Annotated in this window: 46 protein-coding genes, 2 pseudogenes and 1 riboswitch (1 of these 49 running past the window's edge); of the genes and pseudogenes, 30 read left to right on the top strand and 18 right to left on the bottom strand. The window is 73.5% G+C overall.

What is annotated here, in order from left to right:
• Positions 1 to 205: 205 nt before the first annotated feature.
• A complete protein-coding gene (locus ACFSJS_RS06180) occupies positions 206 to 2,365 on the top strand; it encodes a primosomal protein N' (protein ID WP_380897615.1) in 2,160 nt (719 codons plus the stop codon).
• A 108-nt stretch (positions 2,366 to 2,473) separates the two neighbouring features.
• On the opposite strand, the gene ACFSJS_RS06185 is transcribed toward ACFSJS_RS06180, so the two are convergent.
• The gene (locus ACFSJS_RS06185) at positions 2,474 to 3,025 is read right to left on the bottom strand and encodes a hypothetical protein (protein ID WP_380897617.1); all 552 of its coding nucleotides are present in this window, start codon (positions 3,023 to 3,025) and stop codon (positions 2,474 to 2,476) included.
• 316 nt (positions 3,026 to 3,341) lie between these two features.
• Here ACFSJS_RS06185 and fmt point away from each other — a divergent pair, with 316 nt between their 5' ends.
• From fmt to ACFSJS_RS06220, 7 genes are all read left to right on the top strand, one after another.
• The gene (gene fmt / locus ACFSJS_RS06190; protein WP_380897619.1) at positions 3,342 to 4,274 is read left to right on the top strand and encodes a methionyl-tRNA formyltransferase; all 933 of its coding nucleotides are present in this window, start codon (positions 3,342 to 3,344) and stop codon (positions 4,272 to 4,274) included.
• A gap of 122 nt (positions 4,275 to 4,396) precedes the next feature.
• Positions 4,397 to 5,797 carry an RsmB/NOP family class I SAM-dependent RNA methyltransferase gene (locus ACFSJS_RS06195; RefSeq protein ID WP_380897621.1) on the top strand — a complete coding sequence of 467 codons (1,401 nt, stop codon included), beginning with the start codon at positions 4,397 to 4,399 and terminating at the stop codon, positions 5,795 to 5,797.
• A 75-nt stretch (positions 5,798 to 5,872) separates the two neighbouring features.
• Positions 5,873 to 6,559 carry a ribulose-phosphate 3-epimerase gene (gene rpe, locus ACFSJS_RS06200; RefSeq protein ID WP_380897623.1) on the top strand — a complete coding sequence of 229 codons (687 nt, stop codon included), beginning with the start codon at positions 5,873 to 5,875 and terminating at the stop codon, positions 6,557 to 6,559.
• Between the two features lie 252 nt (positions 6,560 to 6,811).
• Positions 6,812 to 7,807: a sugar-binding transcriptional regulator gene (locus ACFSJS_RS06205; protein WP_380897625.1), complete on the top strand. Its 996-nt coding sequence runs from the start codon at positions 6,812 to 6,814 to the stop codon at positions 7,805 to 7,807.
• Between the two features lie 191 nt (positions 7,808 to 7,998).
• Entirely contained in the window at positions 7,999 to 9,447 is a 1,449-nt protein-coding gene (locus ACFSJS_RS06210) for a GuaB1 family IMP dehydrogenase-related protein (protein ID WP_380897627.1), read from the top strand.
• 81 nt (positions 9,448 to 9,528) lie between these two features.
• Positions 9,529 to 10,233, top strand: coding sequence for a class I SAM-dependent methyltransferase (locus ACFSJS_RS06215; RefSeq protein ID WP_380897629.1), 705 nt, complete (start codon positions 9,529 to 9,531; stop codon positions 10,231 to 10,233).
• 133 nt (positions 10,234 to 10,366) lie between these two features.
• A complete protein-coding gene (locus ACFSJS_RS06220; RefSeq protein ID WP_380897631.1) occupies positions 10,367 to 11,839 on the top strand; it encodes an amino acid permease in 1,473 nt (490 codons plus the stop codon).
• Between the two features lie 51 nt (positions 11,840 to 11,890).
• Here ACFSJS_RS06220 and ACFSJS_RS06225 read toward each other — a convergent pair whose 3' ends face one another.
• The 5 genes from ACFSJS_RS06225 to ACFSJS_RS06245 form a co-directional block, all read right to left on the bottom strand.
• Complete coding sequence (locus ACFSJS_RS06225) at positions 11,891 to 12,412, bottom strand: hypothetical protein (protein ID WP_380897633.1); 522 nt, start codon at positions 12,410 to 12,412, stop codon at positions 11,891 to 11,893.
• A gap of 185 nt (positions 12,413 to 12,597) precedes the next feature.
• Positions 12,598 to 12,948: a hypothetical protein gene (locus ACFSJS_RS06230; RefSeq protein ID WP_380897635.1), complete on the bottom strand. Its 351-nt coding sequence runs from the start codon at positions 12,946 to 12,948 to the stop codon at positions 12,598 to 12,600.
• Between the two features lie 353 nt (positions 12,949 to 13,301).
• Positions 13,302 to 13,823, bottom strand: coding sequence for a hypothetical protein (locus tag ACFSJS_RS06235; RefSeq protein WP_380897637.1), 522 nt, complete (start codon positions 13,821 to 13,823; stop codon positions 13,302 to 13,304).
• A 78-nt stretch (positions 13,824 to 13,901) separates the two neighbouring features.
• Positions 13,902 to 16,202 (bottom strand): hypothetical protein, encoded by a 2,301-nt coding sequence (locus ACFSJS_RS06240; protein WP_380897639.1) that lies wholly within the window; start codon positions 16,200 to 16,202, stop codon positions 13,902 to 13,904.
• Positions 16,199 to 16,657: a hypothetical protein gene (locus ACFSJS_RS06245; RefSeq protein ID WP_380897641.1), complete on the bottom strand. Its 459-nt coding sequence runs from the start codon at positions 16,655 to 16,657 to the stop codon at positions 16,199 to 16,201. Before ACFSJS_RS06245 ends, ACFSJS_RS06240 begins: the two co-directional genes overlap by 4 nt.
• 449 nt (positions 16,658 to 17,106) lie before the next feature.
• Between ACFSJS_RS06245 and ACFSJS_RS06250 the strand changes: the two genes are divergently transcribed.
• The 4 genes from ACFSJS_RS06250 to ACFSJS_RS06265 all read left to right on the top strand — a co-directional run bounded on the left by ACFSJS_RS06250 (position 17,107) and on the right by ACFSJS_RS06265 (position 22,331).
• Positions 17,107 to 17,562, top strand: a complete 456-nt coding sequence (locus ACFSJS_RS06250) for an Lrp/AsnC family transcriptional regulator (RefSeq protein ID WP_380897643.1) — start codon at positions 17,107 to 17,109, stop codon at positions 17,560 to 17,562.
• 181 nt (positions 17,563 to 17,743) lie between these two features.
• On the top strand, positions 17,744 to 18,556 hold the full coding sequence (locus ACFSJS_RS06255) for a carbon-nitrogen hydrolase family protein (RefSeq protein ID WP_380897645.1): 813 nt from the start codon (positions 17,744 to 17,746) through the stop codon (positions 18,554 to 18,556).
• 110 nt (positions 18,557 to 18,666) lie between these two features.
• Entirely contained in the window at positions 18,667 to 20,373 is a 1,707-nt protein-coding gene (locus ACFSJS_RS06260) for a flavin monoamine oxidase family protein (RefSeq protein ID WP_380897647.1), read from the top strand.
• 137 nt (positions 20,374 to 20,510) lie between these two features.
• Entirely contained in the window at positions 20,511 to 22,331 is a 1,821-nt protein-coding gene (locus tag ACFSJS_RS06265; protein WP_380897649.1) for a glycoside hydrolase family 43 protein, read from the top strand.
• A 74-nt stretch (positions 22,332 to 22,405) separates the two neighbouring features.
• Here ACFSJS_RS06265 and ACFSJS_RS06270 read toward each other — a convergent pair whose 3' ends face one another.
• On the bottom strand, positions 22,406 to 23,455 hold the full coding sequence (locus ACFSJS_RS06270) for a LacI family DNA-binding transcriptional regulator (RefSeq protein ID WP_380897651.1): 1,050 nt from the start codon (positions 23,453 to 23,455) through the stop codon (positions 22,406 to 22,408).
• A gap of 292 nt (positions 23,456 to 23,747) precedes the next feature.
• Here ACFSJS_RS06270 and arfA point away from each other — a divergent pair, with 292 nt between their 5' ends.
• The 4 genes from arfA to ACFSJS_RS06290 all read left to right on the top strand — a co-directional run bounded on the left by arfA (position 23,748) and on the right by ACFSJS_RS06290 (position 28,563).
• Complete coding sequence (gene arfA / locus ACFSJS_RS06275) at positions 23,748 to 25,253, top strand: arabinosylfuranosidase ArfA (protein WP_380897652.1); 1,506 nt, start codon at positions 23,748 to 23,750, stop codon at positions 25,251 to 25,253.
• Positions 25,254 to 25,320: 67 nt separating this feature from the next.
• Positions 25,321 to 26,676, top strand: a complete 1,356-nt coding sequence (locus ACFSJS_RS06280) for an ABC transporter substrate-binding protein (protein ID WP_380897654.1) — start codon at positions 25,321 to 25,323, stop codon at positions 26,674 to 26,676.
• A gap of 10 nt (positions 26,677 to 26,686) precedes the next feature.
• Entirely contained in the window at positions 26,687 to 27,643 is a 957-nt protein-coding gene (locus ACFSJS_RS06285; RefSeq protein WP_380897656.1) for a carbohydrate ABC transporter permease, read from the top strand.
• On the top strand, positions 27,640 to 28,563 hold the full coding sequence (locus tag ACFSJS_RS06290; protein ID WP_380897658.1) for a carbohydrate ABC transporter permease: 924 nt from the start codon (positions 27,640 to 27,642) through the stop codon (positions 28,561 to 28,563). The genes ACFSJS_RS06285 and ACFSJS_RS06290 overlap by 4 nt, the downstream gene beginning before the upstream one ends.
• A 33-nt stretch (positions 28,564 to 28,596) precedes the next feature.
• On the opposite strand, the gene ACFSJS_RS06295 is transcribed toward ACFSJS_RS06290, so the two are convergent.
• Positions 28,597 to 29,295, bottom strand: coding sequence for a DUF5995 family protein (locus ACFSJS_RS06295; protein ID WP_380898310.1), 699 nt, complete (start codon positions 29,293 to 29,295; stop codon positions 28,597 to 28,599).
• Positions 29,296 to 29,564: 269 nt separating this feature from the next.
• Here ACFSJS_RS06295 and ACFSJS_RS06300 point away from each other — a divergent pair, with 269 nt between their 5' ends.
• Entirely contained in the window at positions 29,565 to 31,670 is a 2,106-nt protein-coding gene (locus ACFSJS_RS06300; protein ID WP_380897660.1) for an AAA family ATPase, read from the top strand.
• Positions 31,671 to 31,701: 31 nt separating this feature from the next.
• On the opposite strand, the gene ACFSJS_RS06305 is transcribed toward ACFSJS_RS06300, so the two are convergent.
• The 3 genes from ACFSJS_RS06305 to ACFSJS_RS06315 form a co-directional block, all read right to left on the bottom strand.
• On the bottom strand, positions 31,702 to 32,079 hold the full coding sequence (locus ACFSJS_RS06305; RefSeq protein ID WP_380897661.1) for a peptidase inhibitor family I36 protein: 378 nt from the start codon (positions 32,077 to 32,079) through the stop codon (positions 31,702 to 31,704).
• Positions 32,080 to 32,305: 226 nt separating this feature from the next.
• Positions 32,306 to 33,712, bottom strand: coding sequence for a uracil-xanthine permease family protein (locus ACFSJS_RS06310; RefSeq protein ID WP_380897663.1), 1,407 nt, complete (start codon positions 33,710 to 33,712; stop codon positions 32,306 to 32,308).
• A 132-nt stretch (positions 33,713 to 33,844) separates the two neighbouring features.
• Complete coding sequence (locus tag ACFSJS_RS06315) at positions 33,845 to 35,044, bottom strand: MFS transporter (protein WP_380897665.1); 1,200 nt, start codon at positions 35,042 to 35,044, stop codon at positions 33,845 to 33,847.
• A gap of 59 nt (positions 35,045 to 35,103) precedes the next feature.
• On the opposite strand from ACFSJS_RS06315, the gene ACFSJS_RS06320 reads away from it, so the two are divergent.
• The 9 genes from ACFSJS_RS06320 to ACFSJS_RS06360 all read left to right on the top strand — a co-directional run bounded on the left by ACFSJS_RS06320 (position 35,104) and on the right by ACFSJS_RS06360 (position 43,060).
• Positions 35,104 to 36,333: an ROK family transcriptional regulator gene (locus ACFSJS_RS06320; RefSeq protein WP_380897667.1), complete on the top strand. Its 1,230-nt coding sequence runs from the start codon at positions 35,104 to 35,106 to the stop codon at positions 36,331 to 36,333.
• Positions 36,334 to 36,495: 162 nt separating this feature from the next.
• Positions 36,496 to 36,626, top strand: a riboswitch (FMN riboswitch).
• Positions 36,627 to 36,839: 213 nt separating this feature from the next.
• Positions 36,840 to 37,973, top strand: a complete 1,134-nt coding sequence (ribD, locus tag ACFSJS_RS06325; RefSeq protein ID WP_380898312.1) for a bifunctional diaminohydroxyphosphoribosylaminopyrimidine deaminase/5-amino-6-(5-phosphoribosylamino)uracil reductase RibD — start codon at positions 36,840 to 36,842, stop codon at positions 37,971 to 37,973.
• Positions 37,974 to 38,612, top strand: coding sequence for a riboflavin synthase (locus tag ACFSJS_RS06330; protein WP_380897669.1), 639 nt, complete (start codon positions 37,974 to 37,976; stop codon positions 38,610 to 38,612). It abuts the gene before it with no gap.
• On the top strand, positions 38,609 to 39,313 hold the full coding sequence (locus ACFSJS_RS06335) for a nicotinamide mononucleotide transporter family protein (RefSeq protein WP_380897671.1): 705 nt from the start codon (positions 38,609 to 38,611) through the stop codon (positions 39,311 to 39,313). The genes ACFSJS_RS06330 and ACFSJS_RS06335 overlap by 4 nt, the downstream gene beginning before the upstream one ends.
• Positions 39,310 to 40,638 carry a bifunctional 3,4-dihydroxy-2-butanone-4-phosphate synthase/GTP cyclohydrolase II gene (locus ACFSJS_RS06340; RefSeq protein WP_380897673.1) on the top strand — a complete coding sequence of 443 codons (1,329 nt, stop codon included), beginning with the start codon at positions 39,310 to 39,312 and terminating at the stop codon, positions 40,636 to 40,638. Before ACFSJS_RS06335 ends, ACFSJS_RS06340 begins: the two co-directional genes overlap by 4 nt.
• 103 nt (positions 40,639 to 40,741) lie before the next feature.
• Positions 40,742 to 41,227: a 6,7-dimethyl-8-ribityllumazine synthase gene (ribH, locus tag ACFSJS_RS06345; RefSeq protein WP_380897675.1), complete on the top strand. Its 486-nt coding sequence runs from the start codon at positions 40,742 to 40,744 to the stop codon at positions 41,225 to 41,227.
• Between the two features lie 34 nt (positions 41,228 to 41,261).
• On the top strand, positions 41,262 to 41,534 hold the full coding sequence (locus ACFSJS_RS06350) for a phosphoribosyl-ATP diphosphatase (protein WP_380897677.1): 273 nt from the start codon (positions 41,262 to 41,264) through the stop codon (positions 41,532 to 41,534).
• A gap of 106 nt (positions 41,535 to 41,640) precedes the next feature.
• Positions 41,641 to 42,489, top strand: a complete 849-nt coding sequence (gene hisG / locus ACFSJS_RS06355; RefSeq protein ID WP_380897678.1) for an ATP phosphoribosyltransferase — start codon at positions 41,641 to 41,643, stop codon at positions 42,487 to 42,489.
• A 97-nt stretch (positions 42,490 to 42,586) separates the two neighbouring features.
• Positions 42,587 to 43,060 carry a PH domain-containing protein gene (locus ACFSJS_RS06360; protein ID WP_380897680.1) on the top strand — a complete coding sequence of 158 codons (474 nt, stop codon included), beginning with the start codon at positions 42,587 to 42,589 and terminating at the stop codon, positions 43,058 to 43,060.
• Positions 43,061 to 43,117: 57 nt separating this feature from the next.
• Here the strand turns inward: ACFSJS_RS06360 and ACFSJS_RS06365 are convergent, their stop codons facing one another.
• Entirely contained in the window at positions 43,118 to 45,037 is a 1,920-nt protein-coding gene (locus tag ACFSJS_RS06365; protein WP_380897682.1) for an AAA family ATPase, read from the bottom strand.
• Between the two features lie 430 nt (positions 45,038 to 45,467).
• Entirely contained in the window at positions 45,468 to 46,049 is a 582-nt protein-coding gene (locus ACFSJS_RS06370) for a uridine kinase family protein (RefSeq protein WP_380898314.1), read from the bottom strand.
• Between the two features lie 464 nt (positions 46,050 to 46,513).
• Here ACFSJS_RS06370 and ACFSJS_RS06375 point away from each other — a divergent pair, with 464 nt between their 5' ends.
• Positions 46,514 to 47,896: a peptidase C39 family protein gene (locus ACFSJS_RS06375; protein ID WP_380897684.1), complete on the top strand. Its 1,383-nt coding sequence runs from the start codon at positions 46,514 to 46,516 to the stop codon at positions 47,894 to 47,896.
• Between the two features lie 466 nt (positions 47,897 to 48,362).
• Positions 48,363 to 48,866 (top strand): DUF6368 family protein, encoded by a 504-nt coding sequence (locus ACFSJS_RS06380; RefSeq protein ID WP_380897686.1) that lies wholly within the window; start codon positions 48,363 to 48,365, stop codon positions 48,864 to 48,866.
• A 195-nt stretch (positions 48,867 to 49,061) separates the two neighbouring features.
• On the opposite strand, the pseudogene ACFSJS_RS06385 reads toward ACFSJS_RS06380, so the two are convergent.
• The 5 genes and pseudogenes from ACFSJS_RS06385 to ACFSJS_RS06405 form a co-directional block, all read right to left on the bottom strand.
• Positions 49,062 to 49,796 (bottom strand): annotated as a pseudogene (locus tag ACFSJS_RS06385) (IS5 family transposase).
• A 422-nt stretch (positions 49,797 to 50,218) separates the two neighbouring features.
• On the bottom strand, positions 50,219 to 50,677 hold the full coding sequence (locus ACFSJS_RS06390; RefSeq protein WP_380897689.1) for an RHS repeat-associated core domain-containing protein: 459 nt from the start codon (positions 50,675 to 50,677) through the stop codon (positions 50,219 to 50,221).
• Positions 50,678 to 51,111: 434 nt separating this feature from the next.
• Positions 51,112 to 51,555: an RHS repeat-associated core domain-containing protein gene (locus ACFSJS_RS06395; protein WP_380897690.1), complete on the bottom strand. Its 444-nt coding sequence runs from the start codon at positions 51,553 to 51,555 to the stop codon at positions 51,112 to 51,114.
• Between the two features lie 202 nt (positions 51,556 to 51,757).
• Positions 51,758 to 51,973, bottom strand: a complete 216-nt coding sequence (locus ACFSJS_RS06400) for a hypothetical protein (RefSeq protein ID WP_380897692.1) — start codon at positions 51,971 to 51,973, stop codon at positions 51,758 to 51,760.
• Between the two features lie 10 nt (positions 51,974 to 51,983).
• Positions 51,984 to 55,082 carry an RHS repeat-associated core domain-containing protein gene (locus ACFSJS_RS06405; RefSeq protein ID WP_380897694.1) on the bottom strand — a complete coding sequence of 1,033 codons (3,099 nt, stop codon included), beginning with the start codon at positions 55,080 to 55,082 and terminating at the stop codon, positions 51,984 to 51,986.
• A gap of 573 nt (positions 55,083 to 55,655) precedes the next feature.
• On the opposite strand from ACFSJS_RS06405, the pseudogene ACFSJS_RS27995 reads away from it, so the two are divergent.
• Together ACFSJS_RS27995 and ACFSJS_RS06420 are read left to right on the top strand one after the other, a co-directional pair.
• Positions 55,656 to 56,304: pseudogene (locus tag ACFSJS_RS27995) on the top strand (transposase); the annotation flags it as partial.
• Positions 56,305 to 57,507: 1,203 nt separating this feature from the next.
• Positions 57,508 to 57,671: the beginning of a tetratricopeptide repeat protein gene (locus ACFSJS_RS06420; RefSeq protein ID WP_380897701.1), read on the top strand. It continues 430 nt past the right edge of the window; 164 of the gene's 594 nt are visible here — the first part of the coding sequence; its start codon is at positions 57,508 to 57,510; its stop codon lies beyond the right edge, outside the window.

The raw sequence follows: 57,671 nt of genomic DNA on the forward strand, positions 1-57,671 counted from the left end.
CGATCTACGCCCAGACGGCCGCCTACGGCCACTTCGGCCGCGAACTGCCCGACTTCACCTGGGAACGCACCGACCGCACCGACGCCCTGCGCACCGCCGCAGGCCTGTAGGACCCCGCGGACGACCGCGACCGCCGGGCACGGCCCGGTCGCCCCGCAGCGGGGCGACCGGGCCGTGTCAGTGGGTTCTGGTAGGACTGGGGGCTGTGAGCAGCGAGAACGGGCGGGCCGGCGGGCCCCCGGCGCAGGGGGCGCCGGGGGGTGAGCAGCTCGCGCTGATCCGCGAGACGGTCCGCAGCGCCAAACCGCCCCGCGCCCGGCCGCGTACCTGGCGCGGCGCCGAGCTCGCCCCGCACGCCCCGGTGGCCCGCGTCCTGGTCGACAAGGGGCTGCTCCACCTCGACCGCCTCTTCGACTACGCCGTGCCCGCCGCCATGGACGCCGAGGCCCGGCCCGGGGTCAGGGTGCGGGTCCGCTTCGGCGCGGGGGAGCGGGGCGGGCGCCGGGAGGGCGGCGGCCTGGTCAACGGCTTCATCGTCGAGCGGTGCGCGGAGTCCGACTTCCCCGGCACCCTGGCGCCCATCGCCCAGGTCCTCTCGCCGGAACCGGTCCTCACTCCCGGCCTGCTGCGGCTGTGCCGGGCCGTCGCCGACCGCTACGCCGGCGCGCTGGCCGACATCGTCCAGCTCGCCGTGCCGCCGCGCATGGCCCGTGCGGAGAAGGCCGCGGAGCGGGGCGGGGGGCAGGCCGCCGCCCCGCCGCAGCCGCCCGTCCCGGGGACGTGGGCCCGCTACCCGGCGGGCCCCGGTCTGCTGCGGGCGCTCGCCGCGGGCGAGTCCCCCCGCGCCGTGTGGACGGCGCTGCCCGGCCCCCACTGGCCCGACGAGCTGGCCCGCGCCCTGGCCGCCGCCCTGGCCTCCGGCCGCGGCGCGCTGGCCGTGCTGCCCGACGGGCGGGCCGCGGCCCGGGTGGACGCCGCCCTCACCGCCCTGGTCGGCGCGGGGCGGCACGTCCTGCTCACGGCCGACGCCGGCGCGGAGGCGCGCTACCGCCGCTGGCTCGCCGTCAACCGCGGCGCGGTGCGCTGCGTCGTCGGCACCCGTGCGGCGATGTTCGCGCCCGTGCGCGACCTCGGGCTCGTCGCCGTCTGGGACGACGGGGACTCCAGCCACCGCGACCCCCGCGAGCCGATGCCCCACGCCCGCGAGGTGCTGCTGCTGCGCGCCGCCCGCGAGGGGTGCGGCTTCCTGCTGGGCGCGCACGGCTGCACCGTGGAGGCCGCCCAGCTCGTCGAGACCGGCTGGGCCCGCCCGCTGGCCGCGGACCGGGACGCGGTCCGTGCGGCGGCCCCCCTGGTCCGCACCGTCGGCGACGGCGACGAGGCGCGGGATCCGGCCGCCCGTGCGGCCCGGCTGCCCACCCTGGCCTGGAGCACCGTGCGCGACGCCCTGGCGCTGGGCCCCGTCCTGGTGCAGGTGCCCCGCCGCGGCTACGTGCCCCGGCTGGCCTGTGCGGGCTGCCGCGAACCCGCGCGCTGCGCCCACTGCTCCGGCCCCCTGGAGGCCGCCGACGGGGACAGCCCGCCCGGTTGCGGCTGGTGCGGCCGGGCGGAGCCCGGGTGGGCCTGCCCGGAGTGCGGAGCGACGCGGCTGAGGGGCCGGGTCTTCGGCGCCCGCCGCACCGCCGAGGAGCTCGGCCGCGCCTTCCCGTCCGTGCCCGTGCGCACCTCCGGGCGGGACCACGTGCTGGAGACCGTGCCCGACCGGCCCGCGCTGGTGGTCAGCACGCCCGGCGCCGAGCCGGTCGCCGAGGGCCCCGGCTACGCGGCGGCGCTGCTGCTGGACGGCTGGGCGCTGCTCTCCCGCCCCGACCTGCGGGCCTCCGAGGAGGCGCTGCGCCGCTGGCTGGCCGCCGCCGCGCTGGTGCGCCCCCACGCCGAGGGCGGGCGGGTGGTCGTCATGGCCGAGCCGGCCCTGCGGCCCGTCCAGGCGCTGGTGCGCTGGGACCCGGCCGGGCACGCCCGGCGCGAGCTGGCCGAGCGCGCCGAGCTGGGTTTCCCGCCGGTGTCGCGGATGGCGGAGGTGACGGGGCCGGCCGAGGCCGTCGCCGAGCTGCTGGCCTCGGCCGAGCTGCCGCCCGAGGCGGAGGTGCTGGGGCCCGTGCCGCTGCCGCCCGCCGAGGCGGGGCGTCCCAGGCGGCCCGGCTCGGCCCCCGCCGGCGAACGGTGGGAGCGGGCCCTGGTGCGGGTGCCGCCGGGTGGCGGGGCCGCGCTCGCCGCGGCGCTGCGGACGGCGCGGGCCGCCCGGCTCGCCCGCCGCGGGAGCGCACCGGTGCGGGTCCGCATCGATCCGGAGGACATCGGCTGAGCGCGTCCCCGGCGGACGCTCCGGACAGGACGGGGACCCGGGGCCGCCCGGTGCCCGGCCGAAGGGGAGCGGCCGGGCGCCGGGCGGCGGGGCACGGCTGAGGAGGAGTCAGCCGTTGCGGGGGGAGGGGAGTGCGCCCGGACGGGAGTCCGGCGGCGGCTGCGCCGGCCGGCCGGGCAGCGTGTGGGCGGCCGAGGAGGCCGCGGGGGCGCTCTGCCCCACGGCCACGGGGCGTGCGGCCGGCGGGCCGCCCTCCCCGCTGCCGGCGGTCCGCCGGGTGCCCTCCGCCCCGGCCGTACCCGCCCGGTCCGCGCCCCGGCGCGTGCCGTAGCGGCGGTGGACGGCCTGCTTGGTCACGCCGAGGGCGGAGCCCACCGCGTCCCAGGAGAAGCCCAGCGAGCGGTCGAACTCCACCGCCGCCGTCACCAGCGCCTCCACGCTGTCGCGCAGCTCCTGGGCGAGGCGCACGGTGGGTGCCGGGGCCCTGCCGTAGACCACGAAGCCCGAGGACGGTCCCGTGCGCCGGGGCCGGTAGACGTTGCCCAGCTGGGCGGTGAGGGTGCGCAGTGCGTCCACCTGCCGGCGGACCCGCTCGATGTCCCGCACCAGCAGGTGCAGGCTGGCCCGTGCCTGGGCGTCGGGGGTGGCGTGGTCGGCCATGGTCAAGCCTCTCCAACCGGCGTGAGGACGGTCGACCGCGTCCGCGGCCGCCTCGGTCCATCGGTTCCATCGGTCAAGCTGCCTTGACCAACGCCGCAGCGGGCGCCGGGGTCACGCTGCGGGGGCGCGAAGAGGGGGCCGGGGGCTGTCAGCCGGGGCCGGTACGCCCCCGGAGCGCCCCCCGGACCGGGCGCCGTGACGGGCCGTAGACTGGTGCGCCGTCCAGCGCGCCCGCGGCCCCCGCCCCCGGCACCCCGTGCGTCCGTGTGCGGCGCGCGGCCGCACGCGTCCGTCAGCGAGAGGTAGTTCGCCACCCATGAGGCTCGTCTTCGCCGGCACCCCCGAGGTCGCCGTACCCGCCCTCGACGCCCTGATCGCATCGGAGCGGCACGAGGTCGCGGCCGTCGTCACCCGGCCGGACGCGCCGGCCGGGCGCGGGCGCCGCCTGGTGGCGAGCCCGGTCGCGCAGCGGGCCGAGGAGGCCGGCATCGAGGTCCTCAAGCCCGCCCGCCCCCGCGACGAGGACTTCCTCGCCCGGCTGCGCGAGATCGCCCCGGACTGCTGCCCGGTCGTCGCCTACGGCGCGCTGCTGCCCCGGGTCGCGCTCGACGTCCCGGCCAGGGGCTGGGTCAACCTGCACTTCTCGCTGCTGCCCGCCTGGCGCGGCGCCGCGCCCGTCCAGCACGCGATCATGGCCGGGGACGAGGTCACCGGCGCCTCCACCTTCCTCATCGAGGAGGGGCTGGACTCCGGGCCGGTCTACGGCGTGGTCACCGAGGAGGTCCGGCCCACCGACACCAGCGGCGACCTGCTGACCCGGCTCGCCTTCGCGGGCGCCGGACTGCTGGCCGCCACCATGGACGGCATCGAGGACGGCACGCTGCGGGCCGTCCCGCAGCCCGAGGAGGGCGTCAGCCTCGCCCCCAAGATCACCGTCGAGGACGCCCGGGTGGACTGGAGCGCCCCCGCGCTGCGCGTGGACCGGGTGGTGCGCGGCTGCTCGCCGGCCCCCGGCGCGTGGACCCTCTTCCGCGGCGAGCGGCTCAAGCTGCGCCAGGTCGCCCTCGCGCCCGACCGCACCGACCTGGCCCCCGGCGAGCTGGCCGTCGGCAAGAGCACCGTGCACGCCGGGACCGGTTCGCACGCCGTCGAGCTGCTCTGGGTCCAGCCGCAGGGCCGGAAGCCGATGGCCGCCGCCGACTGGGCGCGCGGGGTGCGCATCACCGCGGGGGAGCGCCTCGGGGGATGAGCCGCCGGGTGCGCGCGGAAGGGGGCGCCCGGACCGGGGCTAGGCTGGAGGGCCGCGCCCCAGCGGGCGCTCCGCACCACCCCGTCCCCGAACGACCCCGAACGACCGGAGCACCTTTCCCCGTGAGCAGCCGGCCACGCCGCCCCGCCAGGCCCCCCCGCCGTCCCCGGAAGGACCCCGTCCGCGCGCTCGCCTACGAGGCGCTGCGGGCCGTCGACGAGCGCGACGCGTACGCCAACCTCGTCCTGCCCCCGCTGCTGCGCAGGGCGCGCGAGCGCGGGGACCTCGACGGGCGGGACGCGGCGCTGGCCACCGAGCTGGTCTACGGCACCCTCCGCCGGCAGGGCACCTACGACGCCGTCATCGCCGCCTGCGTGGACCGCCCGCTGCGCGAGGTGGACCCCCCCGTGCTGGACGTCCTCTCGCTCGGCGCCCACCAGCTGCTGGGAACCCGCATCCCCGCCCACGCCGCGGTGAGCGCCACCGTGGACCTGGCGCGCACCGTCCTGGGCGAGGGCCGCGCCCGGTTCGTCAACGCCGTGCTGCGGAAGATCGCCGCCGACGACCTGGACGGCTGGCTGCGGAGGGTGGCCCCGCCCTACGACGAGGACCCCGAGGAGCACCTGTCGGTCGTCCACGCCCACCCGCGCTGGGTCGTCTCCGCCCTGTGGGACGCGCTCGGCGGAGGCCGCGACGGCATCGAGGCCCTGCTGGCGGCCGACAACGCCCGCCCCGAGGTCACCCTGGTGGCCCGCCCCGGGCGGGCGGAGCGGGAGGAGCTGCTGACCGGTGACGCCGAACCGGGCCGCTGGTCCCCCTACGCCGTCCGCCTCGCCGAGGGCGGCGACCCCGGCATGATCGGCGCCGTGGCCGAGGGCCGGGCCGGAGTGCAGGACGAGGGCAGCCAGCTCGTCGCACTCGCCCTGGCGAACGCGCCCCTGGAGGGCGAGGACCGCCGCTGGCTGGACGGCTGTGCCGGACCGGGCGGCAAGGCCGCCCTGCTGGCCGCGCTGGCCGCCGGACGGGGCGCCGCCCTGGTCGCCGCCGAGAAGCAGCCGCACCGCGCCCGCCTGGTCGCCCGCGCGCTCCACGGCAATCCCGGCCCGTACCAGGTGGTCACCGCCGACGGCACCCGTCCCGCCTGGCGGCCCGGCTCCTTCGACCGCGTCCTGGTCGACGTGCCGTGTTCCGGGCTCGGCGCCCTGCGCCGCCGCCCCGAGGCCCGCTGGCGCCGCCGCCCCGAGGACGTGGCCGGCTTCGCGCCCCTCCAGCGCGGTCTGCTCACCGAGGCGCTGCGGGCCGCCCGGCCCGGCGGCGTCGTCGGCTACGCCACCTGCTCGCCGCATCCGGCCGAGACCCGCGCGGTCGTCGAGGACGTACTGAAGCACGAGAGCGCCGAGCTGCTCGACGCCCGCCCGCTGATGCCCGGCGTCCCCTCCCTCGGCGACGGCCCCGACGTCCAGCTGTGGCCGCACCTGCACGGCACCGACGCGATGTACCTGGCGCTGCTGCGCCGCACCTGACCCCCCGTCCGCCGCGCCCGGCGGCGGCCGCGGACCGGACGCCGGGCCGTGCGCCGGGCACGACATACTGGGGCCATGGCTCAGATCAACCCCAGCATCCTGTCCTCCGACTTCGCCCGCCTGGCCGAGGAGGCGCAGCGCGTCGGAGGGCCCGAGGGCGCCGACTGGCTCCACGTGGACGTGATGGACAACCACTTCGTCCCCAACCTCACGCTCGGTGTCCCGGTCGTCGAGTCGCTGCGCAGGGCGACGGACATCCCGCTGGACTGCCATCTGATGATCGAGGACCCCGACCGCTGGGCCCCGCAGTACGTGGAGGCCGGCGCGGGGTCCGTCACCTTCCACGCGGAGGCCGCCGCCGCGCCGGTGCGGCTGGCCCGCGAGATCCGCGCCAAGGGCGCCCGCGCCTCCATGGCGCTCAAGCCCGCCACCCCGGTCGAGCCCTACGAGGACCTGCTGCCGGAGCTCGACATGCTCCTGGTGATGACCGTGGAGCCGGGCTTCGGCGGCCAGGCGTTCCTCGACGTCACGCTGCCGAAGATCCGCCGCGCCCGGCAGCTCATCGACCGGCACGGACTCGAGCTGTGGCTCCAGGTGGACGGCGGCGTGTCGGCCTCCACCATCGAGCGCTGCGCCGAGGCGGGCGCCGACGTCTTCGTGGCCGGGTCGGCCGTCTACGGCGCCGAGGACCCGGCGGCCGCGGTGCGGTCGCTGCGTGCCCAGGCCGAGCAGGCCGGCGCCGCCGGGCGGCACGCGCACTGAGGGGCGCGCCGGGCGCCGGGGGGCCGCTCCGGGCGCTCGGCGAACATCCGGGGACGGGCGGCGGGCGCCGGGTTGAACGGCACCCCACCGGGCCCCCGTACGGCCCGGTAGCTGTGTGCACCGTGCACGGAATGGATCAGGAACCCCGCGGATCTGCGAGGATGAACGCGCAGAGTGATGGAGAGGCGTACACGAGTACGGCGCAACGGTAGCGAGGTGAGTGCGGTGTCGACCGGGCGGTCAGCCACGAGAATGGGTCCCGCCGAGCTGATGCAGGCGGCGGCCATGGCGCGCCGCTTCTATCTGGAGGGCAAGTCCAAGATCCAGATCGCCGACGAGTTCGGCGTGAGCCGCTTCAAGGTGGCGCGGGTCCTGGAGACCGCGCTGGAACGGGACCTGGTGCGCATCGACATCCGCGTCCCGGCCGAACTGGACGCCGAGCGGTCCGACGCGCTGCGCGCCCGCTACGGACTGCGGCACGCCGTCGTCGTGGAGTCCCCCTCGGACGCGCCCGAGGACGCCGCCGACCCGGAGAACCTGGGCGAGGTCGCCGCCGACCTGCTGGGCGAGCTGGTCGCCGAGGGCGACGTGCTGGGCCTGGCCTGGGGCCGTTCGACCATCCACATGGCCACGGCGCTGCACCGCCTCCCGCCGTGCACCGTCGTGCAGCTCACCGGCGTCTACGACGCGGGCACCGCCGAACGCGGCTCGGTGGAGGCCGTCCGCCGCGCCGCCGCCGTCTCCGGCGGCGAGGCCCACCCCATCTACGCGCCGATGCTCCTGCCCGACCCCGCCACCGCCGCCGCGCTGCGGCGGCAGACCGGGATCGCCTCGGCCTTCGAGTACTTCGACAAGGTGACGGTGGCGGCGGTGTCCATCGGCTCCTGGGAGCCGGGCGTCTCCACCGTCCACGACATGCTCAGCGAGGAGGAGCGCGCCCACTACGCCTCGCTCGGCGTGGCGGCCGAGATGTCCGCCCACCTCTTCGACGCCGAGGGCCGCCGCATCGGCCGCGACCTGGGGGAGCGCTGCATCACCGTCGAGGCCGACCGGCTGCGCCGCGTCCCCGAGGTCATCGCGATCGCCGGCGGGCGCCGCAAGGCGTCGGCGATCGGAGCCGTCCTCCGCTCCGGACTGGTGACCAGCCTGGTCACCGACACCGCCGCCGCCGACCACCTGCTCCACGAGACCGGGCCCGGACCGCGTCCGGCGCTGGACCGGGCGGACCCGGACGAGGGCGCGCGCTGAGCCGGCTCCACGCCCGGCGCGCGCCCGGCCCACCCACCGGCCGGCGCGCGCCGGACACCGCGCCGCGTCCGGTGCCGGGCGGCGCGGCGCCCGCGCCCCCGCGGCGCCGTACCGTTCGGATGATCGCACGAACGCACCCTCCTCTACCTGGGCTTTCCTCCGAGGGCGAGGAAACGTGCGGGCATGCAACAATGAAGTACGTGCGATTTCTCAACGACCAGCGGCCTCCGTACGACCTGACGTACGACGACGTCTTCATGGTGCCGAACCGCTCCGCGGTCGGCTCCCGCCAGGGCGTGGACCTCTCCACCCCCGACGGCACGGGGACCACCATCCCGATCGTGGTGGCCAACATGACCGCCATCGCGGGACGCCGGATGGCCGAGACGGTCGCCCGCCGCGGCGGACTCGTCGTCATCCCCCAGGACATCCCCCTGGACGTCGTCACCGACGTCATCTCCTGGGTCAAGCAGCGCCACCTGGTCCTGGACACCCCCATCGTCCTGGAGCCCACCGCGACCGTCGCCGACGCGCTGTCCCTGCTGCCCAAGCGGGCGCACGGCGCGGGCGTCGTGGTCGACGCGGACCGGCGCCCGGTGGGGGTCGTCACCGAGTCCGACCTGACCGGCGTGGACCGCTTCACCCAGCTGTCCCAGGTCATGTCCCGCGACCTGCTCCTGCTGGACGCCGACATCGACCCCCGCGAGGCGTTCACCCGCCTGGACGGCGCCCACCGCAGGCTCGCCCCCGCCGTCGACGCCGACGGGCGCCTGGCCGGCATCCTCACCCGCAAGGGCGCCCTGCGCGCCACCCTCTACACCCCCGCCACCGACGCGGCCGGCCGGCTGCGCGTCGCCGCGGCCGTCGGCATCAACGGCGACGTCGCCGGCCGGGCGAAGGGGCTGCTGGACGCCGGGGTGGACACCCTCGTCGTGGACACCGCCCACGGCCACCAGGAGTCGGTGATCACCACCCTGGGGACGATCCGCGGTCTGGACCCGCAGGTCCCCGTCGTCGCGGGCAACGTCGTCTCCGCCGAGGGCGTGCGCGACCTGGTCGAGGCCGGCGCCGACATCGTCAAGGTCGGCGTCGGGCCGGGCGCGATGTGCACCACCCGCATGATGACCGGGGTGGGCCGCCCGCAGTTCTCCGCCGTCCTGGAGTGCGCCGCCGAGGCCCGCAGGCTCGGCCGGCACGTCTGGGCCGACGGCGGCGTGCGCCATCCGCGCGACGTGGCCATGGCGCTGGCGGCCGGCGCCTCCAACGTCATGATCGGTTCCTGGTTCGCCGGGACGTACGAGTCCCCCGGCGACCTCCAGCAGAGCGCCGACGGGCGCCTGTACAAGGAGAGCTTCGGCATGGCCTCCGCCCGCGCGGTGCGCAACCGCACCGCCGAGGAGTCCCCCTACGACCGGGCCCGCAAGGCGCTGTTCGAGGAGGGCATCTCCACCTCGCGGATGTTCCTCGACCCGGAGCGGCCCGGTGTGGAGGACCTGATCGACTCGATCGTCGCCGGGGTGCGCTCCTCGTGCACCTACGCCGGTGCCGCCACCCTGGAGGAGTTCGCGGAGAAGGCCGTCGTCGGCGTCCAGAGCGCCGCCGGCTACGCCGAGGGCAAGCCCCTGCACGCCAGCTGGTGACCCCGGCCGGCCCCCTCCGGCCCGCCCCCCCCCGCGGCCCGTCCCCTTCCCGGGACGGGCCGCGGCCGTTTGGATGGGGCCGTGAGCGACTTCCTGCGGCAGGTACCGCGCGAGGGGCACGGGGGGACCGGCACCGGGGCGATCACCCCCGACGGCTGCGCGGTGGAGGTCTACACCCGCCTCCCCGCCGGCGACGAACCCGACGTCATCGCCTCGGCCGTCCCCGCCGGGGCGGCCCTGCTCGAACTGGGCTGCGGCGCGGGCCGGGTCACCCACCCCCTGCTGGACCGCGGCTTCGCGGTGACGGCCGTCGACGAGTCACCGCGGATGCTGGAGCACGTCCGCGGGGCCCGCACCGTGTGCTCGCCCATCGAGACCCTGGAGCTGGACGAGCGCTTCGACGCCGTCCTGCTCCCCTCCTTCCTGGTCCACGCGAGCGACGTCCGGGTGCGCGACGCGCTGCTGCACGCCTGCCGGCGGCACGTCGCGGACGACGGCTGCGTGCTGGTCCAGCGCGAGGGCGAGGACTGGCACACGAGGGTGCCGCGGGAGCGGAGGGCCGGGGACGGCCTGGTCCGGATCGCCGCCGCCGACCCCACCGACGACCCGCGGGTGTCCGCCGTCCGCTGCGAGTACGTCTTCCCGGACGGCACCTGGACCCAGACGTTCCTCTCCCGGCGCCTGGACCGGACCGAATTCGAGGAGGTGCTGGCCGGCGCGGGGCTCGCCGTCGACACCTACCTCACCGGCGACCGGACCTGGGTCAGGGCCCTGCCCGTGCGGTGACCCCCGGAGCGGGACGGCCGACGCGGGCGCGCGCACGGGGTCCACAGCGTCCCGGTGTGCCACCCTCTGAGGCGGAACACACCGTGTGCGCCGTACGCACGGTACGTGAGCGACCCGCAAGGAGCCGACGCCGATGGACCAGGGCACGACGCCCCCCGCCCCCGATCCCGCCCCGTACCGCGGACCCGGCGCCGGTTCCCGGCTGACGCGCCGCAAACCCGTCGAACGGCTCATCACCGAGAGCGGCAAGGGCGAGGGGGGCGCCCTGCGGCGCTCGCTGGGCGTGTGGCAGCTGACCTCGATCAGCATCGGGGCGACGCTGGGCACCGGCATCTTCGTCGTCCTGGGCGAGGCCGTGCCCGAGGCGGGACCCGCCGTGATCGCCGCCTTCGTCGTCGCCGGGTTCACCGCGCTGTTCTCCGCCCTGTCCTACGCGGAGCTGGCCGGCACCATCCCGGTGGCCGGGTCCTCCTACAGCTACACCTACGCCACCATGGGCGAACTGACGGCCTGGGTGATCGGCTGGTGCCTGATCCTGGAGTACGGGGTGTCGGTGGCCGCCGTCGCCGTCGGCTGGGGCCAGTACCTCAACGAACTGCTCGACGGCACGATCGGCGTCACCCTCCCCGACGCCCTCTCCGCGCCGCCCGGCGACGGCGGTGTGGTCAACCTCCCCGCCCTGGTGGTCGTCCTGCTGGCGATGGTCCTCCTGCTCGGCGGGGCCCGCGAGAGCGCCACCGCCAACGCCGTCATGGTGGTGGTGAAGATCAGCGCGCTGCTGATGTTCTGCGCCGTCGCCGTCACCGGCGTACGCGCCGGCAACTACGCGCCTTTCATGCCGCTGGGCGTGGCCGGGGTCAACGTGGCCGCCGCGACGCTGTTCTTCTCCTACATCGGCTTCGACGCCGCCTCCACCGCCGGGGAGGAGGCCAGGAACCCCCGCCGCGACCTGCCGCGCGCCATCATCCTCTCCCTGGTCATCGTCACGGTGCTGTACTGCCTGGTAGCGGCCGTCGCCGTCGGCGCCATGCCGTGGCAGGACTTCACCGGCTCCGAGGCCGCCCTCGCCGGGATCATGGAGGAGGTCACCGGCCACGCCGTCTGGTCCGTCCTGCTGGCGCTCGGCGCGGTCGTCGCCATCGCCAGCGTCGTCCTGGCCGTGCTCTACGGGCAGACCCGCATCCTGTTCTCCATGGCCCGCGACGGGCTGATCCCCGCGGTGTTCTCCCGGGTGCACCAGCGCACGGGCGTCCCGCGCGCCAACACCCTGATCGTCTCCGCCTTCTGCGGCCTGCTGGCGGCGCTGATCCCGCTCGGCCGGCTCGCCGATGCCACCAGCATCGGCACCCTCTTCGCCTTCGCGCTGGTCAACGTCTCCGTCGTCATCCTGCGCCGCACCCATCCGCGGGCCACCCGCGGCTTCCGCGTCCCGCTCTCGCCCCTGCTGCCCGCGCTCGGCTTCGCCTTCTGCGTGTGGACGATGACCGGTCTGGATGCCGTCACCTGGACCGTCTTCGGCCTCTGGCTCGTCGGGGGCCTGGTGATCTACTTCACCTACGGCATCCACCACTCACGCCTCGGCCGGCCGCACGAGGAGGCCCGATAGCCGCGCTTCGGCGGGCGATCCCCGTGTGGCGCGGAAGGCGCCCTCACGGGCTCAGGTGCACTCGCCGGACTTCCCGACGGCCTCGGCGTAGGCGGCGATGAACTTCCCCATCGCCGCTTCGCCGGTTTCCCCGTCCCCCCTGCCCAAGGCCGTCACGAAAAGCCTTCTGTCAGGTCTCCGCGGGTTGGGGCAGACGACCTCTCCGACGGCTCCGGTGTCCGAATAGAGATAGCGTCCGTCATCCGATTCCTTGTCCCCCGGGTCGACCCCGATGGCAGCGTACGCAGCGCCGGTCAGCGATTGCTCTTTTTCCCGCCAATCGATGCCGGCGGAGAGCACCTGGATCCCATCCACGAGTACACGGCATTTCTTGAACCCACCCATGAGCGAGGATTCCCTCATGGAGATCTCCTTCCCCGGCGGCAGAAAGGGTTCCAGGAGGTCGGGTGAGACGGCCGTGCCGCACAGGGCGGAGGGGATCTCGTAGTTCCTCTCCTGGGTGGAGCAGGCGGTCGCCCCGAGGCCGAGGAGCAGTGCTCCGACAATCGGGGCCACGAGCGGGGTTCGCTGCAATGTGGCTTCTCCTGGGCTTCTCAATTCGGCCTCAGTGGCGCGAGGGGTGAACGGGAGCGCAACTGCGGCGCGCAGTCGGTCGGGGTGCCCTTCGGCTCAACGGGACCCGGTGGCCCGCTTTCCCTGGGGCACTCGCCGCCCCTGCCCGGGTCGGTCTCACGGGGATGCCGGCGGCTTTGTGGGGCTCAGGTGCATTCGTCGGACTTCCCGACGGCCTCGGCGTAGGCGGTGATCAGCTTCTTCATCGCCGCCTCGTCGGGCGTGCCGACCTCACTGGTCCGCGCCGCCACGAAGAGATCGTCGCCGGATTTCCGCGGCTTCGGGCAGGTGACCTTCCCGACGGCTCCGGTGTCGGAGTAGAGGTACCGCCCGTCCTCCGACTCCTTGTCACCGGGGTCGACGCCGGGGAAGACGGAGGCGAACTTGGACAGGGAGGTCCCCTCCTCCCACCACTCGATGTTGAGGGCGAGGGCGTGTTTGCCGTCCACACGGATCAGGCACCGGTCCATGCCCTCGGCTCCCGACGACGGGTTCACGGAGATCTCGTCCCCCGGGGGAAGGAGGGGTTCCAGGAGGTCCGGGGAGACGGACGTGCCGCACAGCGTCTCGGGGATCGTGTAGTTCCTCTCCTCCGCGGAGCATGCGACTGTACCAAGACCGAGCAGTACCCCCCCGACGACCGGGAGCAGGGATCGGTTCCGTTGTCGTGTGGGTTCTCGTGGGCTTCTCAAGGCGACCTCGGTGCCGTGGGGGGGCGAGGGTGTGGTTGCAGCAGACAGTCGTCCGGGACGGTCTCCGGTTCGCCGGAGGCCTGAGGTCCGCTCAGCCTGCGGCATCCGCTGCTACCGCCTGGGCGGGTCTCATGGGGAGGTTGGCGGCTTTGTGGGGCTCAGGTGCATTCGTCGGATTTTCCGACGGCCTCGGCGTAGGCGGCGATCAGCTTCTTCATCGCCGCCTCGTCGGATGTACCCGGTTCGTTGACCCGCGCCGTCGCGAGGAGCTCGCCATCGGTCTTACGGGGTTTGGGGCAGGTGACCTTTCCGATCGCCCCGGAAGCCGAGTAAAGGTACCGGCCGTCTTCCGTTTCCTTGTCGTCGGATTCCACGTTGGCGATCACAAGGGCGGCCCTGCGCAGGGATGCTCCTTCCTTCCACCACTCGGTGCCGACCGCGAGGACCTGCTTTCCATCGACGCTGACGAGGCAGCGCTTCATGCCCTCCACCCGGTCGGAGAGGGTGGTGGAAATCTTGTCTCCAGGCGGCAGGAGGGGTTCCAGAAGGTCGGGTGAGATGGCCGTGCCGCACAGGGCGGAGGGGATCTCGTAGTTCCTCTCCTGTGTGGAACAGGCGGTCGCCCCGAGACCGAGGAGCAGCGCTCCGACGACCGGGGCCACGAGCGGGGTCCGCTGCAATGTGACTCCTCCTGGGCTTCTCAAATCGACCTCGGTGGCGTAGAGGACATGAGACGAGAGCGGGACTGTGGCACGCCGTCAGTTGGGAATGTTGGTGTCCAGATCATCAGCCATCCGGGAGACGTTGACGGAGGCACTGGCGAAACCATCCCCGTTTCCGTGCAGCACCCAATCCGCCACCTTGTTGGCGTACGGCAGATCATGGGCCTTGGCGGCTTCGAGGGCAGCCACTTGACCGTGTTCCGTGCTGTTCTGCCTGGCCATCTCCCACCTTACGCCTTCGTTCTCCCCGGCTGCCTTGAGATTGTTCGGTTCGAGACCACCGAAAATCTGCTCCAGGACGACACTGCTGACCGTGCCGGCGGCTCCGCCAGCGGCGGCTCCGCCGGCAGGGGTCGCGATGAAGCTCGTCCCCACACCGATTCCGGTACCGACGATCCCGGAGATCGTGTTCTTCAGCTGGCCCATCGACTTCTGGTAGTCCTCGTCCTTCTGGTGTGCCTCTCCCAGAACCGCCTCCTGGCGGCCGATGGCCAGGGTTCCGCTGATCTCGCCTGACCGCCGCGCGATCTCCTCGATCGTGGTCTGAGGATCTTGCGGGTACCGCTTGTCCTCCGGGAGGTCGGGGTTGAGGTGGTAGTCCATCAGGTTGGTCATGTAGGCCTTCTGGCCCATCTCGACCCGCGCGTACCCTTCCGGGTTCTGGCCCAGGCTGACGAGGAAGCGCGTGACGTCGTTGTGGTCCATCTCGGCGGCGGTGCCGGCGACCGGGAACAGCAGGTTGGTGTTGCCGTGCTTGTCGTCGGCGGTGGCCCGGTTGATGTCGGGCAGGTACTCCGCCGCGATCTGGCCGAAGCTGTCGGAGAGGTAGCCGTGCTTGGTCAGGCGCTCGGGGTCGTCGGAGACGGAGTTGACGAGGGCCTCCATCAGCCTGGCCTGTCCCGGGCTGTGCGGGGGGAGGTCCGGCGTGGGCTGCTCGCCGGCCGGGTGGCCGGTCGCCGCGGCCTCCAGCGCCCAGCCGAAGGCGTTCTTGCCGGTGATGCTCTCCTCGCCCTTGTCGTCGTACTCCTTGGGCCAGTCCCGCTCCTCGAAGAGGTACTGGAAGTTGGTCAGGCCGATCTTGCCCTTGTTGCCGTCGCCGTCGGTGTCCCGCAGGAAGTCGTGGTCCTCGTCCTTGGTGACGAAGGTCCCGTTGAAGAAGTCGGTGGCGGCCTCCGGGCTCTTGCCCAGCGCCATCATGAACCCCGTCATGGGGTCCGAGCCGCCGTCGGTGCCCGTCCGGTTGAGCATCGGCCCCATGGGGAAGTGCCAGGCCAGTTCCGCGCTCCGGCCGTTGCCGCTGCGCTCCTTCTCGACCCGGATGAGTTCGTTGCCGTAGTTCTTGAGGAACTTGTCGTCGAAGTCCCCCCAGCGCATCAGGTTGCTCATGACCTGGGCGCCCACGGCCCGGGGGTTGTCCCTGCTCGGCACCAGCTCGCCGGTCAGACCGACCATGTCCCGCTCCCAGCGCTGCATGGCCGCGCTGTCGGACTGGGTGGCGTTGGCCAGGGTGAGGCCGAGGTGCTCCTGGAGGCTGCCGTACTTGTCGACCCGGGCCTGGCCGAGCTGCATGTTGGTGTGCGGGTCGTTGATGCCGGTCCAGAAGTCCATGACGCCCTGGGGACCCAGCGCGGTCGCGAACCGCTCGGCGAACAGGTCGTCGTCGCCGTACTTCTCCAGGGCGGAGTTGAGCTCGTCGAACTCCTCCGGGGTCATCCCGCCCGGGTCCGCGGCGAGTTCGGCGGCCCGGTCGGCGGCCTGCATCGCCTCGGCGGCCGCGTCGCGGTTGGCGTAGGAGGCGTCGGAGAAGCCCAGGTCGGCCTGGTCGACCAGGGCGCGCAGGGCCCTGGCAGCGGTGGAGTCGCTCTCGGCGGCCTTGGTGAGGATGCCCTGGATCTCGTCGCGGAGGTCGGTGACGTCCTGGGGGCTGTGGTCGGGGACGTCGGTGCCCTCGGCGGCGCGGTCGGGGTGGATGTTCATGGTGACCGTGAAGCTGCCGTCGGAGTTGCCGACGACGGTCAGGTTCTTCTTCAGGCCGCGCGCGATGGCGTCGTTGAGCTGCCGCCGGTACTCGACCAGCTCGTCGCGGGTGTCCTTGAGGATGTTGCGGATGGAGGTCGCCTGGGTGTGGGCGTCGCCGAACTCCTCCACGGTCTTGGCGATGAACTCGCGGGTGACGGCGGCGTTGAGGCCGGTCCAGTCGGCCTTGTCGGCCTTCCCCTTGAGCTGGGAGCGGGCGTCGTCCTTCAGGGTCTTGAGCTTCCCGACCATCTCCGACCAGTCGGTGACGGCGGCGTCGAGCCTGGAGAAGTCGGCGTGGCGGAGGGCGTCGAGCTTCACTGGCGCTGGGTCCTCTCGTCGAAGCCCTCGTTCAGGCGGTTGACGCTGTTAAACAGGCCGCTGATGTGCTGCTCGTTGTTGGCATGGGCCTTGTCGGTGTACTCGAGGTGGTTGGAGATGTGGCCGCAGGCGTCGGTGAGGCTGCGCAACTGCTCCTGCCACCGGGTGGCCACGTGGCTCAGGGCGTCGCCGATCTCGAAGTCGCCCTTGAGGCCCGCGGCCGCGCTGTTGCTGCTCTCCCGGGCGTGCTCGCCGTCCTTGCGCAGCCTCTCGCGGAGGCCGAACGCCGCGTCCCCGACGGCGGCCAGGTCCTTCTGGTCGACCTTCAGCTCGCCGGACGACGTCGCGACGCCGCTGCCGCCTCCGTCGCCGTCGAGCTGGTTCAGCCGCATCCCGGTGGCCTTCCGCTCCGCGGCAGCCGCCACCAGCCGGTTCCATTCCTCGTCGAACGTCATGTGTCCTCCCCCGCGTCCGACCCTGTCCTGCAAGGCCACACCGTATAGAGGGCCGCCCCGGAGGGGCCAGCGAGGGGGGTGCGCGAGGAGGTGGGACGGGACTGCGCCGCCGGTCCGCCGCGGCCCGTGACGACCGGTTCGCGGTGGTGTGTGCCGGTCGGTCATGTCCGGAAGGGCGGGACATGGGCTTGCCCGCGGGGTGCCCCCGCCGGGCCTGTGACGGTTCGGTGAAGGTTCCCGCCCCGGCCCGCCCCGGCCCGCCCCGGCCCGCCCCGGCCCGCCCCGGCCCGCCCCGGCCGGCTCCGGCCGGGGCGGGCCCCCGTCCCCGGCCGGCGGCTCCCCGCAGGTCCGGAAGGGCCGGGTGTGCTGTACTTCGCCCGGGGCTCCGCGCTCCGCCCGGCGCCCCGGCAGCGACGTACCACCCGCACGGAAGAAGTGGCCCACCCGCAGTGCGACTGAACCAGCTCGACGAACGCATCGTCCACGCCCTGGCCGAGGACGCCCGGCGCTCCTACGCCGACATCGGCGCCGAGGTGGGGCTGTCCGCGCCGGCCGTCAAGCGCCGGGTGGACCGGCTGCGCGAGCAGGGGGCGATCACGGGGTTCACCGTGCGGGTGGACCCGTCGGCGCTCGGCTGGGAGACCGAGGGCTTCATCGAGATGTACTGCCGCAGCAACACCTCGCCCGAGGACATCCGCCGCGGCCTGGAGCGCTACCCGGAGGTGGCCTCCGCCTCGACCGTGACCGGCGACGCGGACGCCATCGTGCAGGTCTTCGCCTCCGACATGCGGCACTTCGAGCGGGTGCTGGAGCGGATCGCGGGGGAGCCGTTCGTGGAGCGCACCCGGTCGGTCCTCGTGCTCTCCCCGTTGCTGCGCCGCTACGGTTCGGGGTCGCCGGCCTGAGGGCGCCGCCGCCGCGCAACGAATCGACGCGCCGGACCCGAAAGACGCAACGAATCGGCGCCCGGTGCGCAACGAGTGCGGCTTGTGGGCTCCCCAGGGGCGCCGTACCGTCGAATCGTCCCAGCTCACAGGCCCGCGCCCGCCCCTGCCCGGGCGCGGACGAGACGAAGCGAGAGGTCCCATGACGCCGCTGCGCACCGCGCTGCTCCAGGGCCCCGGCGGTGTCCCCGGCTCCACCGCGGACAGTCTGGCCGCCCTCGACCGCGCCGCCCGCCGGGCCGCCGCCGACGGGGCCCGGCTGCTGGTCGCCTCCGAGATGTACCTGACCGGGTACGCGCTCGGCGAGCGGGTCGCCGAGCTGGCCGAGCCCGCCGACGGCCCCGGCGCCGGGGCCGTCTCCCGCATCGCCGCCGAGCACGGCGTCGCCATCGCCTACGGCTATCCCGAGCGCGACGGCGACCGGGTCCACAACTCCGCCCGGCTCGTCGGTGCCGACGGCACTCCGCTGGCCAACTACCGCAAGACCCACCTGTACGGCGGTTTCGAGACCGCCCGCTTCACCCCGGGCGGCACCCCTGTCGTCCAGGCCGACCTCGACGGCGTCCGCGTGGGGCTGCTGGTCTGCTACGACGTGGAGTTCCCCGAGACCGTCCGCGCCCACGCCCTGGCAGGCACCGAGCTGCTGCTGGTGCCGACCGCGCTGATGCGGCCCTACGAGATCGTCGCCGAGACCCTCGTCCCGGCGCGCGCCTTCGAGAGCCAGCTCTACATCGCCTACGCCAACCGCTGCGGCACCGAGGGCGAGGGCGGCGACGCCCTCTCCTTCACCGGGCTGAGCTGCCTGGCCGCGCCCGACGGCACGGTCCGCGCCCGGGCGGGCACGGGGGAGGACCTGGTCGCCGCGGACGTCGACCCGGCGCGGGTGCGCGCGTCGCGGGCGGCCAACCCGTACCTGAGCGACCGCCGCCCCGAGCTCTACGCCTCCCTCGTCTGAGGCCCCGTCCCGCCCCGGGGCGGTCCGCCGCCCCACCCCGCCCCACCCGGGACCGGCCCGGTCCGCCACCGGGCCCGGCCCGTCACGTCCCTCCAGGAGAGAACCACCCCATGACCTCCACCGTGCCCACCGCCGTCCACGACGAGCAGCACGCCGAGGCGCAGAGCGAGCCGCCCGTCACCATGTTCGGCCCGGACTTCCCCTTCGCCTACGACGACTACCTCGCCCACCCGGCCGGCCTCGGCCAGGTGCCCGCGACCGAGCACGGCACCGAGGTCGCGGTGATCGGCGGCGGGCTGTCGGGGATCGTGGCCGCCTACGAGCTGATGAAGATGGGCCTGAAGCCGGTGGTCTACGAGGCGGACCGGATCGGCGGGCGGCTGCGCACGGCCCGCTTCGACGGCTGCGACCCCGGGCTGACCGCCGAGATGGGCGCGATGCGCTTCCCGCCGTCCTCCACCGCCTTCTGGCACTACGCGGACCTGGTCGGTCTGGAGACGAAGCCGTTCCCCAACCCGCTGGCCCCCGACACCCCCTCCACCGTGGTGGACCTCAAGGGGGAGTCCCACTACGCCCGCACCCTGGACGACCTGCCCGAGGTCTACCACCAGGTGATGGACGCCTGGAACGCCTGCCTGGAGGAGGGCGCGGACTTCTCCGACATGCAGCGGGCCATCCGCACCCGCGACGTGCCCCGCATCCGCGAGATCTGGTCGCGTCTGGTGGAGAAGCTGGACAACCAGACCTTCTACGGCTTCCTGTGCGACTCCCCGGCGTTCTCCTCCTTCCGCCACCGCGAGATCTTCGGCCAGGTCGGCTTCGGGACGGGCGGCTGGGACACCGACTTCCCCAACTCCATCCTGGAGATCCTGCGGGTGGTCTACACCGGTGCCGACGACGACCACCGCGGCATCGTCGGCGGCAGCCAGCAGCTCCCGCTGCGGCTGTGGGAGCGCGAGCCCGCCAAGCTGGTGCACTGGCCGCTGGGCACCTCGCTGAAGTCGCTGCACGGCGGCGAGCCGCGCCCGGCCGTCACCCGGCTGCACCGCACGGCGGGCAACCGCATCACCGTCACCGACGCGACCGGCGACGTGCGCACCTACCGGGCGGCGATCTTCACCGCCCAGTCCTGGATGCTGCTGTCGAAGATCGACTGCGACGACGACCTGTTCCCCATCGACCACTGGACGGCGATCGAGCGCACCCACTACATGGAGTCCTCCAAGCTGTTCGTGCCGGTGGACCGGCCGTTCTGGCTGGACAAGGACGAGCGCACGGGCCGCGACGTGATGAGCATGACGCTCACCGACCGGATGACGCGCGGCACCTACCTGCTGGACGACGGGCCGGACCGGCCCGCGGTGATGTGCCTCTCCTACACCTGGTGCGACGACTCCCTGAAGTGGCTGCCGCTCAGTGCGCAGGAGCGGCTGGAGGTCATGCTCAAGTCGCTGCGGGAGATCTATCCCGACGTCGACATCCGCAAGCACATCATCGGCAACCCGGTCACCGTCTCCTGGGAGAACGAGCCGTACTTCATGGGGGCCTTCAAGGCGAACCTGCCGGGCCACTACCGCTACCAGCGGCGGCTGTTCACCCACTTCGTGCAGGACCGGCTGCCCGAGGACAAGCGCGGCCTCTTCCTGGCCGGCGACGACATCTCCTGGACGGCCGGCTGGGCCGAGGGCGCGGTGCAGACGGCGCTCAACGCCGTGTGGGGCGTGATGCGCCACCTCGGCGGCGCCACCGACCCGGCCAACCCCGGGCCGGGCGACGTCTACGACGAGATCGCCCCGGTGGAGCTGCCCGAGGACTGACGGGTCGCCGTGCGGCGCCCGGCGGGCTCGGCCCGCCGGGCGCCGGGCTTGTCCGGGCGGTGGTGCGCCAGGGGTTTACAACGTTGGTACAGCGTTGTAAAACCGGCCCACCGCCACCCGCGACCAAGGAGGACCCCATGGGCACGGCACGCCGGACCGGACACCGATCCCGCCGAGCGCCCGCGGCCGTGGCGCTGGCCGCCCTGGCCGCGGCCGGCCTGGCGGCGCCGGAGGCCGCCGCCGGGGACGGCGGACGCGGCGGACGGGACCGGGCGGCGGGGGCGGGGACGTACGCCAACCCCGTCTCCCGGGGCTTCGCCGACACCTTTGCCGACCCCGCCGTGGTCCGCGGCGAGGACGGCCACTGGTACGCCTTCGGCACCACCGACCCGCTCCGCTCCGGGGAGGGCACGGCGCACTCGATCCCCGTCGCCCGCTCCGCCGACCTGGTGCACTGGTCCTACGCGGGCGACGCCCTCGACGGGGCCGCGCCCGCCTTCGCGGACCACGACGCCGCCTACTGGGCCCCCGACGTCGTCCGCCACGGCGGCCGGTACTGGCTCTACTTCACCGTCACCCAGACCACCGCCACCGGCGCGCGCGACGACAGCGCCATCGGCGTGGCCACCGCCCCCACCCCGGCCGGGCCGTGGACCGTCCACGACGAGCCGGTGGTCGCGCCCCGCCCCGCCGCCGGGGGAGAGGGCTTCGCATGGACCTTCGACCCCGCCCACGTGGTGGACTCCGACGGCCGCCGCCACCTGTACTACGGCTCCTACCACGGCGGGATCTGGGTGACCGGGCTGTCGGACGACGGCACGGAGACGGTGGGGGAACCCGTCCAGGTGGCCACCGACAACCGCTTCGAGGGCGCCTACGCCGTCCGGCGGCAGGGCTGGTGGTACCTGTTCGCCTCCTCCGGCGACTGCTGCGCCGGGCCGACCACCGGCTACTCGGTCTTCGTCGGGCGCTCCCGCTCGGTGCGCGGCCCCTTCACCGACCGCGAGGGCGTGCCCCTGACCGCCTCCCGTACCGGCGGCACCATCGTGCTCACGCCCAACGGCAACCGCTGGGTGGGCACCGGCCACAACTCCGTCGTCACCGACGACGCCGGGCAGGACTGGATCGTCTACCACGCCATCGACCGCGCCCGGCCCTACCTGGACGAGCCGTTCGGCGTCAACCGCCGCCCGATGCTGATCGACCGGCTGGACTGGGTGGACGGCTGGCCGGTGGTGCGCGGCGGCCGGGGCGCCTCCGAGGGCCGCCAGAGGGCGCCGTACACCGGGCCGCGCCTCCCGCGCGCCCTCCCTGCGCCCGAGGGGCGCCCCGCGCCCCGGAGCCGTCCGGGGCGGCGGGACGCGGCGTACGGCGACGAGTTCGAGCGGGGACGGCTCGGCCCCGGCTGGAGCTGGGTGCGCCGGGACCCGGCCGCTCGGGTGGCGGGCGGCCGCCTGGTGTGGCCCACCCAGGGCGCCGACCTGCACAAGGAGAACAACACCGCCGCGGTGCTGCTGCGCGACGCACCGGACGGGGACTACACCGTCGAGACGAAGCTGACCATCGACCTGGGCGAGCACACCGTCCGCAACCACCAGCAGGCGGGCCTGGTCGCCTACGCCGGCGACGACCGCTGGCTGCGGCTGTCGCACGTGGCGATCTGGAACACCCGGCAGACCGAGTTCGGCGCGGAGCAGCCGTACGCCGGCCGCGTCGCCTACGGCTCGACGACCGTCGGGCCGCCCGCCGGGACCACCTGGCTGCGGCTGCGCCACACCACCGACCCGCGCACCGGCGAGCACCGCTTCCGGGCGTACACCAGCCGGGACGGGCGGCACTGGATCGCGGGGGGCACCTGGACGGTGCCCGCGGCGGATCGGGTGCGGATCGGGCTGGTCTCGCACGGCGGCGCGGGCGCCACGGCCGAGTTCCACCACCTCCGCGTCCACCGGCCCTGAGGCCGGGCGGACCGGGCCGCCGCGGCCCCCGGCGCCCCGGAGCCGTCCGGGCGCGGCGCGGGAGGGCACCCGCGTCACGCCCTGGCGGCCCCGGCCGTGCTCTCCCGCACCACCAGCCGGTAGTCCGCCTCCACCTCGGTCGCCCCGGGCGCCCCGGTCTGCGCCGCCCGGCGCCCGGCGCGTGCGGCGCCGCCGATGCGCGCGTCCAGCAGCTCCACGGCGGTGCGGGCGATCCGCTCCTTGTCGGGGGAGACGGTGGTCAGGGTCGGGGTGCTGTAGCGGCCGTCCTCGATGTCGTCGAAGCCCGCCACCGCCACGTCCTGCGGCACCCGCAGCCCGGCGGCCAGGGCGGTGCGCAGCGCGCCGAGGGCGAGCAGGTCGTTGAAGCAGAAGACCGCCCGCGGTGGCTCGTCGAGCTCCAGCAGACGGCGCATCAGCGCGGCCCCGTCGGCGCGGTGGTAGGCCCCGGTGGCCGGCACCAGCCGCTCGTCGTAGGGGAGCCCGGCGGCCTCCAGCGCCTGCCGGTAACCGGCCAGCCGCAGGTGGGCGGTGTTGGCGCTGGGGTTGTCCTGGGCGCCGATGGCGGCGATGCGGGTGTGGCCCAGCGAGATCAGGTGCTCGGTCATCTCGCGGGCGGCGCGCTGGTTGTCGATGGCCACGTGGTGGGTGGGCCCGTCCAGGATGCGCTCGCCGAGCAGCACCAGCGGGGTGTTGTCGGTGCGGGCGGCCAGTTCCTCGCGGCCGACGGTGATGGGGCTGAAGATGAGCCCGTCGATGAGCTGCTCGCGGATGCCCTGGAGCACCTGGCGCTCGCGGTCGGCCAGTCCGTCGGTCTGGTCGATCAGCACCGTCCAGCCGCGCTCGGCGGCGGCCTCGATGACGAACCGCGACAGCTCGGCGAAGTAGGGGGCGTCCAGCTCGGGCAGGGCCAGGGCGATCACCCCGGTGCGGCCGCGGCGCAGGTTGCGGGCGGAGAGGTTGGGCCGGTAGTCCAGCTCGGCCAGGGCCTTCTCGACCTTCTCCCGGGTCTGCGGAGCCACGTACGTGTAGCCGTTGACCACGTTGGAGACGGTCTTGACCGACACCCCGGCCCGCGCGGCCACGTCCTTGAGACTGGCGCCCACATCCATCACCTCCACCGGCACCGACCGGTGCCCCCTCGCGAAGCGGTACCGATCACCCTGGCACATCGGCGGCGGACGACGCGGCCGGATCCGGCAGACGGCGCCAGAGGTCGAGACCTCTCCGGTTGCGCCCGGGCGCCCCTTGGCCGAAGGACCCGGGGCACGACCTATTTACAACGCTGTTTCAACGATGTAATCGTATCAGCGCACGGCAGCCGCCCCCTCCGGCGACGGCCGGCGGCCGGACCCGCCGCCGGCGCCCCCATCCCACCGGCACCAGCAGGGAGTCCCCATGCCCACCGCCCGCCTCACCCTCGATCCGGGTTTCCGCGTCGGCACCGTCGACCGGCGCCTGTTCGGCTCCTTCGTCGAGCACATGGGACGGACGGTCTACACCGGGATCTACGAGCCCGGCCACCCGGCGGCCGACGCCGACGGCTTCCGCACCGACGTACTGGACCTCGTCCGCGAACTCGGCGTCACCCTCGTGCGCTACCCCGGCGGCAACTTCGTCTCCAACCACCGCTGGGAGGACGGCGTCGGCCCCCGCGAGGAGCGCCCCACCCGCCTGGACCTGGCCTGGCGCAGCATCGAGACCAACGCCTTCGGGCTCAACGAGTTCATGGCCTGGACCGCCAGGGCGGGCGTGGAACCGATGATGGCGCTCAACCTCGGCACCCGCGGCACCGCCGAGGCCCTCGCCCTGCTGGAGTACGCCAACCACCCCGGCGGCACCGCCCACTCCGAGCTGCGCCGCTCCCACGGGGTGCCCGACCCGCACGGCATCCGCATGTGGTGCCTGGGCAACGAACTGGACGGCCCCTGGCAGATGGGCCACAAGACGGCCCACGAGTACGGCCGGCTGGCCGCCGAGACCGCCCGCGCCATGAAGCGCTTCGACCCCTCCCTGGAACTGGTCGCCTGCGGCAGCTCCAACGCCCACATCGACACCTTCGCCTCCTGGGAGGCGACCGTCCTGGAGCACACCTACGAGTTCGTCGACCACATCTCGCTGCACGCCTACTACGACCCCGAGAGCACCGACGCCGACTCCTTCCTGGCCAGCGCCGCCGAGATGGACCGGATGATCGACGCGATCACGGCCACCGCCGACCACGTCGGCGCCAGGGTGCGCAGCCGGAAGAAGATCAAACTCTCCTTCGACGAGTGGAACGTGTGGTACCAGGGCCGCTTCGGCGGCGAGGACTCCCTGGAGTGGCAGACCGCCCCCCGGCTCATCGAGGACGTCTACGACGTCACCGACGCCGTCGTCGTCGGCAGCCTGCTGATCACCCTGCTGCGCCACGCCGACCGGATCGGGGCCGCCTGTCAGGCCCAGCTCGCCAACGTCATCGCCCCGATCATGACCGAACCCGGCGGACCCGCCTGGCGGCAGACGATCTTCCACCCCTTCGCGCGCACCGCCCGCCACGCCCGCGGCACGGTGCTGCGCGTCGAGCCGGACTCGCCGGTGATCGACACCGAGAGGCACGGCGAGGTACCGGCGCTGTGGGCCACGGCCACCCACGACGAGGAGAGCGGCGAGATCGCCCTGTTCGCCGTCAACCGCGACCGCGCCTCGGCCCTGGCCACCACCGTGGACCTGCGGTCCTTCCCCGGCGCCCGGGTGGTCGAGCACCTGGTGCTCGCCGACGACGACCCGACGGCCGTCAACACCGCCGACCGCCCCGACCGCGTCCGGCCGCGCCCGGTGGACGGCACCAGGACCGACGGCGAAACCCTCACCGTGGACCTGCCGCCGGTCTCCTGGACCATGGTCCGGCTCGCCACGCGCTGACCTCCCCTCCTCCCCTCCACCCCGCGCCGCCCCGGAGGCGGCCCAGAGCCCTCACGAGGAGCAGAACATGCCAGGCACACCCCCCAGCGGCACGGCCGTGCGGCGCCGCGCCCTCCTCAAGGCCGCCGGCGCCCTGGCCGGCACGGGCATGCTCACCGCCTGCGGATCGGGCACCGAGCTGGGCGCCGGCGGCGGCACGCCCGACGACGCGCCGAGCTTCTCCGGCGGCGAGTACGACGGCCCCAAGGTGACCCTGCAGTACTGGAACGGCTTCACCGGCGGCGACGGCCCCCACATGCGCGCCATGGTGGAGGCGTTCAACAAGGAGTACGCCGGACGCATCGAGGTCCGCAACACCACCCGCCGCTGGGAGGACCTCTACCCGGCGATGCCCACCGCCATCACCGCGGGCAAGGGACCCGACGTCGCCGTCGTCCACAACGACTGGGTCGCCACCTTCGCCGCGCGCCGCACCCTCGTCCCCCTGGACGACGTGGTCTCCGCGCTCGGGATGAAGGAGTCGGACTTCATCCCCGCCGTGTGGCAGGCCGGCGTCTACCGGGGCAAGCGCTACAGCGTCCCGCTCGACGTGCACTGCCTGGCCGACTACGCCAACACCCGGCACCTGGCCCGCGCCGGCCTGGAGGAGCCCCCCGCGGACCGCTCCGGCTACGAGGACGCGCTCGCCGAGTTGAGGGACGCCGGGATCAAGCACCCGTTCTGGATGCCCAACAAGTGGCCCGCGCACCTGATGTTCATGTCCCTGCTGTGGCAGTTCGGCGGGGAGCTGTACAGCGAGGACGGCGCCAGGGCGCTGTGGGGCTCGGACGCCGGCGTCGAGGCGCTGAGCTGGATGCGGGAGCAGGTCACCCGGGGCCACAGCCCCGCCCAGGTCGCCCTGGACGCCCAGTACAACGCCTTCAAGAACGGCAGGGTCGGCTTCACCTGGGACGGCATCTGGCAGATCAACGACCTCAGGTCCAACGCGGAGGACCTGGACTGGCGGATGGCGCCGCTCCCCGTGATCGGCGAGCGGGCCGCGGTGTGGAGCGCCTCGCACAACTTCGTGCTGACCTCGCAGGCGGCGAAGGACGAGAACAAGGTGCAGGCCGCCAAGTACTTCGTCGACTACATGAGCAAGCAGTCCACCGAGTGGGCCAAGGCCGGGATGATCCCCGCCCGCAACTCCGTGCGCGAGCAGGCCGAGGTGGCCGGGCTGCCGCAGACCGCCCTGGCCGAGGACATGGGGGTCTTCCACTTCACGCCCGCCCTGCCCGGCGTCGGCGACGTCCAGTCCAAGGCACTGGAACTGGCCGTCCAGAAGGCGGTCCTGGGCCGGGCCGAGCCCGCCGAGGCGCTGGCCGAAGGCGTGAGGACGGCTGACAAGCTCCTGGCGGAGAACCAGCAGAAGTACGCGAAGTGAGGCGTTCGACGTGGTACCGCGGCTGACCGCACGGCCGACCACCGAGGGGGCGACCCGGACCCCGGCCCGGGTCGCCACCCGCCCCTACCGGTGGTGGACGCCGTATGTCTTCATGGCGCCCTACCTGGCGCTGTTCGCGACGTTCGTGCTGGCCCCCATCGGCTACAGCCTGTGGATCAGCCTCCACGAGTGGGACATCAACGTCCCCGCCCGGCCCTTCGTCGGGCTGGGCAACTACCGCGAGCTGTTCGACACCGCGAGCGTGGACGGGCCGCGCTTCTGGGCGGCGATGCGGGCGACCGGGGTCTTCACCGCCCTGTCGCTGCCGTTCCTGCTGGTCGTGCCGCTGTTCGTCGCCCTGCTGATGAACGGCCGCTTCCGCGGCCGGAACCTGTACCGGGCGGTGTACTTCGCCCCCTACGTCCTCGGGGTGGCCGTCGTCGGCCTGCTGTGGCGCTTCCTGCTCGACGGCAACATCGGCACGGTCAACCACTACCTCGGCGCACTGGGGCTGCCCGACGACATCCAGTGGACGACCGACACCCCCGCCGCCTGGTGGGCCCTGGTGGGCGTCACCGTCTGGTGGACGCTCGGCTTCAACGCCGTCATCTACCTCGCCGGACTCCAGGACATCCCGGCGGAGCTGTACGAGGCCGCCCGGGTCGACGGGGCCGGGGCCTGGTCCCGGTTCGTGCACGTCACCCTGCCCGGTCTGCGGCCGGTGCTGCTGTTCGTGGTCAACGCCACGCTGCTGGCCTCGGCCAACATGTTCGGCCAGTCCTACCTGATCACGGCCGGCGCCCCGGCGGACGAGACCAAGACCGCGATCTTCCTGATCGCCGAGACCGGGCTGCGCCGCTTCGAGATGGGCACCGCCTCGGCGATGAGCTTCGTGCTCGCCCTGGCCCTGATGGCCGCCAGCGCGGTGCTGTTCCGCATCTTCCGCGACCGGCAGGAGGACCGATGACCACCACCCGCACCGCCCCCGTCCCCTCCGCCTCCTGCCCGCCGCGCGGCGGGCAGGAGGCCCGGGAGCGGCGGGGGCCCGGGACCGGGCCGGCCGCCCGGCGGCTGCGCCGCTCCCTGCTCCACCTGGTGCTGGCCGTCGTCGCGGCGCTCTACCTCAGCCCGCTGCTGTACATGCTGGTCACCTCGTTCAAGACCCGCGGCGAGGCCGGGGCCGCCGAACCGCGGTGGATCCCCGACCCGTTCACCCTGGACGCCTACCGGCACGTGCTGGGCTCGACCGACAGCCCCGTCGTGCAGTGGTTCCTCAACAGCCTGCTGGCGGCGTCCGCCCACGCGCTGCTGGTGCTGGTCACCGCGGCCCCGGCGGCGTACGCGCTGGCCCGGATGGAGTTCCGCGGGCGGGGCGCGGTCTTCGCGGGGGTCGTGGCCACCCTCTTCGTGCCCCCGGTGATCCTGCTGGTCCCCACCTTCCTGATCGTCAACGAGCTGGCCTGGGTGGACAGTCTGCCCGCGGTGGTCGTCCCCGGGGCGGCCGGCGCGTTCGGGGTCTTCTTCCTGCGGCAGTTCTTCCTGACGCTCCCCGCCGAACTGGAGGAGGCCGCCGAGATCGACGGCGCCAACCGGTGGCAGACCTTCGTCAGGGTGGTCCTCCCGCTCTCCCGCCCCGCCCTGGTCACGCTCGGCCTGCTGGCCTTCCTGTCCAACTGGAACGACTTCCTGTGGCCGCTGTACGTGCTGCTCAGCCCCGAGACGCTGACGCTGCCCGCGGGGCTGGCCACCTTCCAGGGCGCCAACAGCATCCGCTACGACCTGCTGATGGCCGGGGCCGTCATCGCCAGCGTCCCCGTGCTGCTGCTGTACGTGGCCGCGCAGCGCTGGGTGATCGAGGGGGTGTCCCGCTCGGGCCTGAAGGGCTGAGCCGCGGTGCTCGCGGCCTCGCCGGGCGGCCCGTCACCCGCACAGCGCGGACCGGTCCGCCGGACGGGAGGCCGGGCAGCGCTCCAGCGGGGTGAGCAGGAAGCGGCCCACCAGGCCCACCCCCGCGTCCAGCCGCTCGGTGAACTCCCCGGCCAGCTCCGGCACCCGCCGCATGCTCCACAGCAGCCGCGCCGCCGACCAGGCCGCGTCCCGGGCCCGCTCCATGCTCCAGCCCGCGACCAGGTGGGTGAGCGGGTCGGCGACGTCCAGCGGGTCGGGACCGGGCATCAGCTCCTCGCGGACCCGCTCCTCCAGTTCGACCAGGACGTCCCCGACCCGGTCGAAGGCCCCCTGGAGGGCCGAGGGCCGGCAGCCCAGGGAGCGCGCGGTGTCCACCACGGCCAGCGCCAGGTCGTGGCCGATGTGCGCGTTGATCCCCGCCAGCGCGAACTGCACCGGCCGCACCCCGGGGTGGTGGCGGGCCCGGAGGAGCGGCCGCCAGCAGGCGGGCACGGGCCCTCCGGCGGCGTCGCGGTCGACGGCGTCGAGGTAGCGGTGGGCGAAGACGGCCGCCAGGGCGGCGGCGGCGCGGGGGCGGGGGAGGAGGCCGTCGGCGAGGTGCCCGCGCACCCGCAGCGTCACCGACAGGTACACCCGGTTGAAGACCGCCACCCCGTCGTGGTGGGGCAGCTCCCCGTCCAGCGACCGCATCCGCGCGATCACCCGGTCCATCCGCTCCACGGCGGGCGAGGCGGGGGCCGTCCCGACGGCCGGTCCGTACTGCGTCGTCGTCATGCGCCCAGCGTGGCAGGCGGAGACCGGCGGCAGGAGGCGGTGCGGGAAGCACCCCCGGATCGGGCGACGCCCGAAAGGGGGCACCGGGCCCGCGGGGGAGGGGCGGCGCGGCGGCCGCCGGGGGGAGCGGATCCGGCCCCGCGGCGGTGGCGCATACGCGACGGTTGGCAACCTCGCGGACAAGACGCGCGATTAGGCTGCCGCGCATGGAACGCGGTCGGAGGAACCTGGCGGACCGCCTGCGCGGTGCGCGGGAGACGACGTTCGTGGGGCGGTCGGAGGAGCTGGCCGCCTTCCACGAGGCCCTCGGCGGCCGCCCCGGCGCGGCCGCGGTGCTGTACGTCCACGGGCCGGGCGGAGTCGGCAAGTCCGCGCTGCTGCGGCGCTTCGCCGACGAGAGCCGCGACGCCGGCCGGACGGTCGTCGAGGTCGACGGCCGGCTGATCGACCCCTCCCCCGACGGCTTCGCGGCGGGGGCGGCCCCCGCGCTCACCGACGACCGCCCCGTTCTGCTGGTGGACACCTTCGAGCACTGCCAGGGGCTGGAGGACTGGCTGCGCGACCGCTTCCTGCCCCGCCTGCCGGAGCGGGCCGTGGCGGTGATCGCCGGACGCGAGCCCCCCAGCCCGCTGTGGGCCGCCGACCTCGCCTGGAACGAGGCGCTGCGGGTGATCGGGCTGGGCCCCCTGGCCACGGCGGAGGCGGAGGCGCTGCTGGAACGGCGCGGGGTGGGGCCCTCCCAGCGTCCGGCGGTGCTCGCCTTCGCCGGCGGGCACCCCCTGGCGCTCAGCCTGGCCGCCGCCGTGGCGGTCGACGGCGCCGGCGGCGCGTCCGACTGGGCCCCCACCCCCGACGTGCTGTCCCCGCTGCTGTCCCGGATCGTCGGCGAGGTCCCCTCGCCCGTGCACCGGCTGGCGCTGGAGGTCGCGGCCCACACCATGACCACCACCGAGTCCCTGCTGCGGGCGGTGGTGGGGGAGGAGCGGGCCGGGGAGATGTTCGCCTGGCTGCGGGAGCTGCCGTTCGCCGACCGCAGCCGGCACGGGCTGTTCCTGCACGACCTGGTGCGCGACGCCGTCGACGCCGACCTGCGGTGGCGCGACCCCCAGGGGTACGCCGGGATGCACCACCGCGTCGGCGCCCACCTGCTGGAGCAGGCCCGCACCGCGGACGACGCCGACGCCGTGGTCGCCCTGCGCGCCCTGGCCTACCTCAACCGCTACGGCCCGACGCCCTCCTGCTTCAGCGCGGTGGAGCGGGAGGGCGACGCCTACGAGGACGCGCTGCGCCCCGGCGACGGGGCGACCGTCCTCGCCATGGCGGCCGCGGCCGAGGGCGAGGGGTCCGCGGCGGCGGCCGGCTTCTGGCTGGAGCGGCAGCCGGAGGCGTTCCGGGTCTACCGCAGCACGCACACCGGGGAGGCGGTCGCCTTCATGACCCGGCTGCGGCTGACCGGACGCCGCGGCGACGAGTGCGCGGCCGACCCGGTGGTGGCCGCGGCGTGGGAGCACGCCGAGCGCGAGAACCCGCCCCCGCCGGGCGGGCACCTGATGATGTTCCGCTTCATGGCCCACCCGGCCGTCCGCCGCGAGGCGTCCTCGGCGATGCACCTGATGCAGTTGCGCATGTGCGCGGACTGGATCAGGTCCGACCCGCCGGCGTGGTCGTTCGTCGCCACCCCCCGCCCCGGCCTGTGGGGGACCCTGCTGGAGCACCTCGGGCACCACCCGGCCGCGGAGGCGTCCTCGGGGGACGGGCGAACCTGCGCGCTCTTCGCCTGCGACTGGCGGACGACGCCGGTGGAGACGTGGTTCGACCGGTCGCGCCTGTGGACCCTCACCGGGGACCGCGGGCCGGCCGACCGGGCGGGCGACGCGGGGAGGGCCTTGGCCAGGGCGGACTTCGACAACGCTGTCAGGAGCGCGCTCCGCGACTGGCACCGCCCCGACGCGCTGGAGGCGAACCCGCTGCTGCGCACCAGGATGGTGGCCGACCGGGCGGGGGCAGCGGCCCAGGGCGGCCGGGAGCGGCCGGCGCACGCGGCCGACGTGCTGCGGGAACTGCTCACCGACGCCGTGGACGCGCTGCGCGAGGACCCGCGGCAGGCCAAGTTCCACAGGGTGGTGGCCACGACGTACTTCCACAGGGTGCCCAGCCAGATGGCCGCCGCCGAGCGGCTCCGCCTGCCCTTCAGCACCTACCGCCGCCACCTGCGGCGCGGTGTGGAGCGGGTCTGCGCCCTGCTGTGGCGCAGGGAGGCGGGGGCACCGCTCGGCCCCGTCCGGGCGGACGGGGCCGATCCGGCCGCGTGAACCGCGGAGCCGGGCGGTCAGGGCCGTGACGTCAGCACTGCCCGAACCGCAGGGAGGTCATCTTGTCGTTGAACTGGGAGCTGACCGCCGGGTCGGAGCCGCCGGGCGGTATGACCAGCATGCAGCCGCCGTAGTTCGAGTGGTCGTAGACGCTGACCCACTGGTTGGTGCGGTTCCAGTAGGACGTCATCCGGTCGTTCATCGCGGAGCCGATGTTGGAGTTCGATCCGCCGTAGGACGCGAACATGCCCTCGTAGCTGGAGTGCTCCCAGATGCAGAACCTGTTCTCCGGACACTGGCTGTAGTGCGCGGACGCCGGCGCGGCGGCGACGGTCCCCAGCCCCGCGGTCGCCACCAGCGCCGCACCGAGTACCGACACGCGCGCCACGAACTTCTTGCCCTTGGTCATCAAGGCCTCTCCTGTTTCCCGGAACACCGGGCTGGAACGGTCGCCGGCGCGGGTCACCGTGCCGCGCCGGCGGGCGGTGGTCGTCCCGCCGTGCCGTGAGTCTCGGCCCGGCGGCTGTCCGTCCGGAAGGCCGGCCGGTGTCCGACCACTGCTCACCCCGGCCCGCCGGGACGGGGACGGCGCCCCCGGCCGCGGTGGCCCGGGGCGCCGGAGGGGCGGGGCGCGGTCACCGCCCGCCGGAGCCGTCCTCCCCGTCCCGGGCGCCCGTGTCGTAGGAGGAGGTTCCCTCGTCCAGCAGCGGTTCCTGCTCGCGCAGGTGGGCCGGGGCCAGTGCCCGCAGCGCGTGGTAGCCGGTGAGGACGACGACGGTGCCCAGCGCGATGCCGTTCAGCTGGAAGGAGTCGGTGATCTCCAGCGTGACCCCGCCGACGCCGATGATGACGCCCGCCGCCACCGGCACCAGGTTCAGCGGGTTGCGCAGGTCCACGCCGCCCGCGAGCCAGATCTGGGCGCCCAGCAGGCCGATCATGCCGTAGAGGATCACGGTGATGCCGCCGAGCACCCCGCCGGGGATCGCGGCGATCACCGCACCGACCTTGGGGCACAGGCCGAACAGCACCGCGAAGCAGGCGGCGGCCCAGTAGGCGGCGGTGGAGTAGACGCGGGTCGCGGCCATCACGCCGATGTTCTCGGAGTACGTCGTGGTGGCCGGGCCGCCGACCGCGGTGGAGAGCACCGTGGCGGCGCCGTCCGCGCCGATCGCGGTGCCCAGTTTGTCGTCCAGCGGGTCGCCGGTCATCTCGCCGACGGCCTTCACATGGCCCGCGTTCTCGGCGATCAGCGCGATCACCACCGGCAGGGCCACCAGGATCGCCGACCACCGGAACTCGGGGGCGTGCAGGGCGGGCAGTCCGATCCAGTCCGCCTCGGCCACCGCCGACAGGTCCAGCCGCCAGTGGTCGACGGCCTCCGCGCCGCCCGCCGGGGAGTGGATCTTCCCGAAGAGCAGGTCGGAGAGCCAGGAGACGGCGTAGCCGAAGACCAGCCCCAGGAAGATCGCCACCCGTGACCAGAAACCGCGCAGCGCCACCACGGCCAGCCCGGTGAAGAGCATGGTCAGCAGCGCCGTCCACTGGTCCTGCGGCCAGTAGGTCGAGGCCGTCACCGGGGCCAGGTTGAAGCCGATCAGCATCACCACCGCGCCGGTGACCACCGGCGGCATGACGGCGTGGATGACGCGGGCGCCGAAGCGCCGCACCACCAGTCCGGCCGCCAGCAGCACCGCGCCGACGGCCAGCAGGGCGCCGGTGACGGTCCCGCTGTCGCCCCCGCTCGCCCGGATCGCCGCCGCGACCCCGACGAAGGAGAGGCTGGAGCCCAGGTAGCTCGGCACCCGGCCGCGCGTCGCGAGGAGGAACACCATGGTGGCGACGCCCGACATCATGATGGCGAGGTTGGGGTCCAGGCCCATGAGCACCGGCGCGACGAAGGTGGCGCCGAACATCGCGACCACGTGCTGCGCGCCCAGCCCCGCCGTCCGCGGCCACGACAGCCGTTCGTCGGGCCGTACGACGGCTCCGGGTGCCGGGGTGCGGCCGTCGCCGTGCAGGGTCCAGCGCAGACCGAGGCCCATGGGGGTACTCCGTTTCGTGCGGTGAGGCGGTGCGGTGGTGCGCTCAGGTGTGCGAGCGGAACTGAGCGGTCCACATGCTACGGGCCGCGCGGGCGCCCGCCGGACGCCCGCCACCGGTCCGCGCCCGCCCGGTCAGCCGTCCCGCAGGTCCGCCCGGGCGCCCTTGGCGCCCCGGGCGACGACTCCGCCCCGGGCCGGCGGCGCCAGCACCCCGGCGGCCAGGACGAGGACGGCGGTCGCGGCGGTGACCAGGGCGAACGACGCCCGCAGCGAGGCCAGTTCGGCCAGGGCGCCGATGACGGTCGGCGCGGCGAGCCCGGTGGTGTAGGTGATGGTGGCGACCCCGGCGATGGCCTGGCCGGGCGCCGGTCCGCTGTGCCCGGCCGCGGCGAAGGCCAGCGGGACCACCACCGCGATCCCGACGCCCAGCAGCGCGAAGCCGGCGATGCCCGCCGCCGGTCCGGGGGCGGCCACCACCAGCGCTCCTCCGGCGGTGGCCAGGACGCCGCTGGCGCGGACGGTGCGGACGGGGCCCAGGCGGCGCACGGCGGCGTCCCCGGCCAGCCGGGCGGCGGCCATGGTGCAGGCGAACGCGGTGTAACTCGCGGCGGCGACCGTCTCGGAGGCCCCGGCGACGTCCCGGAGGTAGACCCCGGACCAGTCCATCGAGGCGCCCTCGGCGAGCACCGCGCACATCCCCACCGCGCCGATGAGCAGTGCCGAGCGCGGCGGCAGCGCGAAGCGCGGCGGCGCCTCCTGGCCCGGGGCGGGGCGCACGTCCAGCAGGCGGCGGCAGGCCACGGGCACGGCGGCCGTCAGCAGGGCGGCGGCCAGGGCCAGATGGAGCCGGGCGTCCAGGTCCAGGTGGACGGCGCCCACGCCGCCCGCCGAGCCCAGCAGCGCGCCCACGCTCCACATCCCGTGCAGCCCGGACATGATCGAGCGGCCGTGGAGCCGCTCCACCTCCACCCCCTGGGCGTTCATGGCCACGTCGGACATCCCGGCGGCGGCGCCGAACAGCAGCAGCGCGGCGCAGAGCGCGACCGGGTGGGGAGCCAGGGCGGGCAGCGCCAGGGAGGCGCACCACAGGGCGAGGAGAGTGCGCACCGAGGCCCGTCCGCCGTAGCGGTGGACGATGCGCCCGGCCAGCGGCATGGCGAGCGAGGCACCGATCGCGGGGAAGGCCAGCGCCAGCCCCAGCTGGCCGTTGCTCAGGTCGAGTTGCTCCCTGAGCCAGGGAATGCGGGTGGCGAAGCAGCCGGTGACGGCGCCGTGGAGGGTGAAGACCGCGGCGACCGACCACCGGGCCCGGCGCACGGGGGGAATCGACATGGCGGTAAATTATCAGGAAGGCTGCCTGAAAGAAACGGAATATCTGCGAGGATTCCCGCATGACCCCTGCGCGCACCGCATCGCCCCGCACGGCCCGGGCCATCAACGACCGGATCGCGCTGGAACTGCTGGCGGACCGCGGGCCCCTGACGGCCGGCCGGCTCAAGGAGCTGACCGGCCTCTCCCGGCCCAGCGTCGCCGACCTGCTCCAGCGCCTGGCCGACGACGGACTGGTCCGGGTCGTCGGCGAGGCGGGGGAGGCGCGGCGCGGCCCCAACGCACGGCTGTACGGCCTGGCCGCCGACCGCGCCCACGTCGCGGCCGTCGACGTCCGCACCGGCAGCGTCTCCTTCGCGGTGGCCGACCTCGCGGGCTCCCCGGTGGACCGCGCGGTGCTGCCGGTGGAGGAGGCCGGGAACGGAGGAGCGAGGGACGCCGGGACGGGTGCGGGCGACCCCGCCGAGCGGACGGCGGCGGCCCTGGAGGAGGCACTGCGCGGCAACGGGGTGACCGGGCTGCACACCGTCGCCGTCGGAGTCCCCGGCCTGATCGACCCCGCCGCCGGAACCCTCGGCCGCAGCGCCGCCCTGCCCGCCTGGCACGCCCGCGTCCCGGCCGCGCTCCGCGAGAGGCTGGGCGTGCCGGTGCTGCTGGAGAACGAGGTGAACCTCGCGGGCATCGCCGAGCACCGGCTCGGCGCGGCCCGCGGCCGCGACACCTTCGTCCTGCTCTGGCTGGGCCACGGCGTGGGGGCCGCCGTCGTGCTGGACGGCGCACTGCGCCGCGGGGCCTCCGGCGGAACGGGCGAGATCGGGTTCCTGCCGGTGCCCGGCACCGCCGGGCTGCCCACGGCGACCGACTGCGACGGGGGCTTCCACTCCGTCGCCGGCGCCGAGGCGGTCTGCGCCCTGGCCCGCGAACACGGCCTGACGGCGACCCCGTACGACCCGGCGGACGGCGCCCGCGCCGCCGAGGCGGTGGTGCGCTCCGCGGCGGCGGGCGAGGCGGGCGGCGCGGGGGAGGCCTTCCTGGAGGCGCTGGCCGGCCGGATCGCCGTGGGGGCCGCCGCGGTCGCCTCCGTGCTCGACCCCGGTTGCGTGGTGCTCGGCGGCGAGGTGGGACGGGCCGGGGGGCAGGCGCTCGCGGACCGGGTCGCGCAGCGGCTGGCCGGGCTGTCGCCGCTGGCCACCGAGGTGCTGTGCGGCACCGTCGAGGGCAGCCCGGTGCTCGGCGGCGGTCTGGTGACGGCCCTGGACGCGGCGCGGCGCGAGCTGTTCAATCCGCGGTGACGCGGGCGGGCGGCGCCGGACCCCGGGCGCCGCGGAGCCCCGCGGGCCGGCGCCCGGGGCGGCGGGCGCGGCCCCGGCGGGGAGGGGTCCTGTGAGCCAGCCCACAGGGACTCGAGGGTGCCACCACCCCGGGCCGTGGCACACTGGTGCCGTACCAACGTCAAGCGCACTCCGGGGTCGGTGAAACTCCGAACCGGCGGTTACAGTCCGCGACCCGGCCGCAGCCAGCGGCCGGTTGACCAGGTGAAATTCCTGGACCGACGGTCAAAGTCCGGATGGGAGGCAGTGCGCGGCGGGCCGCGAGCCGGCCGGTACGCCGCCGTCGGCGGACCATCGCACGCCCGTACCGGGCGTGCGGGTGCCGTCCGGCATCTGGCGTTCCGCCCCCGTACCGCGCCCGTCCGGTTGTTCCGTACCGCCCCGGAGTCCGTGCCGTGAAGAGGCAGGAGGACCCGGTGGCCCCCGAAACCGCAGCGCCCGCCGTGCGGGAGCGCGAACGTGACGCCATGCGCCGCGCCGTCGCCCTCGCCGCCCGCGGTCTCGGCTCCACCAGCCCCAACCCCGTCGTCGGCTGCGTCGTGCTCGACGCCTCCGGCCGGATCGCCGGAGAGGGCTGGCACCGGCGCGCCGGCGGCCCCCACGCCGAGGTCCACGCCCTGGCCGGGGCCGGCGAGGCGGCCCGCGGCGGAACCGCCGTCGTCACCCTGGAGCCCTGCGACCACACCGGGCGCACCGGGCCGTGCAGCCGGGCCCTGATCGACGCCGGGATCGCCCGGGTCGTCTACGCCGTCGCCGACCCGACCCCCGACGCGCGCGGCGGCGCGGACACCCTCGCCGCCGCCGGGATCGACGTCGAGGGCGGCCTGCTGGAGGAGGAGGCGGCCGAGGTCAACGCCGCATGGCTGACCTCGGTGCGGCTCGGCCGCCCGTACGTGCGCTGGAAGTACGCCGCCACCCTCGACGGCCGCACGGCCGCCGCCGACGGCACCAGCCGCTGGATCACCTCCTCCCCCGCCCGCGCGGACGTCCACCGGCTGCGGGCCGAGGCCGACGCCGTCCTGGTCGGCTCCGGCACCGCCCGCGCCGACGACCCCCACCTCGCCGTCCGCGGCGTACCCGGCGCCGTCCAGCCGCTGCGCGTCGTCGCCGACACCGAGGCGACCGCCGTCAAGCCCGGCGCCCGCGTCCTGGACGGCGCCGCGCCCACCCTGATAGCCGTCGCCGACGACTTGCCGGAGACCGCCACCGCCCACCTCGGCGGGCGGGCCGAGGTGCTGCCGCTGCCGCGCGCCGCCGGCGGCCGCGGTCTGGACGTCGCCGCCCTGCTCGCCGCCCTCCACGCCCGCGGTGTGCGGTCGGTGCTGCTGGAGGGCGGCGCCACCCTGGCGGGGGCCTTCGTCGCCGCCCGCGCCGTCGACCGCGTCACCGCCTACCTCGCCCCGGCCCTGCTGGGCGCCGGGCCCGCCGCTCTCGCCGAGGCCGGAATCACCACCGTCGCCGGGGCGTTGCGCCTGACGGTCGCCGGCGTCGAGCGGATCGGACCCGACCTGCGCATCGACGCCGTACCCCTGCCCGCTCCACCCGTCCCGCCCGCCGGGTCCGCACCCGCCGCCTCCGCACCCGAGCCCAAGGAGTCCTGAGTGTTCACCGGAATCGTCGAAGAACTGGGCGAGGTCGTCGCCGTCGAGGAGTCGGCGGACGCCGCCCGCTTCCGCCTGCGCGGCCCGCTGGTCACCGACGGCGCGCAGCACGGCGACTCGATCGCCGTCAACGGGGTCTGCCTGACCGTCGTGGAGACCGCCGGCGGCGAGTTCACCGCCGACGTCATGGCCGAGACCCTCAGGCGCTCCAGCCTCGGCGCCCTCGCCCCCGGCGACCGCGTCAACCTGGAGCGGCCCGTGGCGCTGGGCGGACGGCTGGGCGGCCACCTCGTCCAGGGGCACGTGGACGGCACCGGCACCATCACCGAGCGCATCCCCGGCGAGCACTGGGAGGTCGTGCGGATCTCGGTACCGGACGGACTCGCCCGCTACATCGTGGAGAAGGGCTCGATCACGGTGGACGGCGTCAGCCTCACCGTCGTCGAGGCGGGCGAGGAGGACTTCACCGTCAGCCTCATCCCCACCACCCTGGAGCTGACCACCCTGGGCGTCAAGGGCGTCGGCGACCCGGTCAACCTGGAGGTCGACGTCCTGGCCAAGTACGTCGAGCGGCTGCTGGGCCACCGCGCCCCCGCCGCCCCCGCCCTCCCCGCCGACATCGCCGGAGCCCTGCGGTGAGCGCCCTCGCGTGGATCGACTCCACCCTCAACGGCACCGCCTTCGAGGCCTTCGGCCAGCCCGTGAAGTGGTCCGACATGGTCGGCAACGTCATGGGGCTGGTCGCCCTCGCCCTCGGCTGGCGCCGGTCGGTGTGGACCTGGCCCGCCCAGTTCCTGGCCGGCCTCATCCTGGTCGCCGCCTACGCCTCCGCCCAGCTCTCCGGCGGCGTCGGCAAGCAGCTGCTCGTCATCGGCGTCGCCGTGTGGGGCTGGCGCCAGTGGCGGCGCGGCAGCGCCCCCGGCGAGGCGGAGGCCGGACCGGCCGGGGAGTCCGGCGACGGCAGGATCGCCGTGCGGTTCGCCACCTGGCGCGAACGCGGCGGGCTGCTGGCGGGCACCGTCATCGGCACCCTCGCCGTCGGCGGCCTGTTCACCCTCTACCCCGCCCTGTCGTGGAACCCCTGGCCGGACGCCTACATCTTCGTCGGCACCCTGACCGCGATGGTCGCCCAGGCCCGCGGCCTGGTGGAGTTCTGGTTCGCCTGGCTGCTGGTGGACCTGGTCGGCGTCCCCCTCGCCTTCGGCAGCGGGCTCGTCTTCTCCGGCCTGGTCTACATCGTCTACTTCGTCCTCGTCCTGTGGGGCCTGCGCGACTGGTGGCTGCGCTCCCGCGCCAAGGCGGCGGACGCCCCCGCCACCACGGAAGGAGCCGCGGCATGACCGTGCTGCACACCTGGAACCCGTACGGAGCCGACGCCGACGCCGCCGCTCCCGGCGGCGCCCCGGTCCTCGACCCGGTCGAGCGCGCGATCGCCGACATCGCCGCCGGCCGCCCGGTGGTGGTCGTCGACAACGAGGACCGCGAGAACGAGGGCGACCTCGTCGTCGCCGCCGAACTGATCACCCCCGAGACCGTCGCCTTCATGATGAGCGAGTGCCGGGGCCTGATCTGCGCTCCCATGGAGGCCGGCGAACTCGACCGGCTGGACCTGCCGCAGATGGTCCGGAACAACACCGAGTCGATGGGCACCGCCTTCACCGTCTCCGTGGACGCCTCCGCCGAGCACGGCGTGACCACCGGCATCTCCGCCGCCGACCGGGCCACCACCATCCGCATGCTCGCCGACCCCGCCTCCGCGGCCGGCGACTTCGTCCGCCCCGGCCACGTCTTCCCGCTGCGGGCCCGGCCCGGCGGCGTCCTGGAGCGCCCCGGGCACACCGAGGCCGGCGTCGACCTGGCCCGGCTGGCCGGCCTGCGCCCCGCCGCCGCCATCGTGGAGATCGCGGGCGAGGACGGCGCCATGCTGCGCCTGCCCGAGCTGGTGCCCTTCGCCCGCAAGCACGGACTGTCGATCATCTCCATCGAGGACCTGATCGCCCACCGCCGCTCCGGCGCGCCCGCGGCCCCCGCGGAGCCCGCCGTCCGCCGCGAGGCCACCACCGCCCTGCCCACCGCGCACGGCGACTTCCGCGCCTACGGCTACCGCTCCGCCGCCGACGGCGTGGAGCACGTCGCCCTCGTCGCCGGAGACGTCTCCGGCGGTGAGGACGTCCTGGTCCGGGTGCACTCCGAGTGCCTGACCGGGGACGTCTTCGGTTCGCTGCGCTGCGACTGCGGGCCCCAGCTGGAGGACTCCCTGCGCCGGGTGGCCGAGGAGGGCCGCGGCGTGGTGCTCTACCTGCGCGGCCACGAGGGGCGCGGCATCGGCCTGCTGTCCAAGCTCCGCGCCTACCAGCTCCAGGAGCGGGGACGCGACACCCTCGACGCCAACCTGGAGCTCGGCCTGCCCGCCGACGCCCGCGACTACGCCGCCGCCGCACAGGTGCTCACCGACCTCGGCGTGCGCTCCCTGCGGCTGATGACCAACAACCCCGGGAAGACCGAGGCCCTCACCCGCCACGGACTGCGCGTCACCGGGCGGGAGCCCGTGCCCGTCCAGGCCGGCGAGCACAACCTGCGCTACCTGCGCACCAAGCGGGACCGCATGGGGCACGACCTGCCCTGGCTGGACGGCGGACCCGTCTCCGCCTGCCGCAGCCAGTGACCGGCCGGGGCGGCCGCCCCGCCCGGTCCCGCACCACCCCGCACCAGACGGAACCGACCGCACCATTTCGAACCGACCGCACCCACATCGCACGAGGAGCAACGTGAGCGGCAAGGGCGCCCCCGAACTGACCGTCAAGAACTGCGGCGACCTGCGCGTGGCCGTGATCGCCGCGCAATGGCACGAGAAGGTGATGAACGGCCTCCTGGACGGCGCGCTGCGCGCCCTGGGCGAGCTGGGCATCCACGAGCCCACCGTGCTGCGCGTCCCCGGCAGCTTCGAACTCCCCGTCGCCGCCAAGGTCCTGGCGGCCCGCGGCTACGACGCGATCGTCGCGCTCGGCGTCGTCGTCCGCGGCGGCACCCCGCACTTCGACTACGTCTGCCAGGGCGTCACCCAGGGCCTCACCCAGGTCTCCGTCGAGACCGGGGTGCCCGTCGGCTTCGGCGTGCTGACCTGCGACACCGAGGAGCAGGCCCTGGACCGGGCCGGGCTGGAGGGCTCCAGCGAGGACAAGGGGCACGAGGCGGTGACGGCCGCCGTGGCCACCGCCACGATCCTGCGCACGGTCTCCGAGCCCTGGCGCTGAGCGGGGAGGCGGGCGGCGTAGGGTAGGGGGCACCATGGCGAACAAGACATTCGAGGAGCTCTTCGGCGAGCTCCAGCAGAAGGCCGCCACCGGCGACCCCGCCACCTCCCGCACCGCCGAACTGGTGGCCGCCGGCGTCCACACCATCGGCAAGAAGGTGGTCGAGGAGGCCGCGGAGGTGTGGATGGCCGCCGAGCACGAGGGAGCCGAACGCACCGCCGAGGAGATCTCCCAGCTGCTGTACCACCTCCAGGTGATGATGGTCGCCCGCGGCATCAGCCTCGACGACGTATACGCTCACCTGTAGGCACCACCCGCAGAGCACGGCCGGCGCGCCCCGGCGCGCGGGCACCCCACCACACGGCGGGCCGGCCCCGCCGGTCCCGCGACGACACGAAGGAAGAGACCACCCCATGCTGCGCATCGCCGTCCCCAACAAGGGTTCACTGTCCGAGCCTGCGTCGGCGATGCTCCATGAGGCGGGCTACCGGCAGCGCAAGGACCGCCGCGAACTGGTCCTGGTCGACAGCGACAACGAGGTCGAGTTCTTCTTCCTGCGCCCGCGCGACATCGCCGTCTACGTGGGCTCGGGGAAGCTGGACATCGGCATCACCGGCCGCGACCTGCTGCTGGACTCCGGCGCGGCGGCCGAGGAGATCCTCCGGCTCGGCTTCGCCGCCTCCACCTTCCGCTACGCCACCCGCCCCGGCACGGCCCGCGACGTGGGCGACTTCGGCGGCATGACCATCGCCACCTCCTTCCCCGGCCTGGTCGCCAAGCACCTGGCCGACAACGGCGTCGACGCCTCCGTCGTCCGCCTCGACGGAGCGGTGGAGACGGCCATCCAGCTCGGTGTCGCCGAGATCATCGCCGACGTCGTCGAGACCGGCACCACGCTGCGCAACGCCGGACTGGAGATCATCGGCGAGCCGATCCTGGAGTCCGAGGCCGTCGTCATCCGGCGCACCGGCGCCCCCGAGGACGACCCCAAGGTGCGGCAGTTCCTCCGCCGCATGCAGGGCGTCCTGGTGGCCCGCCGCTACGTGATGATGGACTACGACATCCGCGCGGAGAAGGTCGAGCAGGCCGTGGCCCTCACCCCGGGTCTGGAGTCGCCCACCATCTCGCCGCTGCACCACGAGGGCTGGGTCGCGGTGCGCTCCATGGTCCCCGCCAGGGACGCCCAGCGGATCATGGACGACCTGTACGAGCTGGGCGCCCGCGCGATCCTCACCACCGGAATCCACGCCTGCCGGCTGTGATCCGGAGCCGGCGGGCGCCGCGCCGCGCCCGCCGGACCGCCGTACCGCGCCGGCACCCCGGCGCCCCGAGACGAGCCACCGGAGGACGACGACGCCCGTGTCCGCCCCCACCCCCCAGCCCGGCACGGAGCCCGGCCGCAGCCTGCCGGTGACCTTCCGGCCCACCCGCACCCGGATCGTCCTGCTGGCGGTCGGCGCCGCGATACTGGTCACCCTGACGGCCATCGCGATGCTGCTGGAGGGCCTCGGGGCGGGGGAGCGGGCCAGCTTCGTCGTCACCGGCCTGCTCTTCCTGGGCGTCCTGGCGCTGCTCGCCAGGCCGAAGGTGGTCGCCGACACCGACGGCGTCACGGTCGTCAACCTCACCACCACCCGCCGGCTGGAGTGGGCGGAGGTCATCAAGGTGAACCTCCGCACCGGTGACCCCTGGGTCATCCTGGACCTGTCCGACGGCACCAACCTGCCCGCCATGGGCATCCAGCCCGGCATCGCCCGCCGGCAGGCCATCCGGGACGCCAAGGAGCTGCGCGCACTGGTCGAGCGGTACGGGACGGGACCGCGGGACGGCTGACCGGTTCCGCCCCGTCCGCCCGCGGTGCCGCCGGACGCGGTGCCGCGGGCGGACGCGTCAGGGCTGGACCGGTGGCTCGCGCCGCGGGCCGGCGGGGCCGCCGCGGCCGGACAGCACCTCCCCGTACGCCTGCATCAGGTCCGGCAGCCGCAGCGTCGCCAGCTCCTCGCGGGACGGCGTGCCCGGGTAGGCCGACAGCCGCAGGTCGCGGTAGGCGCAGGACTTCTCGTACAGCGTGCGCAGGAAGCGCCCGTTGCCCAGCTCGTCCACCCAGCCCTGGTCCACCACGTGCCCGCTGATGCTGCGCAGCTCCTCCAGGGCCTCCTCGTCCCACACGTCGTCGTTCTCGGCCGCCAGCACCTCGCCGATGGCCGTCAGCTCCAGCGGCCGGTAGCTGGGGAAGTCCACCCGGGTGGTGAAGCGGGAGCCCAGCCCCGGGTTGGCGGCCAGCAGCCGGTCCATGCCCTCCGGGTAGCCGGCCAGGATCACCACCAGGCGGTCCCGGTTGTCCTCGGCCCGCTTGAGCAGCACCTGGAGCGCCTCGTCACCGTAGGCGTCGCCCTTGGCGTAACCGGAGTTGGAGAGGCTGTACGCCTCGTCCACGAACAGCACCCCGCCCAGCGCCGAGTCGATCAGCTCGTTCGCCTTCACCGCCGTCTGGCCCAGGTACTCGCCCACCAGGTCGGCCCGCTGGGCCTCCACCAGGTGCTCCCCGCCCAGCAGCCCCAGCGCGCAGAAGACCTTCCCCAGGATCCGCGCCACGGTCGTCTTCCCCGTCCCCGAGGGCCCGGAGAAGACGAAGTGCCGCTTGGGCGGCTGGACGGGCAGCCCCTGCTCGGCGCGGAGCCGCGCCATGTGCAGCTGCGCCGACAGCGCCCGCACCTGCCGCTTGACCGGCTCCAGGCCGACCATCCGCTCCAGCTGCCCCATCGCCTCGGCCAGCAGCTCCGGATCGGACGGCCCGGAGGGGAAGCCCCCCGCCTCCCGGCCGCCCGCCGCCCGCCGCCGCGGACCGTCCGCCTCCACCGGCGCGGGCCCGGCGCCCCGCGGCGGCGGTGAGCCGGCGGAGAGCAGGTCCCCGACGGTCGGGTCCGGGCCGAAGGACGGGCCGCCGGGGGCCACCGGGCCGGCCTCCGTGCCGGCGTCGGCCACCGTGACGGGGGCGGACATCTCCGGTGGAGCGGCGTCCAGCCCGTCGCCCTCGGCGATGGCGGTGAGCCGGGCGGAGGTGTCCATGAAGGCCGGGTCCAGCCGGTGCACCGCCCGGTACAGCGGCAGCGCCGCCGCGCTGCGCCCGGTGCCCTCCCGGGCCCGCGCCAGCCAGTAGCGCAGCTCCTTGCGCTGCGGCTGCTCGCTGCGGCAGCGCATCAGGGCCGCGGCCAGCAGCGGCTCCGCCTGCCCGTACATCTCCAGCCGCACCCGCGCCATGCCCGCGAACAGGCTCGCCTCGATGCCCAGCAGCGGATCGTCCACCAGCGGATCGGTGTGCCGCACCAGCAGCTCCCAGTCCTTGGCGAGGTAGGCGCGGCAGGCGTGCAGGAACCGCACCTGCGGATCGGTCTCCACCGGCGGGCACTCGGCCAGGGCCCGGTCCAGCTCGGCGACGTGGCGGCCGTCCAGCCAGTGCGAGGCGTGCGCCAGCAGCAGGTCGCGCTCGGTCTCCAGCACCGGCTGCACCCACCAGCCCAGCCAGTACCAGGAGTTCAGCGGACGGCCGTGGCGGGCGCGCTGCTCGCCGAAGCGGTGGCGGTGCTCGTGCATGCGCAGCAGGGCCGTGGCGGTGTCGACGCGCAGGGCGTGCAGGCCCAGCCAGGCGTCGGCCATGCCCGGGTCGAGCCGCACGGCGGCCCGGAACTCCTCCTCGGCGTGCGCGTAACCGCCCACGGTGTACGCGTCCACGCCGCGCAGCCAGGCGAGGTCTGCGGGGGCGTGCGGACCCCGGGTGTCCTGCGTGCCGTAGTCGATCACGTCACCCACGAAACGTCCCCCGGAGGTCTGTGCCGGGCGGTCACCCGGCGGCGGTGGCGGTTCCCAACGGCCTTGCTGCGGACGCGAGTTGCCACGGGCACCTTGTCAAGTCCCGGGCAGCCCACGGCTCTTGGCATGGTACCCGCGCGACTCCCCCGGCCGTAGACGGCGTCGGGGCAGGCCGGAGGGGCCCGGAAGGAGGCGGGGAGCGCGGAGCGGCGCTGCGAAGGAGCCGTTGTGTGACGGAGGGTGAACGCGCGCCGGGGTGCCCCGGCGGAACGAAGCCCCCGGTCACGGGGGAACAACCGGGGGCTTCGTGTGGCGAACGACCAGTAAGGACGTTCAGGGAGAACGTAGAACCAGGAGCGGGGGGCGGTCAAGCCGGGCGAACGGGAACGCGCCACCCGGCGAGCGGCGGGGGCGCACAGCCGACCACCCGTCACCGAGCGTGCACGGGCGCGGAGTCGGGACCGCCGCCACCCGGCCCGGACAGCACCCTGTACCCCCCGGGGCACGGGCGCACCAGGCGGTCGCAGTACGGGCGGGAGGGATCGGCCGCGAAGTGCCGCTCCTCCGCGCGCTCCCAGCCGTCCCAGAAGCCCGCGAGCCCGGGGCCGTCCCGGAGCCGCCCGCGCGCCCAGGCCTCCTCGCGGGGCACGTCCATCCACAGCAGGTGCGCCAGATGGGGGCGCAGGGCGCGACGACCCGCGCCCACCCCTTCCACCAGCACCACCGGCGCGGGCGGCAGCGTGCGCGCTTCGCCGAACCTCCGCCGCTCCCAGTCGTAGACCCGGTGGCGAGCGGGCCCGCCGCGCGAGAAGGGGGCGACCACCTGGTCCAGGACGCGCCCGGACCAGCCGAAGAGGGTGTCGTGGTCGGCCAGGTCGTCCAGGTGGAGCACCGGCGCACCGCCGAGCTCCCGCGCCAGCCGCCCGGCCAGCGTGCTCTTGCCCGACCCGGCGTGCCCGTCGACCGCCACCAGCCGCACCGGACCGCACGACGGCGGCAGCCCGCGCAGCAGCCGGGCGAGCCCCGCGAGACCGGCGGGCCCGGCCCCGCGGCCGGCCCCGCCGGGGGAGACGCGGCGGGAACCACCCGGGGAAGGGGCCGGGGAGCCGCCGGAGGAACGGGGAAGCACCGCTCCAGCGTACGGCCGCCCGGCCCGGCACCCGCTTGGCAGGGTGCTGCCGGGGACCGCATCACGCGCCTGCCGCGGACCGCCGGTACGGCGCAGACGGGCGACGGCGGCGGTGCCCGCCGTCGCGCCGGCCGCGCTGCGGTGCACCGGGACGCCCCGGCCGCCCGGACCGGCAGAGGCCGAGACCAATGATTCCGGACGCCCGATGGACGCGAGCACTGGCCGAGGTGACCCCCCGGAGGCAAGATGAGGACAACTCACGGTGCCTCCGCCGTACCGCATCCGCCGCATCCGCACGCGGGCCGCCACGCGCACCGACTCACGGAAGGACCGGGGTACCCACCGCCATGACCGACAGCACACCGGCCACCCGCCGCACCGTCCTCGCCGCCGCCCTCGCCACCGCCGCGGCCGCGGCCGCCGTCCCCCCGGCCGCCGCCGCCCCGCTCGCCGCCCCCGCCGCCTTCCGGAGAGCCCGCCCCCGGGCAGGAGGGACCACCGTGGACTACCACGCCTGGACCTCCGCCACCGACTGGCGCTCCGGCACCGGGCGGGGCATCCGGGCGACGGCCGGGCCGCGCCCCGGCATCTCGATCGCCGCACCCGCCGGCACCACCGACTACACCGACCCGCACACCGGCCGCACCGCCGGCTGGGAGTACTCCACCTGGACCTCGCCCGTCCACCGCCTGCCGGTCCCCGCGAGCGAACTCGTCGCCTCCTGGAACGCCCACACCCCGGCCGGCACCTGGATCCGGGTCGAGATGCGCGGCACCTACACCGACGGCACCGACACCCCCTGGTACACCCTGGGGATCTGGGCCTCCGGCGACGAGGACGTCCGCCGCACCTCGGTGGACGACCAGGGCGACGGCAGGTCCAGCATCTGGACCGACACCTTCGCCATCGACGACACCGGCACCGGCCTGCGCCTGGCCGCCTACCGGCTGCGCACCACCCTCCACCGCGCCCCCGGCACCGACGCCACCCCGGTCGTCTGGCGGCTGGGCGCCATGGGATCCGACGTCCCCGACCGCTTCGAGGTCCCGGCCACCGCACCGGGCGTGGCGGCCGGCATCGAACTGGATGTCCCGCGCTACTCGCAGAACACCCACATCGGCCAGTACCCCGAGTACGACAACGGCGGCGAGGCCTGGTGCAGCCCCACCTCCTCGCAGATGATCATCGAGTACTGGGGGCGCGGGCCCAGCGCCGAGGACCTCGCCTGGGTCAACCCCGACTACGAGGACCCCCAGGTCTGCCACGCCGCCCGCTTCACCTACGACTACCAGTACTCCGGGTGCGGCAACTGGCCGTTCAACACCGCCTACGCCGCCACCTACCGCGACATGCAGGGCATCGTCACACGCCTGGACTCCCTCACCGACGCCGAGCGCCTGGTCCGCGCGGGCATCCCGCTGATCACGTCCCAGTCCTTCATGGCGTCCGAACTCGACGGGGCCGGCTACGGCACCTCCGGCCACCTGATGACCGTCATCGGCTTCACCGGGGACGGCGACGTCATCGCCAACGACCCGGCCAGCGACAGCAACGAGGCCGTCCGCCGCGTCTACAAGCGCCGTCAGTTCGAGAACATCTGGCTGAGGACGAAGCGCTACGACGCGAACGGCCGGGTCAGGAGCGGTACGGGAGGCATCTGCTACCTCCTCTTCCCGGCCAAGCCAGCACCGAGTCAGCACCGCGCGCTACGCGCGCTCGGCATCCGCTGATTCGGCGCCGTCGAAGACGGCCCCGAGCACCTGCCGGCAGCGCTCGCTGCCGTCGGCGGTGGAGGGGCACCGGTCCGCCGTGACCCTGACAGGCCGGCGCCCCTTCACCGCGACACCTCGTGGAGGGGAGCACCGCTGCTCGGGGTCACGGTGGCCCACGTGTGCCGCAGGTCGTGCGGACTGCAGTCCCGGGTAGCGCTGTGCGACCACACCCCGGCCCAGACGGTGGCCGGAGCCGTTCTCGGTGGGTTGGCGGCCGCGGTCGTCTTCGACCTCCTGCGGTGAGAGGCCTCGGCCGTACCGTCCGGCGGCCGGGAGGCGGCACCTCCCGGCCGCTCACGGGCACCGCCTCCGCTGGCTCACCCGGAAACCCACCGGCGAAGGACTGTGCAGAATGCAGTGACAGCCGAGGAGGACGGTCCCGGCCTGTGAGCGGACCGGTTCTGGTGATCGAGCCGGCGCAGCCATGCCCCGCGCGGCGATGCGGCGACTGCGTGACCTCCTGGTCCGCTCCTCGGCACGGTTCGAGGAGCGACGGGTCGGCGAGTACGACCTGAACATTCATGCGGAGAGTCTCGGCATCCCGGATACCGGGGGCGTCGACGGGCGGCGGCCCGTCCTGGTCTCCGTCATGGGAGCCGGTATCGACGACGAGTCGGTCTTCGAGGCCGAGCACGCCGGTGAAGCCGGTCAGAAGCACCTCATCGGCTTCACCCCGGCCCACGCCGTCGATGTCGTCGCCTTCTGCGACAGCCCGGTCGACCACGTCGTCACGGCCCTGCTGACCGCCGCCGTCATGGACGTGATCGACGGCGTCACCAACGCCGAGCTCAGGGAGGACCAGATGCCGATCGTGGCCAGCCTTCCGGGCGTCATCGCGACGGTGCCCGAGCCGTGGCCCACCGTGTACGGCTCGGCGGAGTTCCTCAAGACGTGGGCCCAGCAGCCCGGCTTTCGGCTGCTCAAATAGCCGGGGCCCGGCCGGTCGGCTCAGGCAGGCAGGGACCCGTTCGCGCAACCCGGCGAACCGCTTGAGCGTGCGGCAGGCCATGCCGAACCAGCCGCCGGACCGGAGCGCCGCCTGTGCCCTGCTCGATCCAGATGATGGAACGGTGGCTGCGGCACCCTCGGTGAAGGTGGCATCTGGGTGTTCTTACTGGTCGCTTCAGAATGAGGTTCGGAGTCGTCGCGAGCAGATGAGGCCACAAGCGAGTTGGAGCAGGCCAAGGTGAAGGTCGGTGCCTGTTTCGTAGCAGGTTCGCGGCCGCTTGAACCGGTGAAGCCAGGCGAAGGTGCGCTCGACGACCCGTCGGGTCTTTCCCAGGCCGGGCTCGTGGGCGGTGTCTTTGCGAGCGGCCTTGGGTGTGATGCCCTGGGCCTGCAGGAGGCGGCGGTAGGTGTCGTAGCCACAGTCGGCGAACAGGCGCCTGAGCCGCCGACGAGGACATCCGTGCGTGCTGCAGATGCGCGGTATTGCGTTGAGCAGGGGAACTGGCTGGGTGAGTGACGTCGTGCCGGTTTCCGCCAGTCATCGAGACGGCGAGCGGTGGCCCGTGCCGGTCAGCAATGAGGTGATCTTGCTGCCCACCCTCCCCAGGTCGGCCGAAAAAGGTCCTATGTGCCCACCTTTTTGAGGGCTCGGACACGTGAGCTGTCAACCGCTGCGTCGTCCATGTCCAGCAGCCCTTCCTCGCACAGCTCGGCCAGCAGGACCTGGTGCAGCTACGGCCATGGGCCGAACTCGGTCCGGTCCCGCAGCCGACCTGTTCCGTGGGAACGTCCGCCAGCTCACACCCGTGCGCAGTGCATAGACGATCCCGCGCAGGGTGGCCCGGTCATCCACTGGCAACCGTCCCGGATACCGGTGACGACGTGGCGGACGGGGGAGCAGCGGGGCCACGCGCTACCGGTCCCACAGGCCATCAGGCATAAGATCATCCGAAACCCGCAGAATTCTGCCGTCGATCCGGCCCACCGCCAAGCCCTTCACCAAGATCACTCTGGAATGATCGGTTGTAGGCTCATCACCGCGGCGCAGGAGGCTGGCGGCTACGGCTCCTGTCTGCTTTGTTGTGAACGACTGAGGATAAAGTAGAGCACAGGAGCAGCGATTATAGCGAAAGCGATAAGCGCCGTTGTCCGCGAGAAACCCATCAGTCCAATGGTCAGCCCGGCTATGCCAAACGCAGAAATCGCTATGAGCAGTAAGATTGGCTGGCGCTTATCCAATTCCTTCTCCTTATGGAGTGGTTCAGTTCCGGGACGGTGCTGCTGCCGTCCCGGAACCTCTGTCAGCTGAGTCGGGGTCGTCTCGGAGTGCGGCTAGCTCCCAAGAGCTTCACCGACGAGGACGCCAACCCCGAAGTAGACTCCTGCAACACCGCCCACAACGGTACCTACGCCAGTGCCGACTCCCGGGACCACGGAACCGACGCCGCCACCTATGACTCCGCCGATTGTCGCAGTCGAGCCGACGAACCCGACGTCGGACTTGAAGTCGTCGATCGAGTACAGCCCGGCGGGATCAATCCGGTTGACGGGGTCGCCGGCGGCGTAGAGGTAGGGGTTGGTCTCCTGGCCGGAGGGGTCGGGCTGGGTGAAGCGGCCCAGGTGGGGGTCGTAGTAGCGCGCCCCCATCTTGTACAGGCCCGTCGGGTCGAAGTAGATGCCGGTGAAGCGGTAGGACTGGGGCAACGACTCGGTCGGGGTGGTGCGGGGCAGGCCGGTGGGCCCGTAGTCGTAGGTGTGGGTGCGCTCACCGCTCGCGTCGACCAGGCCCATGACCGAGCCGAGCGCAGGTCTGCTGCACTATTTCCTCCTGGCAATTACAAGAAGTAACGCCAAGCAGACAAGAAAAGCCAGGAGGACCACCCACTGATCTCGCTCGCTCAGAATATGAACCGGAACGAACATGACCTACCCTCGCGCATCTGATATTCACCGACGATTCCGGTAATTAGAAATCAGGAGAACATTTCCCACAACAAGAAGAATGGCAACGGAATAAGGAACGATCGATGCACGAGAAATCGGGAAGCTTCCTATCAGAACCAGCCCGACAGCACAGATGAGTGATACGCATATTCCAATTTTTGCAACCAATGTCGACATGTTTACTCCATTACATTTCGACGCATTTTAGGGGGTGGGATGGCGTAGAAGGCCACCCCACCCCTATCTCTGCTTACAGCGTTGCTTCGCCGGTCATCAGGTCACTACTGCGTTGCCTTGGTACCTGCCGCTGCCGCCCCTCCCAAGCCGGCGGCCAACACGGTACAGCCGGTAAATCCTGCGCCGACAGAAGCGCCCAGTGTGGGAACGGCACCAAGTCCAGCCGCCGTCAGACAAAGAGCTTCTACACCCGCGAAAGTCAGGATCCCTGTACCGACAGCCTGGAAGGTCCCGTCGTCTCCAGTGGCTGCGGCGTGGATCAGGTTGGCCCAGTCACTGATTCCCAGCGTGTCTCCGATACTGAACAGTCCGGTGGGGTCGGTGCGGTTGACGGGGTCGCCGGTGGCGTAGAGGTAGGGGTTGGTCTCATGGCCCGAGGGGTCGGGCTGGGTGAAGCGGCCCAGGTGGGGGTCGTAGTAGCGGGCGCCCATCTTGTACAGCCCCGTCGGGTCGAGGTAGGTGCCGGTGAAGCGGTAGGGCTGGGGCACCGTCTCGGTCGGGGTGGTGCGGGGCAGGCCGGTGGGCCCGTAGTCGCATAGAAAGCGACTCGAGGCCGCGGGCGTCCCATAAGGCTTTCAGCCTCCGATCAGCCGTCACGGAAACCCGTGTAAACCTCCGTAGGGGAAGCCGCTCGGCCTCCTCGGCAGGAAATGCTGAGGAGGCCAAGCGGCTTGGAAAGCCATAGGTTTTTCAGTGACGTCTAATCTTTTCCTTTCGAACTCCTCTTCGGATCAGGTACGTGACGAGGAGGATGCCGAACACCGCTCCCGATGTTTTCCGGAGCGTGCTCCACGCTGGCCCAGAAAGATCCCAAACCGCATCGGCAAGGTTCAGCGCAAGTGCTATGACCAGCGCAAGCACAACGAGCGCGGCCAGTGCATTTATTTTCTTTCCGGTTTCCGGCATCGCCTTCCTCTTACTCCGAGTAGCTACTGAAAGGATTGAAGCATTGATTCAGGTCTCCGAGCTCGTCATTCCATGAATCTTCTGTGTCATTCCATGCTCGGTAGGCGTAGCAACCGACACCGATTCCTCCGGATGCCTTCCCTCCCCATTTCTTTACGGTGCTCCACACGCTGTTCCAGGACAACAGTCCGGTGGGGTCGATGTGGTTGATGGGGTCGCCACTCGCGTAGAGGTAGGGGTTGGTCTCCTGCCCGCTGGGGTCGGGCTGGGTGAAGCGGCCCAGGTGGGGGTCGTAGTAGCGGGCGCCCATCTTGTACAGCCCCGTCGGGTCGAGGTAGGTGCCGGTGAAGCGGTAGGGCTGGGGCACCGTCTCGGTCGGGGTGGTGCGGGGCAGGCCGGTGGGCCCGTAGTCATAGGTGTGGGTGCGCTGGCCGTCGGCGTCGACCAGTCCCATGACCGAGCCGAGCGCGTCGGTGAGGTAGTAGTAGCTCTTCCCCCCGGTCCTCATGGAGTTGAGGGTGCCCGACGGTTCGCGGACGAATCCGCTGTCCTTGCCCGCGGTGGTCTGGGCGGCCAGGCCCAGAGGCCCGTGGTGGAAGGTGGTGGCGCCGAGCCGGGTGCGCTCGGCGCCTGTGGTGCCGGCGTACTCGGCGTCGTACTGGGTGCCGTTGACGGTCAGCAGCTTCAGCTGGGAGAAGGCGTTCCACTGCTCCTTGGTGCGGACGGCGGTGGAAGCGGCCACCGCCGAGGTCTCGTGGCCGGCCTTGTCGTGGGACCAGCCCGAGGAGTCGCCGTTGCGGGCGGTGATCTGGGAGGCGTCGTTGTAGGCGAAGCGGTTTCCGGCCGGACAGGTGGAGGACTGGCCGGACTGGGCCGTCAGGTTCCCGGCCGGGTCGAAGCAGTACAGCCAGGAGGCAGTGCGCTCGCCGTTGCGGGTCTCCTGGGCGTAGTGGAGGCGGGCGGCGGAGTCGTAGCGGTAGGTGATCTTCTTGCCCGCCACGTGGTCGGTGCGGGAGGTGATCTTGTTGATGTCGGTGACCCTCTCCCAGTCGTCCAGGGCGGCGGGGAGGCCGTAGATGTAGGAGTAGGACAGGTCGACGAGGGTCTTCTCGCCGGAGGTGGCGGTGATGCGGGTGGGACGGCCGGAGCCGTCCAGCTCTACCGACTGTGTGGTGCCGCCGGGGTAGACGGTCTTGGTGCGCTCGCCGTTGTTGTTGTGCGTGTAGGTGGTCTTCTCCCCGGCCGGGTCGGTGAGTTCGGTCAGGCGGCCTACGGCGTCCCAGGTGTAGTCCACGGTCCCGGTGGGGTCGGTGTAGGTGTCGACGTTGCCGTCGGCGGTGTAGGACAGCACCGTGGTCGAGCCGTCGGGCAGAGTGCGGATCGTCTCCCGCCCCAGGGCGTCGTAGGACCAGGTGGTGGTGCCGGTGGCATCGGTGCGGGCGGTGCGGTTGCCGTCGCCGTCGTAGGTGAAGGCGACGGTGTCGTAGACCCCGTCGTCGACCTCCACCACGCGGTCGCGGTCGTCGTAGGTGTAGTGCAGGGTCCGGCCGCGTCCGTCGGTGACCTGGACCGGGCGGCCGAGGGAGTCGTGGCGGTAGGTGGTGGCGCCCATCGGTGCGGGCGGGGCGGCCTTGGTCAGGTTGCCCTGGGCGTCGTAGGTGAAGTGGGTGGTCTTGCCGCGCTGGTCGGTGGCGGTGCAGCGCTGGCCCTCGAAGCCGCCGCAGTCGGTGCCGCCGCCCTGGTAGGTGAACTCCCGGGTGCCGCCCGCCTCCCCGGTGACCGCCACGGAGAGGGTGTTGCCCGCGTTGTCGTAGGTGTAGTCGGTCTCGTTGCCGTCGAAGGTGGTGAGGGTGCCGGGCAGGTCGGTGCCGGCGATGGTCTGGTAGCCGGTCAGCGACGCCGTGGCCCCGGTGGGCAGCTTGGCGGAGGTGGGGTTGTTGCGGGCGTCCCAGCCGTAGGCGGTGGTGTTGCCCGGCTCGGTGCCCGTGCCCATCGCGTCGGTGGCCGAGACGACCATGTGGGCGTCGTAGGAGCGGGACCGCTCATGGCCCAGCGGGTCGGTGACCTTGGTGACCTCGCCGTCGCCGTTGTGGTGGTAGACGGTCTCGTCCCCGTCGGGGTCGGTCACCGTCGTGGTGCCCGCGTCGGAGGGGTACTCCCCCGAGTACGCGTAGGTCCAGGTCGGGCCGCCGGGGCCGCCGCGGGTCAGCGAGGTGACCCGGTCCTGGGCGTCGTAGGTGAAGGACACTCTCCGCCCCTCGGGGGTGGTGACCTTGCTGATCCGGCCGTCGGCGTCGTAGCCGAACGCCGTGGCCCGGCCTTCGGTGTCGACCGTGCGGACCAGGTGGCCCGCGGTGTTCAGGTGGTACTCCACCGTGCGTCCGGCCGAGTCCGCCGCGCGCCACAGGGTGGCGTCGGCCTCGACCAGGTCGATCCACCGGCCGGAACGGGTCTCGGTCAGCTTGAAGCCGGCATTCCGGCCGTCGGCCGTCTCGTGGTGGTCGACGGTGATCGTGCCGCCGTTGCGGTCGACCACCTTCGTCAGCTCACCGGCGGCGGAGAAGTGGTCCTTCGACCCGCTCTCGCGGTCGGTGAGGGTGTGGGTGCCGTCGCCGTTCTTCCGGAAGTCCAGCGAGTAGCCGTCCGGGGTGGAGAAGGTGCCGTCGTCGTTCTTGTCGAAGCGGATGGTGCCGGCGGTGTCGTCGTAGACGACCATCGTGTTGGTGAACTCGTCCAGCCGGCGCTCGTAGCCGGCCCACCACCGGTAGGGCAGTTGGCCGTAGGGCGGGCCGAAGGAGTTGTAGGTACGGGTGAGTTGAAGGTTCTGGCCCACGCCCGCGATGTCGAAGTCGGTGGCGACCAGCATCAGGTTGCCGTTGGAGTAGTTGATCCGCGCCACCAGGGAGTCGGTCAGGCGCAGATCGGAGATCTCGTGCCAGGGCACCTCGCCCTGGCCCTCCGGCACCCACCGCAGTGGGGCCACCTCGCTGTTCTGGATGTCCTGACCACCGGAGCGGCGGGTCTCCTGGGTCTTGGCCCAGGCCCGTTCCTCCTCGGCCGGCTTCGCGGAGCGGACCGACTTCGGCGGCCGGTTCTTCCCCGCCTTCACCGGCGGGGCTTCGGGTTTGCCGTCCCGGCCCCATGCGGAGGAGGCCGACTTCGGCCTCTCCTCCCCCGGCGCGGCGGTGGCCGGGACCGCCGTCGCGGTGACCGCTAACGCGGCGGCCGCCGTGACCAGGAAGGTTCTGACCGGTCCGAGCGGTCTGCGGGCACGCCGATTCGGCGTGCCCCAGGCACGCGTGTGCAGCATCTTTCCCCCCTTGGAAAGAAGTCGCCCAGCGGCCCCCCGCCGCCGCGGCACGCACACGCTGTCACAGCAGTTTCACGAATCGCACACCTGTGCCCGCAAGGTCGATGTCCATGGGGGCCAGAACCGGACAGTCTTCAATGGCACCCGCGACCGGACCAGCAGCGGCAATACGACCGCTCACACCGGCCGCCCCTGATCACCTTCGCGGCCCCTGCCCCACACATGGCCTGAAACCCCACCCCGGAACCACACCCTCCACCCACTCGGCGACAAGACTGGCCGAGCGGTGGGGCCGGTGGCGGCCGAAGCGTGATACCCACGGTTTGGGGCTGTAAGACGTTCGTGCAGCTACCGACCAAGGAAGATGCACCGATGACCCGTGAGAACGTGACCGAGCCCGACGCTCTCGAGCCGGGTGAGCCGCAGCCAGCCAAAGCCGTGGACGACCGGCTGGTCGACGAACCGGCGTCCCGGGCCCCAGCCGAGAATCTGTGGCTGACCGGTGAGGACCGGCTGCTGGAGGGCAAGATCACCGATCACCTCGGCTACGACAAGCGCGACCCGGCCGGGAGAACGGCGGCAACAGCCACAACGGCACCCGCGCCAAGACCGTGCTGACCGATGTCGCCCGGTGGAGACAGCCGTGCTCCGCGACCGGGAGGAAACCTTCGGTCCAAAGATCGTCAAGAAGCGGCAGAAGTGCCTGACCGGCGTGGTGGGGGTACCTCCCGTTTACGGGGGAGAGACGGTGATCTCCCTGTCCGAGAAGAGCCCGATCACCCGCAAGAGCCAGACCCACCTGGTCGAGGTCTACGGCACCGAGGTCTCCACCATCACCGACAAGATCCTCGGCGGCATGGCCGAATGGCAGAGCCGATCCCTGAACGCGGTCCACCCGGTGGTCTTCATCGACGCCATCCACGTCAGGATCCGCGGCGGCGCGGTCGTCAACCGGCCAGTCCACGTGGCGCTGGCCGTCACGGTCGAGGGCCGACGGGAGGTCCTGGGACTGTGGGCCGGTGCATGCAGTCGTACTCGTCCTGCACCGCGTCGGCGACGCCGATCGGACCCCACTCGTTGAGTAGATGCCGCAGGCCGTTCTCGGCGCTGCCGGTTCCGGATTGCATCGCTCCAGGATGTCACCCGGGAACGGCCGTCATCCCTCGTCCCGCCTTGATCCAGAGGAAAGGCCCTGACCGCACTCGCTCGGCAGTGCGCTCAGGCGACGCCGGCAGATGAGCGCGCATCCGAAAGGAAGAAAGGCTTCGTGGATGTCGTAGTGGACCTCCTGGCGGGCGCGCAGGCGACCGAACCAGTCCAGCAGCGCGATCGCTCCTTCCACGACCGCCTAGGATTCGCGCACATGTCGAGAACCACACCGCCGCGCCCGCTCGATGTGGAAGCGCTCTTCCCGGAGCTGGCGGCCTACCGGGGCACCACCCGCTGCGCTGGGCGGCCGTGACGGTGTCGGCCTGGATGCGTGCGGCGCGGGCATGGCCTCTGCTGGTGAGCCAACTGGCCAGTGAGCCGGCCAGTTGGCCGTGACGCCGGTGAGACCGGCGATAAGCAGTGAATTGTCGGACACGGCGACGAGTGTCTTTGGTCGCCTCGGTCGCTGCCACCGCTTCCGCCGTATTCCGTCCCGTCCTCCTCCAGCATGCTCCGGAGTGAGCCCGGAGGCGGGGCGGTCTGGTGGCATGGCCGACGGTGTCACCGCAGCAGGCCGTAGACGACTACCGCGCACCCAGGGCCTATGTGGGTCGTGAAGGCACCGTGGGGCACTCCGGGCCCAGGACTGCGGACCGCAGTCCTGAGCTTCACGGGCACCGACCCTGGGTTCTTCCCATCTCCGCTGCGGCACCCGGCTCGAAAAGCGCACCGACACCGGAGGGTGGAAACCCGCTGGTGATCCGACCGTGTGGGTTCGCCGGGTCGGCGGTGCCGGTGGGGACCGCCCTCCGCGCCGCCGCGGCCCTCGCCCCGGTCCGGCCGCCTCGGCCGCAGCGGTGTGCCACAGCCGCCCGGCGCGCCCCGCATCGGCGCCGCAGCCTGTCCGGACCGGGCCGGTGCCCCGACCGCTGCGCTGCTCCATCCGGCTTTTCCGCAGCCATCGTGAAAACGCTGCGCCCCGGGTGCCCGGCGTGCCAGGCTTGGACAACCGGTCACCAAGCAGGGGGAAGGCCGAGGGCCGAAAAGCTTCAGCCGTGTCGTTCCGGGAGGTTCGATGGGTCTGTTCGACCGCTTACGGAGGAAGGGAAACGATGCAGGAGAGCTTGCGGCGGAACTCCTGTTCGAGCAAGGGAAAAAGGCTTTCGACCGGGGCGATTACCGCAGGGCAGCCGATGCCTTCGCGTCTTCGATCCGCTTGCAGTCGGACGTGCCGAACAG

Origin of the sequence: Streptomyces desertarenae (genome assembly GCF_042681365.1) — a bacterium.
Classification (GTDB): Bacteria; Actinomycetota; Actinomycetes; order Streptomycetales; family Streptomycetaceae; genus Streptomyces; species Streptomyces desertarenae.

Excerpts from the sequence above, each read along its gene's own strand:
- ribD (WP_380898312.1), top strand. The coding sequence starts at position 36,840 with ATGCGCCGCGCCGTCGCCCTCGCCGCCCGCGGTCTCGGCTCCACCAGC.
- ACFSJS_RS06340 (WP_380897673.1), top strand. The coding sequence starts at position 39,310 with ATGACCGTGCTGCACACCTGGAACCCGTACGGAGCCGACGCCGACGCC.
- ACFSJS_RS06265 (WP_380897649.1), top strand. The coding sequence starts at position 20,511 with ATGGGCACGGCACGCCGGACCGGACACCGATCCCGCCGAGCGCCCGCG.
- hisG (WP_380897678.1), top strand. The coding sequence starts at position 41,641 with ATGCTGCGCATCGCCGTCCCCAACAAGGGTTCACTGTCCGAGCCTGCG.
- ACFSJS_RS06400 (WP_380897692.1), bottom strand. The coding sequence starts at position 51,973 with ATGCCGGAAACCGGAAAGAAAATAAATGCACTGGCCGCGCTCGTTGTG.
- arfA (WP_380897652.1), top strand. The coding sequence starts at position 23,748 with ATGCCCACCGCCCGCCTCACCCTCGATCCGGGTTTCCGCGTCGGCACC.
- ACFSJS_RS06205 (WP_380897625.1), top strand. The coding sequence starts at position 6,812 with ATGGGTCCCGCCGAGCTGATGCAGGCGGCGGCCATGGCGCGCCGCTTC.
- ACFSJS_RS06315 (WP_380897665.1), bottom strand. The coding sequence starts at position 35,044 with ATGTCGATTCCCCCCGTGCGCCGGGCCCGGTGGTCGGTCGCCGCGGTC.
- ACFSJS_RS06260 (WP_380897647.1), top strand. The coding sequence starts at position 18,667 with ATGACCTCCACCGTGCCCACCGCCGTCCACGACGAGCAGCACGCCGAG.
- fmt (WP_380897619.1), top strand. The coding sequence starts at position 3,342 with ATGAGGCTCGTCTTCGCCGGCACCCCCGAGGTCGCCGTACCCGCCCTC.
- rpe (WP_380897623.1), top strand. The coding sequence starts at position 5,873 with ATGGCTCAGATCAACCCCAGCATCCTGTCCTCCGACTTCGCCCGCCTG.
- ACFSJS_RS06210 (WP_380897627.1), top strand. The coding sequence starts at position 7,999 with ATGAAGTACGTGCGATTTCTCAACGACCAGCGGCCTCCGTACGACCTG.
- ACFSJS_RS06390 (WP_380897689.1), bottom strand. The coding sequence starts at position 50,677 with ATGGGCCTGGTCGACGCGAGCGGTGAGCGCACCCACACCTACGACTAC.
- ACFSJS_RS06185 (WP_380897617.1), bottom strand. The coding sequence starts at position 3,025 with ATGGCCGACCACGCCACCCCCGACGCCCAGGCACGGGCCAGCCTGCAC.
- ACFSJS_RS06280 (WP_380897654.1), top strand. The coding sequence starts at position 25,321 with ATGCCAGGCACACCCCCCAGCGGCACGGCCGTGCGGCGCCGCGCCCTC.
- ACFSJS_RS06220 (WP_380897631.1), top strand. The coding sequence starts at position 10,367 with ATGGACCAGGGCACGACGCCCCCCGCCCCCGATCCCGCCCCGTACCGC.
- ACFSJS_RS06300 (WP_380897660.1), top strand. The coding sequence starts at position 29,565 with ATGGAACGCGGTCGGAGGAACCTGGCGGACCGCCTGCGCGGTGCGCGG.
- ACFSJS_RS06290 (WP_380897658.1), top strand. The coding sequence starts at position 27,640 with ATGACCACCACCCGCACCGCCCCCGTCCCCTCCGCCTCCTGCCCGCCG.
- ACFSJS_RS06295 (WP_380898310.1), bottom strand. The coding sequence starts at position 29,295 with ATGGACCGGGTGATCGCGCGGATGCGGTCGCTGGACGGGGAGCTGCCC.
- ACFSJS_RS06350 (WP_380897677.1), top strand. The coding sequence starts at position 41,262 with ATGGCGAACAAGACATTCGAGGAGCTCTTCGGCGAGCTCCAGCAGAAG.
- ACFSJS_RS06255 (WP_380897645.1), top strand. The coding sequence starts at position 17,744 with ATGACGCCGCTGCGCACCGCGCTGCTCCAGGGCCCCGGCGGTGTCCCC.
- ACFSJS_RS06310 (WP_380897663.1), bottom strand. The coding sequence starts at position 33,712 with ATGGGCCTCGGTCTGCGCTGGACCCTGCACGGCGACGGCCGCACCCCG.
- ACFSJS_RS06245 (WP_380897641.1), bottom strand. The coding sequence starts at position 16,657 with ATGACGTTCGACGAGGAATGGAACCGGCTGGTGGCGGCTGCCGCGGAG.
- ACFSJS_RS06375 (WP_380897684.1), top strand. The coding sequence starts at position 46,514 with ATGACCGACAGCACACCGGCCACCCGCCGCACCGTCCTCGCCGCCGCC.
- ACFSJS_RS06380 (WP_380897686.1), top strand. The coding sequence starts at position 48,363 with ATGCCCCGCGCGGCGATGCGGCGACTGCGTGACCTCCTGGTCCGCTCC.
- ACFSJS_RS06305 (WP_380897661.1), bottom strand. The coding sequence starts at position 32,079 with ATGACCAAGGGCAAGAAGTTCGTGGCGCGCGTGTCGGTACTCGGTGCG.
- ACFSJS_RS06320 (WP_380897667.1), top strand. The coding sequence starts at position 35,104 with ATGACCCCTGCGCGCACCGCATCGCCCCGCACGGCCCGGGCCATCAAC.